The 55287-nt window shown below is 71.1% G+C and carries 54 protein-coding genes, 2 tRNA genes, 1 pseudogene and 1 riboswitch (3 of these 58 running past the window's edge); of the genes and pseudogenes, 30 read left to right on the top strand and 27 right to left on the bottom strand.

All coding sequences use genetic code 11. The features are described 5' to 3' along the window. From ACZ7D7_RS01280 to ACZ7D7_RS01265, 4 genes are all read left to right on the top strand, one after another. A protein-coding gene (locus ACZ7D7_RS01280; RefSeq protein WP_470822414.1) for a UPF0182 family membrane protein crosses the window boundary here: on the top strand, positions 1–2273 show its 3' portion. It extends 694 nt beyond the left edge of the window; only the last 2273 of its 2967 coding nucleotides appear in the window; its start codon lies off the left edge, out of view; it ends in the stop codon at positions 2271–2273. A 44-nt stretch (positions 2274–2317) separates the two neighbouring features. Next, positions 2318–2391 (top strand) — tRNA-Met (locus tag ACZ7D7_RS01275). A 228-nt stretch (positions 2392–2619) separates the two neighbouring features. Next, on the top strand, positions 2620–4428 hold the full coding sequence (locus ACZ7D7_RS01270) for a tetratricopeptide repeat protein (protein ID WP_470821399.1): 1809 nt from the start codon (positions 2620–2622) through the stop codon (positions 4426–4428). A gap of 100 nt (positions 4429–4528) precedes the next feature. Continuing rightward, positions 4529–4602 (top strand) — tRNA-Met (locus tag ACZ7D7_RS01265). A 150-nt stretch (positions 4603–4752) separates the two neighbouring features. Here ACZ7D7_RS01265 and ACZ7D7_RS01260 read toward each other — a convergent pair. Then, positions 4753–5169, bottom strand: a complete 417-nt coding sequence (locus ACZ7D7_RS01260) for a Fur family transcriptional regulator (RefSeq protein ID WP_470821398.1) — start codon at positions 5167–5169, stop codon at positions 4753–4755. Between the two features lie 143 nt (positions 5170–5312). On the opposite strand from ACZ7D7_RS01260, the gene ACZ7D7_RS01255 reads away from it, so the two are divergent. Then, positions 5313–6764 carry a catalase gene (locus ACZ7D7_RS01255; RefSeq protein WP_470821397.1) on the top strand — a complete coding sequence of 484 codons (1452 nt, stop codon included), beginning with the start codon at positions 5313–5315 and terminating at the stop codon, positions 6762–6764. Positions 6765–6870: 106 nt separating this feature from the next. Here ACZ7D7_RS01255 and ACZ7D7_RS01250 read toward each other — a convergent pair whose 3' ends face one another. After that, positions 6871–7263: a CBS domain-containing protein gene (locus ACZ7D7_RS01250; protein ID WP_470821395.1), complete on the bottom strand. Its 393-nt coding sequence runs from the start codon at positions 7261–7263 to the stop codon at positions 6871–6873. Between the two features lie 139 nt (positions 7264–7402). Beyond that, positions 7403–8203 (bottom strand): histidinol-phosphatase, encoded by an 801-nt coding sequence (gene hisN, locus ACZ7D7_RS01245; RefSeq protein ID WP_470821393.1) that lies wholly within the window; start codon positions 8201–8203, stop codon positions 7403–7405. 150 nt (positions 8204–8353) lie between these two features. On the opposite strand from hisN, the gene ACZ7D7_RS01240 reads away from it, so the two are divergent. Next, positions 8354–8962, top strand: a complete 609-nt coding sequence (locus tag ACZ7D7_RS01240) for a TetR/AcrR family transcriptional regulator (protein WP_470821392.1) — start codon at positions 8354–8356, stop codon at positions 8960–8962. A 72-nt stretch (positions 8963–9034) separates the two neighbouring features. On the opposite strand, the gene ACZ7D7_RS01235 is transcribed toward ACZ7D7_RS01240, so the two are convergent. The 4 genes from ACZ7D7_RS01235 to ACZ7D7_RS01220 form a co-directional block, all read right to left on the bottom strand. Further along, positions 9035–9358 (bottom strand): DMT family transporter, encoded by a 324-nt coding sequence (locus ACZ7D7_RS01235; RefSeq protein WP_470821390.1) that lies wholly within the window; start codon positions 9356–9358, stop codon positions 9035–9037. A 128-nt stretch (positions 9359–9486) separates the two neighbouring features. Continuing rightward, positions 9487–10497 carry a ribosome small subunit-dependent GTPase A gene (gene rsgA / locus ACZ7D7_RS01230; RefSeq protein WP_470821389.1) on the bottom strand — a complete coding sequence of 337 codons (1011 nt, stop codon included), beginning with the start codon at positions 10495–10497 and terminating at the stop codon, positions 9487–9489. An 11-nt stretch (positions 10498–10508) separates the two neighbouring features. Then, complete coding sequence (aroA, locus tag ACZ7D7_RS01225) at positions 10509–11825, bottom strand: 3-phosphoshikimate 1-carboxyvinyltransferase (protein ID WP_470821387.1); 1317 nt, start codon at positions 11823–11825, stop codon at positions 10509–10511. 154 nt (positions 11826–11979) lie between these two features. After that, positions 11980–12702 carry a M50 family metallopeptidase gene (locus tag ACZ7D7_RS01220; protein WP_470821386.1) on the bottom strand — a complete coding sequence of 241 codons (723 nt, stop codon included), beginning with the start codon at positions 12700–12702 and terminating at the stop codon, positions 11980–11982. A 50-nt stretch (positions 12703–12752) separates the two neighbouring features. Between ACZ7D7_RS01220 and ACZ7D7_RS01215 the strand changes: the two genes are divergently transcribed. From ACZ7D7_RS01215 to ACZ7D7_RS01170, 10 genes are all read left to right on the top strand, one after another. Continuing rightward, the gene (locus ACZ7D7_RS01215) at positions 12753–13568 is read left to right on the top strand and encodes an SOS response-associated peptidase (protein ID WP_470821385.1); all 816 of its coding nucleotides are present in this window, start codon (positions 12753–12755) and stop codon (positions 13566–13568) included. Between the two features lies 1 nt (position 13569). Next, entirely contained in the window at positions 13570–14244 is a 675-nt protein-coding gene (locus ACZ7D7_RS01210) for an alpha/beta hydrolase family protein (RefSeq protein WP_470821383.1), read from the top strand. A 329-nt stretch (positions 14245–14573) separates the two neighbouring features. Beyond that, positions 14574–15254 carry an RNA polymerase sigma factor SigR gene (gene sigR / locus ACZ7D7_RS01205; RefSeq protein ID WP_279548584.1) on the top strand — a complete coding sequence of 227 codons (681 nt, stop codon included), beginning with the start codon at positions 14574–14576 and terminating at the stop codon, positions 15252–15254. Further along, positions 15251–15553, top strand: a complete 303-nt coding sequence (rsrA, locus tag ACZ7D7_RS01200) for a mycothiol system anti-sigma-R factor (protein WP_279548583.1) — start codon at positions 15251–15253, stop codon at positions 15551–15553. Before sigR ends, rsrA begins: the two co-directional genes overlap by 4 nt. Before the next feature lie 162 nt (positions 15554–15715). Next, positions 15716–17029, top strand: coding sequence for an HD-GYP domain-containing protein (locus tag ACZ7D7_RS01195; protein WP_470821382.1), 1314 nt, complete (start codon positions 15716–15718; stop codon positions 17027–17029). Beyond that, a complete protein-coding gene (locus ACZ7D7_RS01190; RefSeq protein WP_470821381.1) occupies positions 16936–18306 on the top strand; it encodes an HD-GYP domain-containing protein in 1371 nt (456 codons plus the stop codon). The genes ACZ7D7_RS01195 and ACZ7D7_RS01190 overlap by 94 nt, the downstream gene beginning before the upstream one ends. Positions 18307–18460: 154 nt before the next feature. Beyond that, positions 18461–19441, top strand: coding sequence for a tetratricopeptide repeat protein (locus ACZ7D7_RS01185; protein WP_470821380.1), 981 nt, complete (start codon positions 18461–18463; stop codon positions 19439–19441). A gap of 64 nt (positions 19442–19505) precedes the next feature. Next, complete coding sequence (gene def, locus ACZ7D7_RS01180; protein ID WP_470821378.1) at positions 19506–20156, top strand: peptide deformylase; 651 nt, start codon at positions 19506–19508, stop codon at positions 20154–20156. A gap of 289 nt (positions 20157–20445) precedes the next feature. Continuing rightward, positions 20446–21531: an epi-isozizaene synthase gene (gene cyc1, locus ACZ7D7_RS01175; RefSeq protein ID WP_470821376.1), complete on the top strand. Its 1086-nt coding sequence runs from the start codon at positions 20446–20448 to the stop codon at positions 21529–21531. Beyond that, positions 21528–22904: a bifunctional albaflavenone monooxygenase/terpene synthase gene (locus ACZ7D7_RS01170; RefSeq protein ID WP_470821374.1), complete on the top strand. Its 1377-nt coding sequence runs from the start codon at positions 21528–21530 to the stop codon at positions 22902–22904. The genes cyc1 and ACZ7D7_RS01170 overlap by 4 nt, the downstream gene beginning before the upstream one ends. 71 nt (positions 22905–22975) lie before the next feature. Here the strand turns inward: ACZ7D7_RS01170 and ACZ7D7_RS01165 are convergent, their stop codons facing one another. The 7 genes from ACZ7D7_RS01165 to ACZ7D7_RS01135 form a co-directional block, all read right to left on the bottom strand. After that, complete coding sequence (locus ACZ7D7_RS01165) at positions 22976–23941, bottom strand: GlxA family transcriptional regulator (protein WP_470821373.1); 966 nt, start codon at positions 23939–23941, stop codon at positions 22976–22978. A 226-nt stretch (positions 23942–24167) separates the two neighbouring features. Beyond that, positions 24168–25175 (bottom strand): ribonucleotide-diphosphate reductase subunit beta, encoded by a 1008-nt coding sequence (locus ACZ7D7_RS01160; protein WP_470821371.1) that lies wholly within the window; start codon positions 25173–25175, stop codon positions 24168–24170. Beyond that, positions 25175–27526 (bottom strand): ribonucleoside-diphosphate reductase subunit alpha, encoded by a 2352-nt coding sequence (locus ACZ7D7_RS01155; protein WP_470821370.1) that lies wholly within the window; start codon positions 27524–27526, stop codon positions 25175–25177. Before ACZ7D7_RS01155 ends, ACZ7D7_RS01160 begins: the two co-directional genes overlap by 1 nt. A gap of 121 nt (positions 27527–27647) precedes the next feature. Further along, positions 27648–27809: riboswitch (cobalamin riboswitch) on the bottom strand. A 3-nt stretch (positions 27810–27812) separates the two neighbouring features. After that, positions 27813–28319 carry a GNAT family N-acetyltransferase gene (locus ACZ7D7_RS01150; protein ID WP_470821368.1) on the bottom strand — a complete coding sequence of 169 codons (507 nt, stop codon included), beginning with the start codon at positions 28317–28319 and terminating at the stop codon, positions 27813–27815. Between the two features lie 80 nt (positions 28320–28399). Continuing rightward, positions 28400–30028 (bottom strand): monocarboxylate uptake permease MctP, encoded by a 1629-nt coding sequence (gene mctP, locus ACZ7D7_RS01145; protein WP_470821367.1) that lies wholly within the window; start codon positions 30026–30028, stop codon positions 28400–28402. Continuing rightward, positions 30025–30300, bottom strand: coding sequence for a DUF3311 domain-containing protein (locus ACZ7D7_RS01140; RefSeq protein ID WP_470821365.1), 276 nt, complete (start codon positions 30298–30300; stop codon positions 30025–30027). Before ACZ7D7_RS01140 ends, mctP begins: the two co-directional genes overlap by 4 nt. A 112-nt stretch (positions 30301–30412) precedes the next feature. Further along, positions 30413–31177 (bottom strand): GntR family transcriptional regulator, encoded by a 765-nt coding sequence (locus ACZ7D7_RS01135; protein ID WP_470821364.1) that lies wholly within the window; start codon positions 31175–31177, stop codon positions 30413–30415. A gap of 400 nt (positions 31178–31577) precedes the next feature. Here ACZ7D7_RS01135 and ACZ7D7_RS01130 point away from each other — a divergent pair, with 400 nt between their 5' ends. The 4 genes from ACZ7D7_RS01130 to ACZ7D7_RS01115 all read left to right on the top strand — a co-directional run bounded on the left by ACZ7D7_RS01130 (position 31578) and on the right by ACZ7D7_RS01115 (position 36269). Then, positions 31578–32855, top strand: coding sequence for an extracellular solute-binding protein (locus tag ACZ7D7_RS01130; RefSeq protein WP_470821362.1), 1278 nt, complete (start codon positions 31578–31580; stop codon positions 32853–32855). A gap of 82 nt (positions 32856–32937) precedes the next feature. Beyond that, the gene (locus ACZ7D7_RS01125) at positions 32938–33924 is read left to right on the top strand and encodes a carbohydrate ABC transporter permease (RefSeq protein WP_470821361.1); all 987 of its coding nucleotides are present in this window, start codon (positions 32938–32940) and stop codon (positions 33922–33924) included. Further along, entirely contained in the window at positions 33921–34751 is an 831-nt protein-coding gene (locus ACZ7D7_RS01120; RefSeq protein WP_470821360.1) for a carbohydrate ABC transporter permease, read from the top strand. The genes ACZ7D7_RS01125 and ACZ7D7_RS01120 overlap by 4 nt, the downstream gene beginning before the upstream one ends. A gap of 9 nt (positions 34752–34760) precedes the next feature. Continuing rightward, positions 34761–36269 (top strand): glycoside hydrolase family 3 protein, encoded by a 1509-nt coding sequence (locus tag ACZ7D7_RS01115; protein WP_470821358.1) that lies wholly within the window; start codon positions 34761–34763, stop codon positions 36267–36269. Between the two features lie 93 nt (positions 36270–36362). On the opposite strand, the gene nagB is transcribed toward ACZ7D7_RS01115, so the two are convergent. Continuing rightward, entirely contained in the window at positions 36363–37148 is a 786-nt protein-coding gene (gene nagB, locus ACZ7D7_RS01110) for a glucosamine-6-phosphate deaminase (RefSeq protein ID WP_470821357.1), read from the bottom strand. A 137-nt stretch (positions 37149–37285) separates the two neighbouring features. Next, positions 37286–38038 (bottom strand): SDR family oxidoreductase, encoded by a 753-nt coding sequence (locus tag ACZ7D7_RS01105; RefSeq protein ID WP_470821355.1) that lies wholly within the window; start codon positions 38036–38038, stop codon positions 37286–37288. A 97-nt stretch (positions 38039–38135) separates the two neighbouring features. Between ACZ7D7_RS01105 and ACZ7D7_RS01100 the strand changes: the two genes are divergently transcribed. Together ACZ7D7_RS01100 and ACZ7D7_RS01095 are read left to right on the top strand one after the other, a co-directional pair. Further along, a complete protein-coding gene (locus ACZ7D7_RS01100; RefSeq protein ID WP_470821354.1) occupies positions 38136–38771 on the top strand; it encodes a TetR/AcrR family transcriptional regulator in 636 nt (211 codons plus the stop codon). A 413-nt stretch (positions 38772–39184) separates the two neighbouring features. After that, the gene (locus ACZ7D7_RS01095) at positions 39185–40651 is read left to right on the top strand and encodes a sensor histidine kinase (protein WP_470822412.1); all 1467 of its coding nucleotides are present in this window, start codon (positions 39185–39187) and stop codon (positions 40649–40651) included. A 281-nt stretch (positions 40652–40932) separates the two neighbouring features. On the opposite strand, the gene ACZ7D7_RS01090 is transcribed toward ACZ7D7_RS01095, so the two are convergent. Then, complete coding sequence (locus ACZ7D7_RS01090; RefSeq protein WP_003992873.1) at positions 40933–41190, bottom strand: WhiB family transcriptional regulator; 258 nt, start codon at positions 41188–41190, stop codon at positions 40933–40935. A gap of 319 nt (positions 41191–41509) precedes the next feature. After that, positions 41510–42478 carry a diacylglycerol/lipid kinase family protein gene (locus ACZ7D7_RS01085; RefSeq protein ID WP_470821352.1) on the bottom strand — a complete coding sequence of 323 codons (969 nt, stop codon included), beginning with the start codon at positions 42476–42478 and terminating at the stop codon, positions 41510–41512. Between the two features lie 116 nt (positions 42479–42594). On the opposite strand from ACZ7D7_RS01085, the gene ACZ7D7_RS01080 reads away from it, so the two are divergent. After that, positions 42595–43044, top strand: coding sequence for a hypothetical protein (locus ACZ7D7_RS01080; protein ID WP_470821351.1), 450 nt, complete (start codon positions 42595–42597; stop codon positions 43042–43044). Between the two features lie 46 nt (positions 43045–43090). Here the strand turns inward: ACZ7D7_RS01080 and ACZ7D7_RS01075 are convergent, their stop codons facing one another. The 3 genes from ACZ7D7_RS01075 to ACZ7D7_RS01065 form a co-directional block, all read right to left on the bottom strand. Continuing rightward, entirely contained in the window at positions 43091–44224 is a 1134-nt protein-coding gene (locus ACZ7D7_RS01075) for an RNA polymerase sigma factor SigF (RefSeq protein ID WP_470821349.1), read from the bottom strand. Positions 44225–44241: 17 nt separating this feature from the next. After that, complete coding sequence (locus ACZ7D7_RS01070; protein WP_006136266.1) at positions 44242–44655, bottom strand: ATP-binding protein; 414 nt, start codon at positions 44653–44655, stop codon at positions 44242–44244. A 258-nt stretch (positions 44656–44913) separates the two neighbouring features. Next, positions 44914–45174: a UBP-type zinc finger domain-containing protein gene (locus tag ACZ7D7_RS01065; protein ID WP_470821348.1), complete on the bottom strand. Its 261-nt coding sequence runs from the start codon at positions 45172–45174 to the stop codon at positions 44914–44916. Between the two features lie 59 nt (positions 45175–45233). Here ACZ7D7_RS01065 and ACZ7D7_RS01060 point away from each other — a divergent pair, with 59 nt between their 5' ends. Further along, positions 45234–46829 (top strand): Na+/H+ antiporter, encoded by a 1596-nt coding sequence (locus ACZ7D7_RS01060; protein WP_470821346.1) that lies wholly within the window; start codon positions 45234–45236, stop codon positions 46827–46829. A gap of 24 nt (positions 46830–46853) precedes the next feature. Here the strand turns inward: ACZ7D7_RS01060 and ACZ7D7_RS01055 are convergent, their stop codons facing one another. After that, on the bottom strand, positions 46854–47801 hold the full coding sequence (locus ACZ7D7_RS01055) for a 1-aminocyclopropane-1-carboxylate deaminase/D-cysteine desulfhydrase (protein WP_470821344.1): 948 nt from the start codon (positions 47799–47801) through the stop codon (positions 46854–46856). A 204-nt stretch (positions 47802–48005) separates the two neighbouring features. On the opposite strand from ACZ7D7_RS01055, the gene ACZ7D7_RS01050 reads away from it, so the two are divergent. The 3 genes and pseudogenes from ACZ7D7_RS01050 to ACZ7D7_RS01040 all read left to right on the top strand — a co-directional run bounded on the left by ACZ7D7_RS01050 (position 48006) and on the right by ACZ7D7_RS01040 (position 51645). Beyond that, positions 48006–49412 (top strand): family 2B encapsulin nanocompartment shell protein, encoded by a 1407-nt coding sequence (locus ACZ7D7_RS01050; protein ID WP_470821342.1) that lies wholly within the window; start codon positions 48006–48008, stop codon positions 49410–49412. A 45-nt stretch (positions 49413–49457) separates the two neighbouring features. Further along, positions 49458–50614: pseudogene (locus ACZ7D7_RS01045) on the top strand (family 2 encapsulin nanocompartment cargo protein polyprenyl transferase). A 359-nt stretch (positions 50615–50973) separates the two neighbouring features. Then, positions 50974–51645: a GNAT family N-acetyltransferase gene (locus ACZ7D7_RS01040; RefSeq protein WP_470821341.1), complete on the top strand. Its 672-nt coding sequence runs from the start codon at positions 50974–50976 to the stop codon at positions 51643–51645. Between the two features lie 89 nt (positions 51646–51734). Here the strand turns inward: ACZ7D7_RS01040 and ACZ7D7_RS01035 are convergent, their stop codons facing one another. Then, entirely contained in the window at positions 51735–52325 is a 591-nt protein-coding gene (locus tag ACZ7D7_RS01035) for a TetR/AcrR family transcriptional regulator (protein WP_470821339.1), read from the bottom strand. Positions 52326–52468: 143 nt separating this feature from the next. On the opposite strand from ACZ7D7_RS01035, the gene ACZ7D7_RS01030 reads away from it, so the two are divergent. Together ACZ7D7_RS01030 and ACZ7D7_RS01025 are read left to right on the top strand one after the other, a co-directional pair. Beyond that, positions 52469–53053 carry a dihydrofolate reductase family protein gene (locus tag ACZ7D7_RS01030; RefSeq protein ID WP_470821337.1) on the top strand — a complete coding sequence of 195 codons (585 nt, stop codon included), beginning with the start codon at positions 52469–52471 and terminating at the stop codon, positions 53051–53053. 80 nt (positions 53054–53133) lie between these two features. Continuing rightward, on the top strand, positions 53134–53337 hold the full coding sequence (locus ACZ7D7_RS01025) for a hypothetical protein (protein WP_470821335.1): 204 nt from the start codon (positions 53134–53136) through the stop codon (positions 53335–53337). Between the two features lie 17 nt (positions 53338–53354). Here ACZ7D7_RS01025 and ACZ7D7_RS01020 read toward each other — a convergent pair whose 3' ends face one another. The 3 genes from ACZ7D7_RS01020 to sodN form a co-directional block, all read right to left on the bottom strand. Then, positions 53355–53783, bottom strand: a complete 429-nt coding sequence (locus tag ACZ7D7_RS01020; RefSeq protein WP_470821333.1) for a VOC family protein — start codon at positions 53781–53783, stop codon at positions 53355–53357. 9 nt (positions 53784–53792) lie between these two features. Beyond that, positions 53793–54185 carry a helix-turn-helix domain-containing protein gene (locus tag ACZ7D7_RS01015; protein WP_470821331.1) on the bottom strand — a complete coding sequence of 131 codons (393 nt, stop codon included), beginning with the start codon at positions 54183–54185 and terminating at the stop codon, positions 53793–53795. 154 nt (positions 54186–54339) lie between these two features. Then, the gene (gene sodN / locus ACZ7D7_RS01010; RefSeq protein ID WP_010040396.1) at positions 54340–54735 is read right to left on the bottom strand and encodes a superoxide dismutase, Ni; all 396 of its coding nucleotides are present in this window, start codon (positions 54733–54735) and stop codon (positions 54340–54342) included. Between the two features lie 146 nt (positions 54736–54881). Between sodN and sodX the strand changes: the two genes are divergently transcribed. After that, a protein-coding gene (sodX, locus tag ACZ7D7_RS01005) for a nickel-type superoxide dismutase maturation protease (RefSeq protein ID WP_470821329.1) crosses the window boundary here: on the top strand, positions 54882–55287 show its 5' portion. 29 nt of this gene lie beyond the right edge of the window; the window shows 406 of its 435 coding nt (coding positions 1–406); its start codon is at positions 54882–54884; the stop codon falls past the right edge of the window. Beyond that, positions 55220–55287, bottom strand: partial view of a CGNR zinc finger domain-containing protein gene (locus ACZ7D7_RS01000; RefSeq protein WP_470821328.1) — the 3' portion only. It continues 562 nt past the right edge of the window; 68 of the gene's 630 nt are visible here — the last part of the coding sequence; its start codon lies off the right edge, out of view — the gene reads right to left on this strand; its stop codon occupies positions 55220–55222. The genes sodX and ACZ7D7_RS01000 overlap by 97 nt on opposite strands.

Here is a 55287-nt window from a genome sequence, read left to right as displayed (position 1 = left end):
TCGCCTACTGGCTCGACCGGTACGGACTGGCCGTCAAGTCGAGCGACTTCAAGGCCACGGACAACTGGACCGGCCTCAGGTACGTCGACGCGAACGCCTATCTGCCCGCCAAGACGATCCTGTTCTGCATCGCCGTCATCTGCGCGCTGCTGTTCTTCGCCACGCTGTGGCGGCGCACCTGGCAGCTGCCCGTGATCGGCCTCGGCCTGATGGTGCTGTCCGCGATCCTCATCGGCGGCCTGTACCCGGCGATCGTCCAGAAGTTCCAGGTCCAGCCCAACGAGCAGGCCAAGGAAGCCCCGTACGTCGAGAAGAACCTCAAGGCCACGCGTGACGCCTACGGCATCGACGGCGCGAAGGTCACCGACTACCCGGGCACGAGCCAGACCGAGGACAAGACCCAGCTGCGGGACGACGTCGACGCCACGGCGAGCATCCGCATCCTCGACCCGAACATCGTGTCCCCGACGTTCCAGCAGCTCCAGCAGATCAGGAACTACTACGCGTTCCCGACCAACCTGGACGTCGACCGGTACAGCAAGGACGGCAAGGACCAGGACACCGTCATCGGTCTGCGCGAGCTGAACCTGAACGGCATCCCGAAGAACAACTGGATCAACGACCACTTCCGCTACACCCACGGCTACGGCGTGGTCGCCGCCGAGGGCACCACCTCCGACTCCGAGGGCCGCCCGAAGTTCACCGAGTCGGACCTGCCGTCCAAGGGCGACCTGGGCACGTACGAGCAGCGGATCTACTACGGCGAGCGGACCACCTCGTACTCGATCGTCGGCGGTCCCCAGAAGGAGATCGACTACTCCGACGACAGCGGGGAGAAGACGTACAGCTACAAGGGCGACAGCGGCGTCAACCTCTCCAACCCGGTCAACCGGGCGGCGTACGCGGTGGCGTTCAGCGAGCCGCAGATCCTCTACTCCGGTGCCATCGGCGAGGGTTCGCGGATCCTGTACAACCGCACGCCGAAGGAGCGCGTCGAGGCGATCGCCCCGTGGCTGACGATCGACGGCGACGCCTACCCGGCGGTCGTGGACGGCCGCATCCAGTGGATCGTGGACGCCTACACGACGACGAACGGCTACCCGTACTCGTCGCGCACGACCCTCGGCGACACCACGGCCGACTCGCTGACCGCCACGAACGACAACCGCGCAGTGGTGGCCCAGCAGAACCAGGTCAACTACATCCGGAACTCGGTGAAGGCGACCGTCGACGCGTACAGCGGTGAGGTCAAGCTCTACGAGTGGGACACCAAGGACCCCGTCCTCAAGACGTGGATGAAGGCGTTCCCCGGCACGGTCGAGGCCAAGACGGACATCTCCGACGCGCTGATGGCCCATCTCCGGTACCCGCAGGACCTGTTCAAGGTGCAGCGGGAGCTGCTGACCCGCTACCACGTCAAGGACGCGCAGACGTTCCTGAGCGGCAGCGAGGTGTGGCAGGTGCCGGACGACCCGACCAACAAGGCGGGCAACGCGGTTCCTCCGTACTACCTCAGCATGAAGATGCCCGACCAGCAGGCGCAGTCGTTCTCCCTGACGACGACGTTCACGCCCAACGGGCGTGACAACCTGAGCGCGTTCATGGCGGTCGACGCCGAGGCGGGCACCAGCGGCTACGGCAAGATCAGAATCCTGAAACTGCCGACGAGCACCACGGCCGCCGGACCCAAGCAGGTGCAGAGCCAGTTCAACTCCGAACAGGACATCGCCGAGACCATCAGGCTGCTGAGAGGCGGCGACTCCGAGGTCGAGTACGGCAACCTGCTCGCCGTCCCGCTCGACGGCGGACTGCTCTACGTGGAGCCGGTGTACGTCCGCGGTGGCGGCCTCAAGTACCCGCTGCTGCGCAAGGTGTTGGTCACCTACGGCGGCAACACGGCCTTCGAGGACACGCTCGGCGAAGCCCTCGACAAGGTCTTCGGAGCCGCGGGCGCGCCGGACCAGCCGCCGCCGGACGAGGGCGAGCAGGACACACCGCCGCCGCCGACGTCCGACAACCCGACGGTCCAGGAAGCGCTCGACGACGCCCAGAAGGCCTTCGAGGCCGGCCAGGAAGCCCTGAAGAAGGGCGACTGGGAGGCGTACGGCAAGGCGCAGCAGGACCTCGAGGACGCTCTGCAGCGGGCCGAGGACGCACAGTCCCGGGCCGCGCGCGGCAGCGGCGCCGGTGACGGGGACGGCAAGGGCGACAGCAGCCCGGGCGCGTCCGGCAGTCCGTCGCCGAAGCCCTCCGGCAGTCCGCAAAACAGCTGAGCCGATTGCCCACCCCGCGCCGTGATACGGTTGCAGAACAACGGCGCGGGGTGGAGCAGCTCGGTAGCTCGCTGGGCTCATAACCCAGAGGTCGCAGGTTCAAATCCTGTCCCCGCTACTGGAGTCGGCGGTCTCGACCGTTCGACCACAAGGCCCGGATCCTTCGAGGATCCGGGCCTTTGTGTGTGTGCGAACTCATGTGCCGACCCCTCCGACGGTCGTGCCGCCGTGGGGAGTTGGGAGAACTGTGTTTGACTTATCTCTCTGTGGGCATGTCGACAAAACGCTGAAGTGACCTCACTGGCTGCGGTATACCAGGTGTACCCAGGTTGCAGGTGGTGCGACGATGGACGTTATGGGGGACAAGGCAACTCTGTTCGGGACAGGGCGATTTGTGCAGCCGTCCGGCCGGGACGAGGCCGGCGACGAGGCGGGCGAGGCCGCCGAGGAGATGCGTCTGAGACTGGCCGCCGAAGTCGGCGACGTCGAGGCGATGAGCGTCCTCGGGGCCATGTTGCTGCGCCGCGGCGACCTCGACGGAGCCGAAACCCATCTGCGTGCCGCCACCGCCGCCGGTGACCGCGCTGCCGCCAACAACCTCGGGGTCCTCCTCCACCAGCGCGGCTACGCCGAGGAGGCGGCCGGCTGGTGGCGGATCGCCGCCGTGGCCGGATCCGCGGCCGCCGCGCACGCGCTCGGCCGGCACCACCGCGAGCGGGGCGACGAGCCCGCCGCCGAGTACTGGCTGCGCCAGTCCGCGGAACAGGGCCACGTCCTCGGCGCGTACGCGCTCGCCGACCTGCTGGAACACCGGGGTGACCCCGGCGCCGTGCGCTGGATGAGAGCCGCGGCCGAGCGCGGCCACCGCGAGGCCGCGTACCGGCTCGCGCGCGCCCTGGACCGGCGTGCGACGCGGGAGACCGGCGAGGACGGTACCGGCCCGGCCGCGGCGGAGGAGGCCGAGCAGTGGTACCGGCAGGCCGCCGCGCGAGGGCACCGGCGCGCCGCGCTGCACCTCGGCGCGATCCTGGAGAAGCGCGGCGAACTCAAGGAGGCCGGGCGCTGGTACCTGACCTCCGCCAAGGACGGCGAGGCGCGGGCCGCCTGCGCGCTCGGCTTCCTGCTGCGCGACGCCGGCGACACCGAGAACGCCGCCGCGTGGTGGCTTAAAGCCGCCCAGGACGGCGACGGCAACGCCGCGAACGCGCTGGGCGCGCTGCACGCCGAGCGGGGCGAGACCCAGACCGCCGAGCGGTGGTACCGCGCGGCCATGGACGCGGGCGACGTCAACGGCGCGTACAACCTCGGGCTGCTCTGCGCGGAGCAGGGCCGCACCACGCAGGCCGAGCAGTGGTACCGGCGCGCCGCGTACGCCGGACACCGCGAGGCGGCGAACGCGCTGGCGATCCTGCTGCTGCACAGCGGCGACGAGGCCGGCGCCGAGCCCTGGTTCTCCAAGGCCGCCGAGGCCGGCAGCGTGGACGCCGCGTTCAACCTGGGGATCCTGTACGCGGGGCGCGGCGAGGAGAAGGACGCGCTGCGCTGGTACGAGCGTGCCGCGTCCGCCGGGCACACCGAGGCGGCGCTCCAGGTCGGCATCGCCCGGCTGCGGGACGGCGACGAGCAGGACGCCGAACGGTACCTGCGCTGCGCGGCGGGGGGCGGCAGCGCGGAGGCCGCGTACCGGCTGGCGACGGTGCTCGACGCGCGCCGTCCGCCGGCGCCCGCGCACGAGCTGGGCGAGGCGGTGCACGAGAAGACCGAGTGCGAGGAGTGGTACGAGCGCGCGGCCTCGCAGGGGCACCGCCGGGCCCAGGTGCGCGTGGGCATGCTGGCCGCCGCGCGCGGTGACGTCGTCGAGGCGGCCCGGTGGTACCGGGAGGCCGCGGAGGCCGGCTCGCGCAACGGCGCCTTCAACCTGGGGCTGCTGCTCGCCCGGGAGGGCAGTGAGCCCGAGGCGGCGGTGTGGTGGACCCGGGCAGCCGACGCGGGGCACGGCCGGGCGGCGCTCCGGCTGGCCCTGGTCTACGCCCGCCGCGGAGAGCTGGCCGAGGGGCAGCTCTGGGCGGACCGGGCGGCGTCGCTCGGACCGGGTGCCGTCGCGGAGCGGGCGGAGCGGCTGCGGGACGCGCTGCGCGAGGAGCTGTCGGCGTGACGCCGGCCGTGACGCCGGGCCCGCAGCGGCCGTGCTCGGGGCCCCGCAGGTGAGCGATTTGCTTCTGACGTCGGCCTTGACGTAACGTTGCATTCACCGACGCGGGGTGGAGCAGCTCGGTAGCTCGCTGGGCTCATAACCCAGAGGTCGCAGGTTCAAATCCTGTCCCCGCTACTGAAGGCCGAGGGCCGGGATCCGAAAGGGTTCCGGCCCTCGGTGTTTTACACGGGTGTTTCGCACCGGTGTTTTCGCAAGAGGTGTTCTCGCAAGAAACCCCCGGCGGCGATCGGTGATCGCGGCCGGGGGTTTCTGAAGGGCCTGGGGCTACGCCGAGACGCAGCTGGGGCAGAGGCCGCGGTACGTCACCTCGACGTCCGAGACCGTGAAGCCGAAGCGCTCCGAGTCCGGGAGGTCCGCCAGCGGGTTCCCGCTCGGGTGCACGTCCCGGATCGCGCCGCACTGGGCGCACACCAGGTGGTGGTGCGGTCGGTGCGCGTTCGGGTCGTACCGCTTCGCGCGCCTGTCCGTGGCGACCTCCAGCACCTCGCCCAGCGAGACCAGCTCGCCGAGGGTGTTGTAGACGGTCGCCCGGGAGATCTCGGGCAGCTTGGCGACAGCCCTGGCGTGCACCTCGTCGGCCGTCAGATGGACGTGTTCGCCGTCGAGGACCTCGGCCACGACGCGCCGCTGCGCGGTCATCCGCCATCCGCGTCCACGCAGCCGATCCAGAAGGTCACTCATGCGCACCAGCCTAGCAGCAAGGGGGACCAGGTCCCGAACAGGTGTGGAATTAGAGTCTTGTTTGACTTGGACAAAGTCCAATGTAGGATCGAGAACGGCTTTGGCCAAGCAATAGGAACAGACGCAGTACCAGGAGGCGCGACGTGACGCAGGGACCGCTCACTACGGAGGCCGGTGCTCCGGTTGCCGACAACCAGAACAGCGAGACCGCGGGCGTCGGTGGCCCGGTACTCGTCCAGGACCAGCTGCTCCTCGAGAAGCTGGCCCACTTCAACCGGGAGCGCATCCCGGAGCGCGTGGTGCACGCCCGCGGCGCGGGTGCCTACGGCACCTTCACGGTCACGGCCGACGTCACGAGGTACACGCGTGCCAAGTTCCTCTCCGAGGTCGGCAAGCAGACCGAGGTATTCCTGCGCTTCTCGACCGTGGCGGGCAACCTGGGCGCGGCGGACGCGGTCCGTGACCCGCGCGGTTTCGCGGTGAAGTTCTACACCGAGGAGGGCAACTACGACCTCGTCGGCAACAACACCCCGGTGTTCTTCATCAAGGACGCCATCAAGTTCCCCGACTTCATCCACACCCAGAAGCGCGACCCGTACACGGGCTCGCAGGAGGCGGACAACGTCTGGGACTTCTGGAGCCTCAGCCCGGAGAGCACCCACCAGGTGACCTGGCTGTTCGGCGACCGAGGCATCCCCGCCTCGTACCGTCACATGGACGGCTTCGGCTCGCACACCTTCCAGTGGAGCAACGAGGCCGGCGAGGCGTTCTGGGTGAAGTACCACTTCAAGACGGACCAGGGCATCAAGAACCTGACCGCCGCGGAGGCCGAGGTCCTCGCGGGCAAGGACCCCGACTCGCACCAGCGCGACCTGCGCGAGGCCATCGAGCGGGGCGACTACCCGAGCTGGACCGTCGGCGTGCAGATCATGCCGGTGGCCGAGGCGGCGACGTACCGCTTCAACCCGTTCGACCTGACCAAGGTGTGGCCGCACGCGGACTACCCGGTCGTCTGGTTCGGCAAGCTGGAGCTCAACCGCAACCCGGAGAACATCTTCGCCGAGGTCGAGCAGTCGATCTTCAGTCCCGCCCACTTCGTGCCGGGCATCGGTCCCTCCCCGGACAAGATGCTCCAGGGCCGCCTCTTCGCGTACGGCGACGCCCACCGCTACCGCGTCGGCATCAACGCCGACCACCTGCCGGTGAACCGCCCGCACGCCACCGAGGCGCGCACCCACTCCCGTGACGGCCACCTGTACGACGGCCGTCACAAGGGCGCGAAGAACTACGAGCCGAACAGCTTCGGCGGACCGTTCCAGACGGACCGCCCGCTGTGGGAGCCGGTCCGGGTCGCCGGCGGCACCGGCAACCACGAGGCTCCCTCGCATGCCGAGGACAACGACTTCGTCCAGGCGGGCAACCTCTACCGGCTGATGTCGGAGGACGAGAAGGAGCGCCTGATCGACAACCTGGCGGGCGCCATCTCGCAGGTCTCGCGCGAGGACATCGCCGAGCGCGCGATCGACAACTTCCGGCAGGCCGACGGCGACTTCGGCAAGCGGCTGGAGGCCGCGGTCCAGGCCCTGCGCGGCTGATCACCAGCACTGGTCACCAGCACGGGACCGCTTGCCGCGGCGACGGGCCGGACCCCCTTCGGGGGGCCCGGCCCTTTCGCGTTCTCGTCTTCCTGCCCGTCCTCCCTCAGGCCGGTACCTGCGCCCGGACCGGCGCCCAGCAGCGGATGATGTCGCGGACCGAGACGACGCCGGTGGGCTCGCCGCCGTCGAGGACGACGAGGTGGCGGAATCCGCCGTGGGTCATGGCACAGGCCGCCTCCTCCAGCGTCCAGGACGGGGCGGCGAACACGACGTCGGTGGTGGTGTGGGCGTGCGCGCGTTCGGTGTCGGGGTCCTGGCCGAGCCCCACGGAGTTGAGGACGTCGCGTTCGGTCAGGATGCCGATGTTGCCGGCGTCGGGGTCGAGGACGACGGCCGCGCCGACCCGGCGGGCGGACATCAGGGCGGCGGCCTGGCGCAGGGTGTGGTCGGGGCCGATGGTGAGGACCACGGTGCTCATGGCGTCACGGACGAGCATGGATGGAGCCACCTCCTAAGGAATCCGAGGACTTAGTTCACGGATTCACAAATTCACAAGTGGGGGGACTCTCAGAGTGGCAGGCAACGCCGGGGCCAACAAGAGGGCCGACGGGGGCGGCCGGGGCGCGCGACGGCGCTCAGTAGCGCTGGTTGAGATACCCCAGCAGCTCGTCGTGGAGCGGGCCGTTCGACGCCGCCGCGTTGCCGCTGTGCGGGCCGGGGCGGCCGTCGAGGCCGGTGAAGGTGCCGCCCGCCTCGGTCACGATGATCGCGTTCGCCGCCATGTCCCACAGTGACAGCTCGGGCTCCGCGCACATGTCCACCGAGCCCTCGGCGACCATCATGTACGGCCAGAAGTCGCCGTACGCGCGCGTGCGCCACACCTCGCGGGTCAGGTCCAGGAAGCCGTCCAGCCGGCCCTGCTCCTCCCAGCCGCTCAGCGAGGAGTACGCGAAGGACGCGTCGGCGAGCTTCGCGACCCGGGACACCTGGAGCCGCGACGCGGAGGACAGGCTGCGGCCGGAGAAGGCGCCGTAGCCCTTCGCGGCCCACCAGCGCCGGCCGAGCGCGGGCGCGGAGACGACGCCGACGACCGGCTGGAAGCCGCTCTCACCCGCCTCCATCAGGGAGATGAGCGTGGCCCAGACCGGGACGCCGCGCACGTAGTTCTTCGTGCCGTCGATCGGGTCGATCACCCAGCGGCGCGGGCCGGTGCCCTCCACGCCGTACTCCTCGCCGAGGATCGCGTCTCTCGGGCGCGCGCGCTGGAGCTGGCCTCGGATGAGGTCCTCCGCCGCCCGGTCCGCCTCGCTCACCGGCGTCATGTCCGGTTTGGTCTCCACCTTCAGGTCGAGGGCCTTGAACCGGTCCATCGTCGCGGCGTCCGCGGCGTCCGCGAGGACGTGGGCGAGACGCAGGTCATCAAGGTAGTCGGGCATGCAACGAACCGTATCTGTCATGAGCGTCCCAGGGCTACGGGGGGCAGCGCGCACCGCGACCGGGCGCCGGTCCCGGGACTCCGGGAACCCTTGACAGTGCCCCACCCCGCGTCAAACCTGTCCGCAGAGCCGCTCGCCCCGAGGGAGGCGATGATGCCTGCAGCGCGGGAGTCCCTGCTGGACGCCGCATACACGGCCCTGGCGCGCCGACCGTGGTCGGCGGTGCGGATGGTGGACGTGGCCGCGGCGGCCGGAGTCTCCCGGCAGACGCTCTACAACGAGTTCGGCAGCAAGGACGGGCTCGCCCGCGCGCTCGTCAGGAGGGAGGCCGACGCCTACATCGCCGGTGTGGACCGCGCCCTCGCCGGGCCTCCCGACCTCCGCGACCGCCTCACCGCGACCGCCGAGTGGACCGCGTCGGCGGCCCAGGGCAACGCCCTCGTCCGCGCCCTGCTCACCGGCTGCTGGAGCGAGCGGCTGCCCTCGCCCTCGCCCGCGCCGGTGCCGTCGTCCTCCGCCGTCCCCGCGCAGCGCCGCGCGAACGGCCCGCTGCCCTCGCCCGGCGACCTCGTGACCCTGGTCCGCGACCGCGCCGTGGCGGCGCTGGCCCCGCCCGGCACGCCACGGGCGGACACCGCCGAACTGGCCAGGTCCTGCGAGCTCGTCGTCCGTCTCGCCCTGTCCTGCGTGGCCGCGCCGCCCGCCGACGGGGGCGTCGCCGACCTGGTGCGCGGCGCGCTGCCGCGGCAGGCCGGGTGAGCGCTCAGCGGCAGGCCGTATGAACGGTCAGGGGCACGCCGTTGAGTGATCAGTGGCACGCCGTGTGAGCGTTCAGTGCGCCGAGCCGGACAGTTGGAGGCCCACGATGCCGATGATGACCAGGCTGATCGACACGATCTTCAGCGTGGACACGACGTCACCGAGGAAGATCATCCCGTAGATCGCCGTGCCGGTCGCGCCGATGCCCGTCCACACCGCGTAGGCAGGCCCGACGTCGAGCTTCTTCAGCGACAGCGTCAGCAGGCCGAAGCTGCCGAGCGCGAAGACGCAGAACGCGAGCGTCGGCCAGAGCCGGGTGAAGCCGTGGGACAGCTTGAGGCAGACGGCGAATCCGGTTTCGAGCACCCCGGCCACGATGACCAGCAGCCACGCCATGTGTCGTCTCCCTCGTGTCCCGCGTGTCCGCGTCTCGTCGGGCCCAGGTCGGACTGTGCGCCGCTTCGGTTGCGACTGGGTGCGATTATGCACTTGCCATCCGGACGCCGGGACAAACAACGCGGAGGTCAGTCGCCTTCCTTGCGCTCCCGGGTCGCCAGCAGCCTGCGCAGCGAGTACAGCCGCGCCGGGTCCGCGTGACCTTCCGCGACCCACTGGTCCAGCGCGCAGTCCTGCTCGTCGTGACTGCACGCGCGCGGGCAGCCCTCCGTGCCGGGCTCCAGGTCCGGGAAGGCGTGGATCACGCGGGACGGGTCGACGTGCGCGAGCCCGAAGGACCGCACGCCCGGGGTGTCGATCACCCAGCCCTCGGCCCCGTCCAGCGGCAGCGCCAGCGCCGACGTGGTGGTGTGCCGGCCGCGCCCCGTCACCGCGTTGACGTGCCCGGTCAGGCGGCGGCGCTCCTCGGGGACGAGCGCGTTGACCAGGGTCGTCTTGCCGACTCCGGAGTGACCGACGAACGCCGTGGCCTTGCCGGCGAGATGCTCGCGCACGCGGTCGGCGGCGCCGCCGCTCTCCAGCTCCTCGCGGCTGGTGACGACGTAGGGGATGTCCAGGTCGCCGTACAGCTCCAGGAGTTCGTCCGGCGGGGCGAGGTCGGACTTCGTCAGGACGAGCAGCGGGGTGAGGCCGCCGTCGAAGGCCGCGACGAGGCAGCGGTCGATCAGGCGCGGGCGCGGCTCGGGGTCGGCGAGCGCGGTGACGACGGCGAGCTGGTCGGCGTTGGCGACGACCACCCGCTCGAACGGGTCGTCGTCGTCGGCGGTGCGCCGCAGCACCGACGTCCGCTCCGCGATGCGCACGATGCGGGCCAGTGTGTCCTTCTTGCCGGACATGTCCCCGACCAGGGCCACCCGGTCGCCGACCACGGCGGCCTTGCGGCCCAGCTCGCGCGCCTTCATCGCCAGGACGACCCGGCCCTCGACGAGGCAGGTCAGGCGCCCCCGGTCGACCGTGAGGACCATGCCCTCGGCGGCGTCCTCGTGCTTGGGCCGGATGTTCGTGCGCGGCCGGTTGCCCTTGCGGTTGGGGCGGCTGCGGATGTCGTCCTCGTCGGTGTGCTTGCCGTAGCGGCGCATGGCGAACGTCCTTACGCCCCGAGCATCCCGGTCCACAGGTCGGGGAAGTCCGGCAGCGTCTTCGCGGTCGTCGCGACGTTCTCGATCCGCACGCCCTCCACCGCGAGGCCGATGATCGCGCCCGCCGTGGCCATGCGGTGGTCGTCGTAGGTGTGGAAGACCCCGCCGTGCAGCCGGCGCGGGCGGATGTGCAGTCCGTCGGCGGTCTCGGTGACGTCACCGCCGAGTTCGTTGATCTCCTTGGTGAGCGCGGCCAGCCGGTCCGTCTCGTGCAGCCGCAGGTGCGCCACGCCGCGCAGCGTGGACGGGGAGTCGGCGAGCGCGGCGACCGCGGCGATGCCCGGCGTGAGCTCGCCGACCTCGCTCAGGTCCACGTCGATGCCGTGCACGGCACCCGATCCGGTGAACTGCAGGCCGTAGTCCGTCAGCTCGCAGGAACCGCCCATTTCGGTGAAGATCTCCCGCAGCCGGTCGCCGGGCTGGGTGGTGCGGGCCGGCCAGTCCGGGATGGTGACCTTGCCGCCGGTCACCAGCGCCGCCGCCAGGAACGGCTGGGCGTTCGACAGGTCGGGCTCGATGGTCAGGTCCCGGCCGAGCAGGGCGCCCGGCGTCACCCGCCACACGTTCGCCTCGCCGCCCGACTCGGGGGTGTCCACCTGGGCGCCGACCGCGCGCAGCATGTCGACCGTCATGCGGATGTGCGGCATCGACGGCAGCGTGGCGCCGGTGTGACGGACCTCGACGCCCTGGTTGAAGCGCGGCCCCGACAGCAGCAGGGCGCTGACGAACTGCGACGACGAGGACGCGTCGATCGAGACCGGGCCGCCGTCCAGCGCGCCGCCGCCGTGCACCGTGAGCGGCAGCGCGCCCCGGCCGTCGTCGTCGATGCGGGCGCCCAGACCGCGCAGCGCGTCGATGACGCCGTGCAGGGGACGCTCGTAGGAGCGGGGGTCGCCGTCGAAGCGGACGGGGCCGTCGGCCAGCGCCGCGACCGGCGGCAGGAAGCGCATCACCGTGCCGGCGTTGCCGACGTCGACCGTGGCCGGGCCACGCAGGCCGGCGGGGATCACACGCCACGCCTCGCCCGTGCCGTCCGGGCCCACGCCCTCCTCGATGCCGACGCCCATCGCGCGCAGGGCACCGGCCATCAGCAGGGTGTCGCGGGAGCGCAGCGGGCGGCGCAGCCAGCCCGGCTCGGAGGCGAGGGCGGCCAGCACCAGGGCGCGGTTGGTGACCGACTTGGACCCCGGCACGTGGACCGTCGCGTCGACGGCTCCGCTCGCGTGCGGGGCGGGCCAAAGGGCGGTGTGCGCAGGGTCAATGGTCATGCGCACCACTTTAGTGGCTGCGAGTGACCGGAGATCTTGATCAGAAACGGCGAAATTGGAGCGAAACACGGCTGTGGTAGACGGGATGGCATGTGCCCCGCATTTATGCGCCCGCGAGGGGTGCAAGTCGGCGCCCGCGGGCAGCGCGGGGGACTCACACCTCCAGCAGCCAGCGGCCCCCGCCTATCAGCGAGCACAGCGACACCGCGTGGAACAGGAACAGCCACAGCGCGGCCGGCACGTTCGTCAGCCGTGACAACTGGTCCGCGTCCGAGTCGCCCGCCCCGCCCCGCGACCGCTTCGCCTGGAGCTCGAACGCCGGACGCACCCCGCCGAGCAGCAGGAACCACACCACCACGTACGCGAACGCCGCCTGCACCTGCGGACCGGTCAGCCACGACACCAGGACGAACAGGGCGCCGGTGAGGATCACCGTCAGCGCCCCGTACGCGTTGCGGATCATCACCAGCATCGCCACGAGCAGCGCCGTCGCCAGCCACAGCAGCAGCGTGATGCGCCCCGACGCGAGCAGGGCCGCGCCGCCGAGGCCGAGCAGTGGGGGAGCGGTGTAGCCGCCGGCGGCGGTGAGGATCATGCCGATGCCGTACGGCTTGCCGCGGCTGACGGTCAGGCCGCTGGTGTCCGAGTGCAGCCGGATGCCGGTGAGCGTGCGGCCGGTGAGCAGCGCGACCAGGCCGTGGCCGCCCTCGTGGGCGATGGTGATCGCGTTGCGGGCCATGCGCCACAGCCTTTGCGGCACGACCACGGCGAGCGCCGCGACCAGGGTCGCGATCACCACCCACAGGTCGGGGTCGGGCTGGGTGCCGGAGACCTCGTCCCAGAGGGAGGCGAGCGAGGCGGATGCGAGCTGATGCATGTTCGGAAGGGGCTCCTCGTGGTCGCGCGGAGTCTGGCAGTGTGGCACGTATGTGCGGACGGTATGCAGCCAGTCGTAGGCCCGAGGATCTCGCAGGAATCTTTGAGATCGAGAAGTGGGAACCCGAGGAGACCCTGGCCCCCGACTACAACGTGGCTCCCACCAAGGAGGTCCACGCCATCCTCGACCGGCCCCTGAAGGACGCCCCGGACCCGCGGCCGGTCCGCCAGCTGCGGAAGCTGAAGTGGGGCCTGGTGCCGTCCTGGTCGAAGACCCCCGAGGGCGCCGCCCGCATGATCAACGCGCGCTCGGAGACCCTCCACGAGAAGCCGTCGTACCGCCGTGCCTTCGCGACCCGGCGCTGCATCCTGCCCGCCGACGGCTACTACGAGTGGGTCACCGGCAGCCAGGAGCGGGAGCTGGAGGTCGAGGGGAAGAAGAAGCGGCCGCGCAAGCAGCCGTACTTCGTGACGCCCGCGGACGGCTCGGTGTTCGCCATGGCCGGCCTGTACGAGTTCTGGCGCGACAGGACGCTCCCGGACGACCACCCGGGCGCCTGGTGGGTGACGTGCTCGGTGATCACCACCGAGGCGGAGAGCACCCCGCTCGCGGTCGCGCCCGCCGAGGGCCCGCGCTCGCTCGCCGACATCCACCCCCGGATGCCGCTGATGCTCACCCCGGACCGCTGGGACGCCTGGCTCGACCCGGCCCGCACCGACCTGGACGACCTGCGGAGCCTGCTCGCGCCCCCGCCGCCCGGCCTGATGCGCGCCTTCCCGGTGTCCACGGCCGTCAGCAACGTCCGCAACAACGGCGCGGAGCTGCTCAAGGAGCTTGAGGCGCCCGAAGAGGGCACACTCTTCTGACGTGACCACCAAGACCCGCCGGAGCACCGGGACCCGCGCGACCACCGAGGACGTCGAGACCGAGGCGGGCACCGCCCGCGTCACCTGGCACCCGGCGAAGAAGGCCCGGTTCGTGCTGGCCGCGAGCCACGGCGCCGGCGGCGGCATCGAGGCGCGCGACCTCGCGGCGCTCGCCGCCGCCCTGCCCGCCCACGGCGTGACCGTCGCCCTCGTGGAGCAGCCCTGGCGGGTGGCCGGCAGGAAGCTGGCGCCCGCCCCGAAGACCCTCGACACCGGCTGGCGCGGCGTCTGGCCCGCGCTGGCCGCGCCGGGGCCGCCGGTGATCGCGGGCGGACGCAGCGCCGGCGCCCGCGTCGCCTGCCGCACGGCGGACGGACTCGGCGCCGCCGGTGTCCTCGCGCTCGGCTTCCCGCTGCACCCGCCGGGCAAGCCCGAGAAGTCACGGGCGGACGAGCTGCTCGCCGTCGGGCGGGCGGGCGTGCCGCTGCTGGTCGTGCAGGGCGGCAACGACCCCTTCGGCCGCCCCGAGGAGTTCCCCGAGGGCTACGAGCCCGGCGTCGTCGTGCCCCGGGCCGACCACGGTTTCGCCGTGCCCAAGCGTGCGGACCTCACCCAGGACGAGGCCCTCGCGCTGATCGTCGACGGCGTCGCCGCGTGGGTCCGGTCACTGGGCTGACCGCCCGGGAATGGTCACTGGGCCGATCGCCCGGGAACGGTCACCGTGCCGACCGCCCGGGAATGCGGAATGCGCGAGTGCTGTTGTGCGGGACGTGAGTGCCGGCCGTCGGCACCGTCGTCGTAGGAGAGGAAGTCCGCCGCATGGGGTCGACCTACTGCCCGAGCCGCTCCAGCCGCGCCGAGCTCGACTGGACCGTGCTGCACGCGGCGAAGACCGCCCCGCTCAGGGCGTCGGGCGGACCGAATCGACAGGCGTCCCCGACCACGGGTCGTCTATCCTCCGAATCGAGTGGGACCGGCCTCGGTCCCGCGCCAACACTGGAGGAGGTGGGTCCGGTCACCGGTACCGACGCAGGGACCGAGAACGGCCAGGCGGAGCAGCCCGAGGGCCGGGGTGTCGCGGAGTCGACCGCGGAGCGCAGCGCGCGCTTCGAGCGGGACGCGCTGGAATTCCTCGACCAGATGTACTCGGCCGCGCTGCGCATGACGCGCAACCCGGCCGACGCCGAGGACCTGGTGCAGGAGACGTACGCGAAGGCGTACGCGTCGTTCCACCAGTTCCGTGAAGGCACCAACCTCAAGGCGTGGCTGTACCGGATCCTCACCAACACCTTCATCAACTCGTACCGCAAGAAGCAGCGCGAACCGCAGCGCAGCGCGGCCGAGGAGATCGAGGACTGGCAGCTCGCCCGTGCCGAGTCGCACATGTCGACGGGCTTGCGCTCCGCGGAGTCGCAGGCGCTCGACCACCTGCCCGACTCGGACGTCAAGCAAGCGCTCCAGGCGATCCCCGAGGAGTTCCGCATCGCCGTGTACCTGGCGGATGTCGAGGGCTTTGCGTACAAGGAGATCGCCGACATCATGGGGACACCCATCGGTACGGTGATGTCCCGGCTGCACCGGGGACGCCGCCAACTGCGCGGCATGCTGGAGGACTACGCCCGCGAGCGCGGACTGGTCCCGGCCGGCGCGGGAGAGTCGAACGAAGCGAAAGGCTCGGGGTCATGAGCTGCGGAGAGCCGCACGAGACGGATTGCAGCGAAATCCTCGATCATCTCTACGAGTTTCTCGACCGGGAGATGCCGGACTCGGACTGCGTGAAGTTCGAGCACCACTTCGAGGAGTGCTCGCCCTGCCTGGAGAAGTACGGGCTCGAGCAGGCCGTGAAGAAGCTGGTCAAGCGGTGCTGCGGGCATGACGACGTGCCGGGCGACCTGCGGGCCAAGGTCATGGGACGGATCGACCTGATCCGTTCCGGCCAGGCCGTCCCCGAGCACGACGTGACGGCCACGCCGCAGGAGTCCTAGCTCCTCCCGCGGGCCCGGCTTTCGGAAGCCCGGGCTTCGCCGCCCGTCACACCGAAGGTCCGCCTTTCACCCGAACGTGCTAACTCGCCGGGAAGCCCCCGCGCACCCCCCTGCCGCCGCCTAGGCTCCGGAGCCTGACAGGCATGGCCGGGGGAGGGGCTCATGGACGCGGTACCGGCACGGGCACGTGCGTACGTGGCCTGTGTCGTCGTCGCGGCCCTCCTCTGCCTGTGCCACGTGCCCGAGCTGCGCACCCCCTGGTGGGCGGTCGCCCTGCTCGCCGTGCTGTACGCGGGCTGCGAGCACATCGCCAGATCCCGGTTCGCCGGCACCTTCCATCCCGTGCTCCTCGCCGGGGCCTTCCTCCTGCCGCCGCCCGCCGCCGCGCTCGTCGCGGTGCCGGGCGCGCTGCTGTCCGGGGTCGCGGAGCGGCCCGTGGCCCTGCGGCGCGTCTGGCGGGCCGCGCAGCTCGTCGTCGCCGTGTGGGCCGCCTCCCGCGCGCACTGGTCGCTGGGCGGACGCGACGCCGTCGTCGAGTCCGACTTCCGCTACGCGCTGCTGCCGGCCGGCGCCGCCGTGCTGGTGTTCTGCCTGGTGCTGACCGTGCTGGACGGCGGCATCCTCGCCCTCGCCGAACGGGTCCCGCTGCGGCGGGCCTGGCGCGGGCTGTTCACGCCGTCGCTGGCGCCGGTCGCCGTGCACGGACTCGTCGGCCTGATGATGGCCGTGCTGTGGCGCAGCGAGTACGGCCCCGTCGCCGCGCTGCTGGTGATGCTGCCGATGGGCGTGTCCTGGTGGGCGTTCGCGCAGTACCACCGGGAACACGCCGCGCACCAGGCGACGATCCGCGCCCTCGTCCAGGCCGTCGACATCAAGGACGGCTACACGCGCGGACACAGCGAACGCGTCGGCCAGGCCTCGATGATGATCGCCCGCGAGCTCGGCCTGGACGACGACCGCGTCGAGGTTCTGCGGTTCGCCGGGATCCTCCACGACGTCGGCAAGCTCGGCGTCCCGACCCGGCTGCTGCGCAAGGACGGCCCGCTCACCCCCGAGGAGCGGCGCGTCATCGAACTGCACCCGGAGTACGGGCACGAGATCGTCCGCGGCATCGGCTTCCTCGGCGAGGCCCGGGCCGCGGTGCTGCACCACCACGAGCGGATGGACGGCAGCGGCTACCCCTACGGGCTCGTCGGGTCCCAGATCCCCGAGTCGGCGCGCGTGGTCGCGGTGGCCGACGCCTTCGACGCCATGACCTCCACCCGCTCCTACAGCAGGGCCCGGCCCGTCCCGACCGCCCTGGAGGAACTCCAGCGGTGCGCGGGCAGCCAGTTCGACCCCCGGATGGTGGCCGCCCTCGTCCGCGTCATCGCCCGGTCCGGATGGCGGCCCGCGGTCACGGCCGACGAGAGCGGACCGGGTCACGCCCGCCCGCCCCGGCCGCGCGCCCCCAGCCCGCCCGGAGTGCACCGGTGACGCGGCAGGCCGCCCGGAGCGCACCGGTGACGCGGCGGCAGCGGCCCCTGCTCCTGGCCCTGGTGCACACCACCGCCGGGCTGCTCGCCGCCGGATGCCTCGCCGCCACCCTCGGGGACGGGCTGCACGAGCGGCCGGTCGCCGCCGCCTTCGGCCTGCTGATCGCCGTCGGCGAGCTGACCCGCTGGACCGGGGCGCGGGTCCGGGAGGCAGCGCCGCTCGGAGCGGCCGCCGCCCTGGCCTACGCCCTGCTCGGCGAGACCGCCGGGGTGCCCAGCCGGCACGGCGTGGCGCAGGTGGTGACCGTCGTCCTCGTCGCCACCCTCATCGGCAGCGTCCCGCACACCGCGCGCGGGAGGGGCCCCACACCCGACCAGCTCGCCCGCCGCGTGCTCAGCGTCGGCTTCGCCGCCACCTGCTTCCAACCCCTCTACAACCAGGGCGCGTTCGACGACTGGATCGGTCCCGCCTACGCGCTGCTGCTGCTCGCGCTGCTCACGCTGACCGCCCTCTTCGACGCGGTGCTCGCCGCCGCCCTGGCCCACGCCCGGACCCGGTGGCCCTTCGCCCCGCTGCTGCGCGACGAACTGCGCGGCATGCTCGGCACCGGCTCCGCGGTGTGCGCGACCGGAGCCGTGATGGCGCTGACGGTGGCCGTCGTCGGGCTGTGGGCGCTCCCCGTCTTCTCGGTGCCGCTGCTGCTGACCCAGCTGTCCTACCGCCGGTACGCCGCGGTCCGCGCCACCTACCGGCAGACCATCGCCTCCCTGGCCCGCGCCACCGAGATCGCCGGGTACACGCCGACCGGGCACGCCCGCCGTGTGGCCGCGCTCAGCCTGGCCGTCGGCCGGGACCTCGGGATGACCGAGCCCGAGCTGACCGTGCTGGAGTACGCGGCACTGATGCACGACATCGGCCAGCTCAGCCTCGTCGACCCGGTGCCGGCCGGGGCCACCGCCGCCCTGTCCGCGGCGGAACAGCGCCGCATCGCGCTGCTCGGCGGGGCCGTCGTACGGCAGACCGGGGTCGACCCGGCCGTCGCCGTCGTCGTGGAGCGGCAGGCCGACCCGTGCCGGGAACAGCCGCTCGCCGCCCGGATCGTGCGCGTGGTGAACGCCTACGAGGAGAAGGCGCGGGACGCCGGGCCCGGCGGCGCGCTCAGCGCGCTGGAGGACCTGAGGCTCGCCACCGTGGGGGAGTATGCGCCCGAGGTCGTGGCCTCACTGGCACGGGTGCTGTCGCGGGACGCGGGGGTGGCGCGTGAGCACGCCGGCTGAGTGCGCGGGCGGCTGTCTGACCCGGTCCGAGGCTGGGTAACCCATGGGTAATGAGCGCCCCTCAAGCCGTACGTGGTTTGATGCGCAGGAAAGGGTGTCCGGGGGCGCAGAAAGGCACAGCCAGCCCACTCCACGGAACTGGCAGGCGGGAATCGTGAGGATCTTCGGCAAGGGACGGCACCGGCCCTCCGCCTCCTGGCGGCAGGCCACGGACCGCGCGTTCACTCTCATCGGCGACGGCCGGTACGAGGACGCGGGCGCGCTGCTGACGAGGGCCGCGGATCTGGAGCCCTGGCTGTCGGAGTCCTGGTTCAACCTGGCGCTGCTGCACAAGTTCCGGCACGACTGGGAGCAGGCCCGGGCGGCCGGCCTCAGAGCCGTCGCGCTGCTCGACCGGGACACCGGGGCACCCGACTGGTGGAACGTCGGCATCGCCGCGACCGCCCTCCAGGACTGGCCGCTGGCCCGCCGCGCCTGGCAGGCCTACGGACTGAAGGTGCCCGGCGCCGCGACCGGCTCCGGGGAACCGGTCGGCATGGACCTCGGCAGCGCGGCCGTACGGCTGTCCCCCGAGGGGGAGGCAGAGGTCGTGTGGGGGCGGCGGCTGGACCCCGCCCGGATCGAGGTGCTGTCGATCCCGCTGCCGTCCTCGGGGCGGCGCTGGGGCGAGGTCGTCCTGCACGACGGGGTGCCGCACGGCGAGCGGACCACGAGCGCCGGGCACACCTATCCGGTGTTCGACGAGATAGAGCTGTGGGCGCCGTCGCCCGTGCCCACCTGGGTCGTGCTGCTGGAGGCGGCCACGGAGGCCGACCGGGACGCCCTGGAGCAGCTGGCCGCCGACGCCGGGTTCGCCGCCGAGGACTGGTCGTCCTCCGTGCGGCTGCTGTGCCGGATGTGCTCCGAGTCGCGGATGCCGTCCGACGAGGGCGACGGCGAGCACCTCGACCCGCACGACCACAGTGAGCCGGGGCACCCCGGGCCGCTCGGGCACCGCACCGACGGGCAGCTGTGGGTGCCGGAGCGCGAGTGCGGGGTGGCGGCGCCCGCCTCGCTGGTGCGGGGGTTGCTCGACGGGTGGGTGGCGGACAGCCCGGAATCGCGGGACTGGCGGGATCTGGAAGAGGTCTGCTGAGGTCTCCGCTTACCCTGTACCAGCAACACTCCCCCCTGGTTTTTGAGGAAGGCGTACGTCGGTCATGGCGCAGCAGGACACCGATCAGCAGCACGTGGGCGTGCTCCCCGTCGACGACGAGGGCTTCGTCGTGGACACGGAGGACTGCGAGGCGCGCGAGTCGGAGTGGCGGGAGCGGGGCACCTCGCGGCCGATCACCGTCGTCGGGAACCCGGTGCTCCACAAGGAGTGCAAGGACGTCACCGAGTTCGGCGAGGAACTCCAGCAGCTGGTGGCGGACATGTTCGCCAGCCAGCGCACCGCCGAGGGCGTGGGCCTGGCCGCCAACCAGATCGGCGTCGACCTCAAGGTGTTCGTCTACGACTGCCCGGACGACGACGGCGTGCGGCACGTCGGCGTGGTCTGCAACCCGAAGCTCGTCGAACTGCCCGCCGAGCGGCGCCGTCTTGACGACAGCAACGAGGGCTGCCTGTCCGTGCCGACCGCGTACGCCTCGCTCGCCCGGCCGGACTACGCCGAGGTGACCGGGCAGGACGAGAAGGGCAACCCGGTCAAGGTGCGCGGCACCGGCTACTTCGCGCGCTGCCTCCAGCACGAGACGGACCACCTGTACGGCTACCTCTACATCGACCGGCTGTCCAAGCGCGAGCGCAAGGACGCGCTGCGGCAGATGGCCGAGAACGAGCCGCGCTACCCCGTGGTCGCGAACGACTGACGGCCCCGGCCGTCCGTCAACCGCCTTTCCCGCGGCGCCCGATCAGGTTCTCCTTCCTGGTCGGGCGCCGTTCGTGTGTCCGTCGCACGCCCGATCCACTTCGCTTCCCTAATGATCAAAAACCAGTCACGCAAGGGGGGAATCTCGGCACAGGGGGGTAGTGAATGGAGCAAATCCGTTCCCAGATCGGTCAGTTGTGGTGCTGAATGGGAAGTGCGGGGATACGCACCGGCGCACGCCGGTTCATCGGGCGGGCGTGTGCCAACAGGCGGCTGAGAGGGGTTTGTTCGTGCATGCTTTCTCACACGGCACCACAACGACATCGACCGCGATCGCAGTCCCGTCCTCACTCCGGATCCCGGTGATCGAGGCGGCCTTTCCCCGGCAACTGCACCCGTATTGGCCCCGGCTCCAGGAGAAGACGCGGACCTGGCTCCTCGAAAAGCGCCTCATGCCGGCGGACAAGGTCGAGGAATATGCCGACGGCTTGTGCTACACGGACCTGATGGCGGGCTACTACCTCGACGCCTCCGACGAGGTCCTCCAGGCGATCGCGGACTACAGCGCGTGGTTCTTCGTCTGGGACGACCGTCACGACCGCGACATCGTGCACGGCCGTCCGGTCGCCTGGCGGCGTCTGGCCGGGCAGCTGCACACGGCGCTCGAGGCACCCCGGGACCACCTGCACCACCAGGACCCGCTGGTGGCCGGGTTCGCCGACAGTGTGCTGCGGCTCTACTCGTTCCTGCCGTCGAGCTGGAACGCCCGGTTCGCCCGGCACTTCCACGCGGTGATCGACGCGTACGACCGGGAGTTCCACAACCGCACGCACGGAATCGTCCCGTCCGTCGAGGAATACCTTCGGCTGCGGCGGCTCACTTTCGCACACTGGATCTGGACCGACCTGCTGGAGGCGAGCGCGGGGCGCGAACTCCCGGACCGGGTGCGGAAAAACCCCGCATTCCGGCGTGCCGCACTCCTGAGCCAGGAATTCGCCGCCTGGTACAACGACCTCTGCTCCCTGCCGAAGGAAATAGCGGGGGACGAGGTGCACAATCTCGGAATCAGTCTCATCACCCATGAGGGGATGACCCTCGAAGAGGCGATCGTGGATCTGCGGCGGCGCGTCGAGGACTGCATATCGGAATTCGTCGTCGCGGAACGGGACGCTTTACGGTTCGCCGACGAACTGGCCGACGGCACCGTGCGGGGAAAGGAACTCGGCACCGCCGTGCGGGCCTGCGTCGGCAATATGCGGAACTGGTTCAGCACCGTCTACTGGTTCCACCACGAGTCCGGCCGGTACATGGTCGACAACTGGGACGACCGGTCCACGCCCCCGTACGTCAACAACGAAGCGGCAGGTGAGAAATGACCGTCGAGTCCGTCACACCCGAGACCGGCACCGGAGCGGGCACCGAACTGCGTGAGCCACCCGTGGCGGGCGGCGGGCTGCCGCTGCTCGGCCACGGCTGGAAGATGGCGCGCGATCCGCTGGCCTTCATGGGCCGGGTGCGCGAGCACGGCGACGTCGTACGGCTGAAGCTCGGCCCGAAGACGGTGTACGCGGTGACCACGCCGGCGCTCACCGGCGCCCTCGCGCTCAGCCCGGACTACATCATCTCCGGCCCGCTGTGGGAGTCCCTGGAGGGACTGCTCGGCAAGGAGGGGGTGGCCACCGCCAATGGTCCGCTCCACCGGCGGCAGCGGCGCACGATCCAGCCCGCGTTCCGGCTCGACGCCATCCCGGCGTACGGGCCGATCATGGAGGAGGAGACCCACGGGCTCGTGGCGCGCTGGCGCTCCGGCGACGTCATCGACTGCACCTCCGAGGCGTTCCGCGTGGCCGTGCGCGTCGCGGCCCGCTGCCTGCTGCACGGCCGGTTCATGGACGAGCGGGCCGAGCGGCTGTGCGGCGCGCTCGCCACCGTGTTCCGCGGCATGTACCGGCGCATGGTCATCCCGCTGGGCCCGCTCTACCGGCTGCCGTTTCCGGCCAATCGCGAATTCAACCGGGCGCTGGCCGATTTGCATCTCCTCGTGGACGAGATCGTCGCCGAGCGGCGGGCGTCCGGTCAAAGGCCGAACGATTTGCTGACGGCTTTGCTGGAAGCGAAGGACGACAATGGCGAACCCATCGGGGAACAGGAGATCCATGACCAGGTCGTCGCGATACTCACTCCCGGAAGCGAAACCATCGCCTCGACGATCATGAGCCTGCTCCAGGTGCTCGCGGAACACCCGGAGCAGGGCGACAAGGTACGCGAAGAAGTTGAATCCGTGACTGGTGGCCGACCCGTGGCATTCGACGACGTACGGAGTCTCACGCACACCAACAATGTCCTCGTGGAAGCGATGCGACTGCGTCCGGCCGTCTGGATTCTGACCCGCCGGGCGGTCACCGACACGGAACTCGGCGGCTATCGCATTCCGGCCGGTGCGGACATCATCTACAGTCCGTACGCGATCCAGCGCGATCCGAAGTCGTACGAGCGCAACCTGGAGTTCGACCCGGACAGGTGGCTTCCGGAGCGCGTCACGGAGCTGCCGAAATACGCCATGCGGCCGTTCGGCGTGGGCAATCGGAAGTGTCCGAGCGACCACTTCTCGATGGCGATGCTCACCCTGTTCACGGCGGCGATGGCGACGGCCTACCGCTTCGAGCAGGTGCCGGGCTCCGACGGCAGCGTCCGCATCGGCATCACGCTGCGCCCCAACCGGCTGCTGCTGCGGGCCGTGCCGAGGTGAGGCGACGGGGCTGAGGCGCCCGGCCCGGCCGACCGGGCCGGGCGGCCCCGGCCGATGCGGCCGGCGCGCCGTCAGGCGGCCTCGGGGCCCCGGAACGCGCGCCGGTAGGCGTTCGGCGTGGTGCCGAGCGCCCGGACGAACTGGTGCCGCAGCGCCGCCGCGGTGCCGAAGCCGGTGCGGGCGGCGATCGCGTCGACCGTGTCGTCCGTGCCCTCCAGCAACTCCTGCGCCAGCAGCACCCGCTGGCGCAGCAGCCAGCGGTAGGGCGTGGTGCCCGTCTCCTGCTGGAAGCGGCGGGCGAAGGTGCGCGGCGCCATGTGGGCGCGGGCGGCGAGCTGTTCCACCGTGACCTCCCGGTCGAGGTGCCGCTCCATCCACGCCAGCACCTCGCCGACCGTGTCGCACCGCGAGCGCGGCAGCGGCCGCTCGATGTACTGGGCCTGGCCCCCGTCGCGGTGCGGCGGCACCACCATCCGGCGGGCGATCTTGTTGGCGACCTCGGGACCCTGCTCCTTGCGCACGATGTGCAGACAGGCGTCGATGCCGGCGGCGGTGCCGGCCGACGTGATCACCGGGTCCTCGTCCACGTAGAGCACGTCCGGCTCCACGACCGCCCCCGGATACTGCCGGGCCAGCTCGGGTGCGTGGCGCCAGTGCACCGAGCACCGCCTGCCCTCCAGCAGACCGGCGGCGCCCAGCACGAACACCCCGGAGCACACGCTCAGCACCCGCGCCCCGCGCTCCACGGCACGCACCAGGGCGTCGAGCAGCTCGGGCGGATACTCCCGCCGCGCGTAGTCGTCCCCGGCCGGCACGGTGATCAGGTCGGCCTCGTCCAGCCGGTCCAGGCCGTACGACGTGGACACGGTCAGCCCGCCGACGTGGGTGCCGAGGTCCGGGCCCTCGGCGGAGACCACCGCGAAGTCGTACACCGGGAGGCCCTCGTCGCTGCGGTCGATGCCGAAGACCTCGCAGACGACGCCCAGTTCGAAGGGGTGCACGCCGTCCAGCAGGACGGCCGCCACGTTGTTCAGCATGCTGCCAGTGTGCCTCGGATCTGGCAGTAAATCGAGGGTGTACGGCAGTCCTGCCACTGTCAGGAGCGTCGGGTCAGTACGAGACTTACGGCATGAACGCATTCCTCGGTTACCTCACCGCCCTGGCCCTCTTCGCCCTCCTCGCCGGCCCGGCGCTCGTGGGACTGCGCCACGAGCGCCGGATCGACCGCCAGCTCGACGGCCGGCCCGACCCGCGGCCGAGGGCTCAGAAGTCCTCGTCCAGGTCGACGGTGCCCTCCACCGCCACCTGGTACGCCGACGGACGCCGCTCGAAGAAGTTGGTCAGTTCCTGAACCCCCTGGAGCTCCATGAAGGAGAACGGGTTCTCGGAGCCGTACACCGGCGCGAAGCCCAGCCGTGCCAGACGCTGGTCGGCGACGCACTCCAGGTACTGCCGCATCGAGTCGGTGTTCATGCCCGGCAGACCGTCGCCGCACAGGTCGCGCGCGAACTGCAGCTCCGCCTCGACGGCCTCCCGCAGCATGTCGGTGACCTCCTGCCGCAACTGCTCGTCGAACAGCTCCGGCTCCTCCTTGCGGACGGTGTCGACGACGTCGAACGCGAAGCTCATGTGCATGGTCTCGTCGCGGAACACCCAGTTGGTGCCGGTGGCGAGACCGTGCAGCAGGCCCCGGCCGCGGAACCAGTAGACGTAGGCGAAGGCGCCGTAGAAGAACAGGCCCTCGATGCACGCGGCGAAGCAGATCAGGTTCAGCAGGAAGCGGCGGCGGTCGGCCGGCGTCTCCAGCCGGTCGATCTTCTCCACCGAGTCCATCCACTTGAAGCAGAACTCGGCCTTCTCCCGGATCGACGGGATGTTCTCCACGGCCGCGAAGGCGGCGGCGCGGTCCTCCGGGTCGGGGAGGTACGTGTCCAGCAGCGTCAGGTAGAACTGGACGTGGACGGCCTCCTCGAACAGCTGACGTGACAGATACAGCCGCGCCTCGGGCGAGTTGATGTGCTTGTAGAGCGTCAGCACCAGGTTGTTCGCCACGATCGAGTCGCCCGTCGCGAAGAACGCGACCAGCCGGCCGATCAGATGCTGCTCGCCCGGCGTGAGCCTGGCGAGGTCGGCGACGTCGGAGTGGAGGTCGACCTCCTCCACGGTCCACGTGTTCTTGATGGCGTCCCGGTAGCGCTCGTAGAAGTCGGCGTAGCGCATCGGGCGCAGGGTGAGCTCGAAGCCGGGGTCGAGAAGGTTCTGGTCGGTCATTACTGGCAGGCCTCGCAGGACTCGGGGTTTTCCAGGGAGCAGGCGACGGCCTCTTCGGAGGTCGCCTGCGGCAGGGCGGTGGCGGCCCGGGCGGCGCGGGCGATGCGGGTCGCCGGGCGCGAGCGCAGGTAGTACGTCGTCTTCAGGCCCTGCTTCCAGGCGTACGCGTACATCGATGAGAGCTTGCCGATGGTGGGCGTCTCCAGGAACAGGTTCAGGGACTGCGACTGGTCGAGGAACGGGGTGCGGGCGGCGGCCATGTCGATCAGGCCGCGCTGCGGGATCTCCCACGCCGTGCGGTACAGCCGGCGGACGTCCTCCGGGATCCACGTGAAGTCCTGCACCGAGCCGTTCGCCTCGCGCAGCGCCTCACGGGTGCGGGCGTCCCACACCCCGAGCCGCTTCAGCTCCCGCACCAGGTACTCGTTGACCTGGAGGAACTCACCCGACAGCGTCTCGCGCTTGAACAGGTTGGACACCTGCGGCTCGATGCACTCGTAGACGCCCGCGATGGAGGCGATGGTGGCCGTCGGCGCGATCGCGAGGAGCAGGGAGTTGCGCAGGCCGACCGACGCGACACGGGCCCGCAGGGCGTCCCAGCGCTCCGGCCAGGCGAGTTCGACGTCGTAGTGGTCGGGGTGCAGCACGCCGCGGGCGGTACGGGTCTCGTCCCAGGCGGGAAGCGGGCCGTTGCGCTCGGCGAGGTCGGCGGACGCCTCGTACGCGGCGAGCATGATCCGCTCGGCGACGCGCGTCGACAGGGCGCGGGCCTCGGGGGAGTCGAAGGGCAGGCGCAGCTTGAAGAAGACGTCCTGGAGACCCATCGCGCCGAGGCCGACGGGGCGCCAGCGGGCGTTGGACCGGCCCGCCTGCTCGGTCGGGTAGAAGTTGATGTCCACGACGCGATCGAGGAAGGTGACGGCGGTGCGGACGGTCTCGTCCAGCCGCTCCCAGTCGATGTCCGAACCGGCCACGAACGCGCCGAGGTTGACCGACCCCAGGTTGCACACCGCCGTCTCCCCGTCGTCGGTGACCTCCAGGATCTCCGTGCACAGGTTGGAGGAGTGCACGACCCGGCCGGGCGTCGCGGTCTGGTTGGCGGTGCGGTTGGCGGTGTCCTTGAAGGTCATCCAGCCGTTGCCGGTCTGCGCGAGGGTGCGCATCATGCGGCCGTACAGCTCACGGGCGGGCAGCGCCTTGCGCGCGAGGCCCTTCGCCTCCGCCGCCCGGTACGCGGCGTCGAACTCCGCGCCCCACAGGTCGACCAGTTCGGGCACGTCCGACGGGGAGAACAGCGACCACTGCTCGTCGGCGTTCACGCGGCGCATGAACTCGTCCGGCACCCAGTGCGCCAGGTTCAGGTTGTGCGTGCGCCGGGCGTCCTCGCCGGTGTTGTCGCGCAGCTCCAGGAACTCCTCGATGTCCGCGTGCCAGGTCTCCAGGTAGACGGCGGCCGCCCCCTTGCGCCGGCCGCCCTGGTTCACGGCGGCGACCGAGGCGTCCAGCGTCTTCAGGAACGGGACGATGCCGTTGGAGTGGCCGTTGGTGCCGCGGATCAGCGAACCGCGGGCGCGGACCCGGGAGTAGGCGATGCCGATGCCGCCGGCGTGCTTGGAGAGGCGGGCGACCTGGTGGTAGCGGTCGTAGAGGGAGTCCAACTCGTCCTTGGGGGAGTCGAGGAGGTAGCAGGACGACATCTGGGGGTGCCGGGTGCCGGAGTTGAAGAGGGTGGGGGAGGAGGGCAGGTAGTCGAGGCGGCTCATCAGGCGGTAGAGCGCCGCGACTTCGTCCACGGCGCGGGGCGTGTCGTCCTCGGCGAGACCGGCGGCGACGCGCAGCAGGAAGTGCTGGGGCGTCTCCACGACCTTGCGGGTGGTCGGGTGCCGCAGCAGGTAGCGGCTGTGCAGGGTGCGCAGGCCGAAGTAGCCGAAGCGGTCGTCGGCGGCCGGGTCGATCAGCGCGTCCAGCCGGGCCGCGTGCAGGCGGACGAAGTCGGCGGTCCGGTCCGCGACGAGGCCCTCGCGGTGGCCGGTGGCGACGGACTCGGTGAAGACGGTGACGCCCTGCGAGGCGGCCTCGGCGCGGATGCCGATCGCGAGCAGCCGGGCGGCCAGCTTCGAGTAGGCGGGGTCCTCCGAGATCAGGCCCGCGGCGGCCTCCGTGGCCAGCTCGCGCAGTTCGGCCTCGTCCGCGTGCGCCGACCGGCCCCGCAGCGCCGCGGCGGCGACCCGGCCGGGGTCGGCGTCGGGCAGGTCGGCGGTCAGCTCGGTCAGGTTCCGCAGCAACGCGGCACCCGGACCGTCGTCGGGCACCTGGGTCGCTGAAGCCGGATCGGCTGGCGCGATGGTCACGTGGGGCTCTCCCTCGCTCGGCACGGGGCCTCGGCGAGGGACGGGGGCAGCTCACGAGCGCACGCGGCGTCGCGTCCACCGGCCCATTCCACGAGGCCCGGACGTCATGCGCCGGGCCGGACGGCCGGGCGCGCCGTCGGCAGGTCCTCGGACTGGACAGGCGTGCGGAAACACGCGAGTACACCGTTGCGGGACAGTTCCGGATTCGCACCGGATTCCCCTGCGGCGACAGCGAGCACGAGCATACATCTTGTGCCGGGCTGCCGAAGCACCCCCAGATGTTGTGTCAGAGTGTCAGTCGGTAGGCGAGTAGCTGGATGTCGAGGAGATCGGGCCGGGGGTTCCAGTCGAGCTCCGGCGTGCGCACGAACCCCAGCCGTTCGTAGAGCCGGTGCGCGGTGTGCATGGTGCGCTGCGTGGAGAGCACCACGCCCGTGCAGCCCGGCAGGGCGCGGGCGCGGTCGGCACAGGCACGCACGAGGGCCTCGCCGACCCCGCGGCCCCGGGCGGCGTGGTCCACGGCGAGCATGCGTATCGCGGCCTCCGAAGGGCCGGCGATCTCGGCCATCGGCCCGCCGGACGGCACGAACGTGACGCCGCCGAGCAGGGTGTCGTTCCGCGCGGCGACGAGCACCTCGGCGTGTGCCGCGCGCTTGGCGACGTCGCGCAACTCGGCAAGGTAGGGATCGCTCTCCCCGAAGTCCAGCAGGCCGTCACGGAGGTAGGCCTGTGCGGTGATCTCACCGAGGGTCTCGAACTCGCCGGGCAGCGCCTGCCGGATCACGATGTCCATACGGCGAGTGTGCCGGACGGGTACGACAACGGGCCGCCGGTTTTCCCGGCGGCCCGAGTCGCTCTCCTTGGGGGCGGGCCTCAGTGGGCCGAGCCCGCCGTCGCCGGCGGGAGTTCCACCTGGACGCCCGGGTCGCCCGCGTCGGCCGTGTAGTCCTCCGGCTTGGTCTCGTCGACGCCCTCGGGGGCCTTGGCGGCCTTGAGGACGAAGGTGAGGACCACCGTGACGACGACGTTCAGCACGAACGCGGTGAGACCGATGTAGCCGATCTCGCCGATGCCGGGGATCTCCTTCGAGGAGCCGCCGAAGTGCTTCTGCGTCGGGGAGGCCACGCCGTACGCCGCGATCGTGCCGTAGAGCATGCCGACCGCCCAGCCGGCGAGCAGCGCCCAGCGGTGGAACCAGCGGGTGAACAGGCCGCCGACCAGGGCCGGGAAGGTCTGCAGGATCCAGATGCCGCCCAGCAGCTGGAAGTTGATCGCGACCGTCTTGTCCATGGTCAGGACGAAGGCCAACGCGCCCACCTTCACCAGCAGCGAGACCACCTTGGAGACCTTGGTCTCCTCCGCCGGGGTCGCGTCGGGCTTGATGAAGTCCTTGTAGATGTTGCGGGTGAAGAGGTTCGCCGCCGCGATCGACATGATCGCCGCCGGGACCAGGGCGCCGATGCCGATCGCCGCGAAGGCCACGCCCGCGAACCAGTCCGGGAACATGGTCTCGAACAGCTGGGGGATCGCCAGCTGGCCGTTCTGCACCTTGATGCCGGCCGCGATCGCCATGAAGCCGAGCAGCGCCAGCAGGCCCAGCATCAGCGAGTACAGCGGCAGGATCGTGGTGTTGCGGCGGATCACGTCACGGCTGCGCGAGGACAGCGTCGCCGTGATCGAGTGCGGGTACATGAACAGCGCGAGCGCGGAGCCCAGCGCCAGCGTGGCGTACGTCCACTGGCCCGCCTCGGCCGGCACCAGCGAGCCGCGCGGCGCGCCCGTCGCCGGGTTGGTCTCCGAGAACGCCTCGCCCGCCTTGGCGAAGATGTCGTCGAAGCCGCCCAGCTTGATCGGGATGTAGATGATCGCCACGGCGATCACGATGTAGATCAGGGTGTCCTTGACGAACGCGATGAGCGCCGGGGCCCGCAGACCCGACGAGTACGTGTACGCCGCGAGCACACCGAAGGCGATCAGCAGCGGCAGGTCCTTGATGAACCAGTTGGTGTTCTCGCCGCCGCCGACCCCCATCACGTCCAGCACGGCCTGGATGCCGACCAGCTGGAGCGCGATGTACGGCATCGTCGCCAGGATGCCGGTCAGCGCGACGGCCAGCGACAGGCCCTTCGAGCCGAACCGGCCGCGCACGAAGTCGGACGTCGTCACGTAGCCGTGCTTGTGCGACACCGACCACAGCCGCGGCAGGAAGGTGAAGATCAGCGGGTACACCAGGATCGTGTACGGCACCGCGAAGAAGCCCGCCGCGCCCGCCGCGTAGATCGCCGCCGGTACGGCCACGAACGTGTACGCGGTGTACAGGTCGCCGCCGAGCAGGAACCAGGTGACCCAGGTGCCGAACGACCGGCCGCCCAGGCCCCACTCGTCGAGGCTGTGCTCGTTCGCGGCCTTGCGCCAGCGGGCGGCCAGGAAGCCCATGACCGTGACGAGCACGAAGAAGAAGATGAAGACGGCGAGTGCCACGCCGTTCACGCCGTCCTTCATTCCGCCGCACCCCCCTCGGAGCCCTTGTTCCCGGCGCGGCCGCGCTGGTCACGCTGCCACAGCTTGTACGCGACCATGGTCAGCAGCGTGGACAGCACGACCCACATCATCTGGTACCAGTAGAAGAACGGGATGCCTATGAAGGCGGGGTCGGTCTTCGCGTACGAACCGACCCAGAGCATCGCCACGAAGGGCGCGACTAGGCAGAGGGCGATGACGACGCGCACGGGCGTCACCACCGGCTCTCTGTTCACTTCTGGGGCTTGCGACATGTGGCGGCTCCGTCCCCTCACTGATCACCTGATGCAACAACGCGCAGGAAATCTAAGGTCAGGGGGTCGCCGAACGGAACCCCTCGTCCGGATTCCGGTCCCCGGGATTTGTTCAGTCCTGTGGACGCTTGAGCCTCGCCACGAACTTGTACCGGTCGCCCCGGTACACGGACCGCACCCACTCCACCGGCTGGCCCTCCCGGTCCACGGAGTGGCGGGACAGCATCAGCATCGGCAGGCCCACGTCCGTGCCGAGCAGGCCGGCCTCGCGCGGGGTGGCCAGCGACGTCTCGATGGTCTCCTCGGCCTCCGCGAGATGGACGTCGTACACCTCGGCGAGCGCGGTGTAGAGGGACGTGTACTTCACGAGGCTGCGGCGCAGCGCGGGGAAGCGCTTCGCGCTCAGGTGCGTGGTCTCGATGGCCATCGGCTCGCCGTTGGCCATGCGCAGCCGCTCGATGCGCAGCACGCGTCCGCCGGCCGTGATGTCGAGCAGTTCGGCGAGCCGGTCGTCGGCCGTGATGTAGCCGATGTCGAGGAGCTGCGAGGTGGGTTCGAGTCCCTGGGCGCGCATGTCCTCGGTGTAGGAGGTGAGTTGCAGCGCCTGTGACACCTTGGGTTTGGCGACGAAGGTGCCCTTGCCCTGGATGCGCTCCAGGCGCCCCTCGACGACCAGTTCCTGAAGGGCCTGCCGGACGGTCGTGCGCGAGGTGTCGAACTCCGCGGCCAGTGTGCGCTCGGGCGGGACGGGGGTGCCCGGTGCCTGCGTCTCCGTCATGTCGAGCAGGTGCTTCTTCAGTCGGTAGTACTTGGGCACGCGCGCGGTACGGACGGTCGCCCCACCCTCGTTCTCCGCACTGCTGACGTCGGTGCTCATGCTCTGCCTTCCCGGCCTCGGGTGCCGAAGCGACCGACATCCCGATCGGCCACGGCTCACATCGTGGCACGGCCGCGCGCGGGGATCTGCCCCGTGGGCTCCGTGATCTCTTCTGTATACCCCTGGGACCCCCGCTGGTCTAGTCCACCCGGCCCGGGCGGCGCAGCGGGGTGCCGCACCAGTGGTACGTCCGATCTGTCGCTTGTGTGATGAAGGGTTCTTGCATATCTCGGTCGCATCACGGACCGCCGCAGCCCGCATGAACACCCTTGACAGGCCTATTGGTCTGGGCCAAGCTCCCCCTACTGGTCTACACCATTGGTCCAGGTCCCGGCCCCATGGGCGGTCGTCAGTCACCGCGGGGAGCAGGGGGGTTTGTGGCATCCCTGAGGAGGGTGGCGTGAAGCGCAAGCTGATATCCGCGATCGGTGTCGCGGCAATGATGGTCTCCATCGCGGCGTGCGGCGGCGACGACGGCAGCGAAGAGGGCAAGGCCGGAGCGGACGGCTACAAGGGGCAGACCCTCACCGTGTGGGTGATGGACGGCTCGTCGCCCGACCAGTGGCAGAAGGACCTGACCGCCGAGTTCGAGAAGAAGACCAAGGCGAAGGTCAAGTTCGAGGTCCAGCAGTGGAACGGCATCCAGCAGAAGCTGACCACCGCCCTGTCGGAGGAGAACCCGCCGGACGTCTTCGAGATCGGCAACACCCAGACCCCGGCCTACGCCAAGACCGGCGGCCTCGCCGACCTGGCCGACATCAAGGCCGAGATCGGCGGCGAGTGGACCGAGTCCCTCAACGAGTCGTCGGTCTTCGACGGCAAGCAGTACGCGGCGCCCTGGTACTTCGCCAACCGCGTCGTCCTCTACAACAAGAAGGTCTGGGCCGACGCCGGCATCAAGGGCACCCCGAAGACCCGGGACGAGTTCTACGACGCCCTGAAGACCATCGGTGAGAAGACCGACGCCGAGCCGATCTACCTGCCCGGCCAGAACTGGTACCACTTCGTCGGCCTGACCATCGGCGAGGGCGCCGAACTGGTCAAGAAGGAAGGCGACAAGTACGTCTCCAACCTGGCCGACCCGAAGGTCGCCGCCGCCATGGAGACCTACAAGAAGTTCCAGGCCCTGTCCAAGGCGCCCAAGGACAAGGACGAGGCCACCCCGCAGCAGGGCGAGGTCTTCGGCAAGGGCAACGTCGGCGCCTTCATCGGCATGGGCTGGGAAGCCGGCATCGCCATCAAGGCCAACCCGAAGATCGAGAAGGAGATCGGCTACTTCACGATCCCCGGCGCCACGGCCGACAAGCCCGAGGGTGTCTTCGTCGGCGGCTCCAACCTCGCCGTCGCCGCGGGCAGCAAGAAGCAGGAGCTCGCCAAGGAGTTCCTGAAGCTCGCGCTCTCCGACAAGTTCGAGGGCCAGCTCGCCAAGCTCAACGGCGTCATCCCGAACAAGGAGTCGCTGCAGAGCAACCTGGAGGGCAACGCCGTCGCCGAGGCCGCCGCGCCGGCCGCCGCGGGCGGTGGCACCACGCCGCTGATCCCGGAGTGGGCCGCCGTCGAGAACGCCCCGAACCCGATCAAGACGTACATGACCGCCGTTCTGAACGGCAAGTCCCCGGCCGCCGCCGCGAAGCAGGTCGAGGACGAGTTCAACAAGCGTCTGGCACAGCAGCAGTAGGGGAGCTCGAGCCGGGGCGGGGCCGCCGTCGCGCGGTCCCGCCCCGGCGACCGTACGCAGGTCGAGAAGAGAGATCGCGAGCATGACCGTGCAGACCGAACGGCCGCCCTCCGGCCCGGCGGACGTCCGCAAGGCGGACGGCGGCGGAGCCGGCCGCCCCACACCCCGAGCCGCGTCGCGCTTCGGCGCGCTCGCCCCGTACCTCCTGCTGCTGCCCGCCTGCGCGGCCACCGTGCTGCTGCTCGGCTGGCCGCTGCTCAAGGACGTGCTGCTGTCGTTCCAGAACCTGAACATGACGCAGCTGATCCAGCACGTCACCGAGTGGAACGGCGTCGACAACTACAAGGAGGTCCTCACCGGCGAGGACTTCTGGCGCGTCACCCTCCGCTCGATCCTGTTCACGGCCGTCAACGTCGTCCTGATCATGATCGCGGGGACGCTGGTCGGCCTGCTGCTCGCCCGGCTCGGCAGGCGGATGCGGGTCACGCTGCTGCTCGGCCTGGTCCTGGCCTGGGCCATGCCCGTGGTCGCCGCCAGCACCGTCTACCAGTGGCTCTTCGCGCAGCGCTTCGGCGTCGTCAACTGGGTGCTGGACAAGCTCGGCTGGCACTCCATGGCCGACTACAGCTGGACCGGCACCCAGCTGTCGACCTTCTTCGTCGTCACGCTGCTCATCGTGTGGATGTCGATCCCGTTCGTCGCCCTCAACCTCTATGCGGCGACCACCACGATCCCCAAGGAGCTGTACGAGGCCGCGGCCCTGGACGGCGCCGGGGCGTGGCGCAGCTTCAGGACCGTGACCATGCCCTTCCTGCGGCCGTTCGTCTTCGCGACGACGTTCCTGGAGATCATCTGGGTCTTCAAGGCCTTCGTCCAGGTCTTCACCATCAACGGCGGCGGCCCCGACCGGCAGACCGAGATCCTGCCCGTCTACGCCTACGTCGAGGGCGTCGGCAACCAGCACTACGGCATGGGCGCGGCGATCGCCGTCCTGACCATCCTGATCCTGCTCGGCCTCACCGCCTACTACCTGCGGATCGTGCTCAAGCAAGAGGAGGACGAGCTGTGAAGCGCTCGCTCTTCGGCCGCCTGTGGCCCAACGCCACGGCCGTCGTCCTGTTCGCCGGCTTCGTCTTCCCCGTCTACTGGATGTTCGCCACGGCCTTCAAACCGACCGGCGACATCATCTCCGAGAACCCGGTCTGGTTCCCGACCGACGTCACCCTCGAGCACTTCAGGACCGCGACCGACGCCGACAACTTCTGGACGTTCGTCCTCAACTCCCTGACCGTGACCGTCTGCGCGGTCGTCTTCTCCCTGGTCATCGCGCTGGCCGGTGCCTTCGCCCTGGCACGGATGCGGTTCAAGGGGCGGCGCGGCTTCGTCGTGGGCTTCATGCTGGCCCAGATGGCACCCTGGGAAGTCATGATCATCGCGATGTACATGATCGTGCGGGACGCCTCGATGCTGAACAGCCTCGTGCCGCTGACCGCCTTCTACACGATGATGATCCTGCCCTTCACGATCCTGACGCTGCGCGGCTTCGTCGCCGCCGTGCCCCGGGAACTGGAGGAGGCCGCGATGGTCGACGGCTGCACCCGCAACCAGGCCTTCCGCCGCGTCATCCTGCCGCTGCTCGCGCCCGGCCTGATGTCGACGTCGATGTTCGGCTTCATCACCGCCTGGAACGAACTCCCGCTCGTCCTGGTCCTCAACAAGGAGGCCGGGGCCCAGACGCTGCCGCTGTGGCTGACCAGCTTCCAGACCGTCTTCGGCAACGACTGGGGTGCGACCATGGCCGCCTCGTCCCTCTTCGCCATTCCCGTCCTGATCCTCTTCGTCTTCCTCCAGCGCAGAGCCGTCAGCGGCCTCACCGCCGGCGCCGTGAAGGGATAACGCCACCCGATGACGACATTCGCCAGCGGTACCGACACCCTCACGCGCGACGCGCTGACGGTCCTCCAGCCCGGGTTCACCGGGACCACCGCCCCCGACTGGCTGCTGCGCCGCCTCGGCGAGGGCCTCGCCTCGGTCGGCCTGTTCGGCCGCAACATCGCCTCGCCCGAGCAACTCGCTGCACTCACCGCCCAGTTGCGGGCAGAGCGCGACGACGTCCTGGTCGCCATAGACGAGGAGGGCGGCGACGTCACCCGCCTGGAGGTGCGGGCCGGCTCCTCCTTCCCCGGCAACCACGCCCTGGGCGCCGTGGACGACGTGGAGCTGACGCGTGAGGTGGCCGCCGAACTCGGCCGACGCCTCGCGGCCTGCGGAGTCAACCTCAACTGGGCCCCCTCCGCCGACGTCAACTCCAACCCCGGCAACCCGGTCATCGGCGTCCGCTCCTTCGGCGCCGACCCCGCCCTCGTCGCCCGGCACACCGCCGCCTACGTCACCGGCCTGCAGTCGGCCGGCGTCGCCGCCTGCACGAAGCACTTCCCCGGCCACGGCGACACGGCCGTCGACTCCCACCACGCGCTGCCGCGCATCGACGCGGACCCCTCGGTGCTCACCGACCGCGAACTCGCCCCGTTCCGCGCCGCGATCGCCGCCGGGACCCGCGCCGTGATGAGCGCGCACATCCTCGTGCCCGCGCTCGACCCGGACCGCCCCGCGACCCTCTCCCGGCGCATCCTCACCGACCTGCTGCGCGGCGAACTCGGCTACGACGGCCTGATCGTCACCGACGGCATGGAGATGCAGGCCATCGCCGGTACCTACGGCATCGAACGCGGCAGCGTCCTCGCCGTCGCCGCCGGGGCCGACGCGATCTGCGTGGGCGGCGGCCTCGCCGACGACGAGACGGTACGCCGCCTCCGCGACGCCCTGGTCGACGCGGTCCGCACGGGCGAACTCCCCGAGGAACGCCTGGCCGACGCGGCCGAACGCGTACGCCGCCTCGCCCGCTGGACGGCGGCGGCCGGAGCGGCCGACAGCGTGCGCGACCTCGCCGACCGGGGCGGGACCGACGCCGACCCCGTGGGCCTGCGTGCCGCGCGCCGCGCGCTCGCCGTGACCGGCGCCGGGACGTTCACGCCGCTCACCGAGGCGCCCTACGTCGCTGCCCTCACCCCCGTCGCGAACATCGCCGTCGGTGACGAGACGCCGTGGGGCGTGGCGGCGGAACTCCTCCGCCTGCTCCCCGGCACCGAGACCGGCAGCTTCGTCGGGGCGGACGCCGGGCACGAGGCACTGGCGGCGGCCGGGCAGCGGCGCGTCGTGGCCGTCGTCCGCGACGAGCACCGCCACCCGTGGATGGCGGCGGCCCTCGACACCCTGCTCGCGGCCCGTCCCGACACGGTGGTGGTCGAGATGGGCGTGCCCCAGGCCACCCCCAGGGGCGCCCTCCACATCGCCACCCACGGCGCGGCCCGCGTCTGCGGCAGAGCGGCGGCGGAGATCATCGCCGGGGTGTGAGGGCGGCCCGCCTTCACACCCACAGCCCGCCTCCTCACGCAGAAGGCGCCGGTTCCACGGGGGGACCGGCGCCTTCTGCATGAGTCGGGGAGGTCAGATCCCCTGCCAGTCCGGCTTGTTGGCGTACGTGTGGCGGAAGTAGTCGGCCAGCTTCAGCTTGCTCGCGGCGGCCTCGTCCACGACGACCGTCGCGTGCGGGTGCAGTTGCAGCGCCGACGCCGGGCACACCGCCGCGACCGGCCCCTCGACGGTCGCCGCGACCGCGTCGGCCTTGCCCTCGCCGGTGGCCAGCAGCACCAGGTGCCGCGCCTCCAGGATCGTGCCGATGCCCTGCGTGATGACGTGGTGCGGCACCTGCTCGATGTCGCCGTCGAAGAAGCGCGCGTTGTCCACCCGCGTCTGCTCGGTCAGCGTCTTGATCCGCGTGCGCGATGCCAGCGACGAGCACGGTTCGTTGAACCCGATGTGCCCGTCGGTGCCTATCCCGAGCAGCTGGAGGTCGACTCCGCCGGCCTCGGCGAGCGCCCGGTCGTACGCCTCGCACGCTCCCTGCACGTCCCGCGCCGTGCCGTCCGGGCCGAGGAACTTGTCCATCCCGATGCCGAGCGGCTCCAGCACCTCGCGCCGCAGCACCGAACGGTACGACTCCGGATGGTCCGCCGGCAGCCCCACGTACTCGTCGAGCTGGGCGATCCGCGCCCGGGAGGTGTCCACGGCACCGGACCGCGTCTTGGCGGCCAGCGCCTCGTACACGGGCAGCGGCGTCGAGCCGGTGGCCACGCCGAGCAGGGCGTCGGGCTTGCGCCGGAGCAGCTGTGCCATGGCCTCGGCGACGAGCTCGCCGCCGGCCTTGGCGTCCGGAACGATGACAACTTCCACGCTGGGCCTGCCGATCTGAAGAGGGGGACTCAACCGGACCCGTAGGGGCGATGTGGTTTAGACCAATCTAACAGAGCTGGGCCCCTTCCTCCCAGGGTTCCCGGCCTCCCTCCGCCCCGCGACCGGACGCCCTCCTCTCACGGCATCGAGCCTCCCGTCACGTCCACCCAGCTTCCCGTGACCCAGCGGCCGGCGTCCGACGCCAGGAACGCGACCACGTCGGCCACCTCGGCCGCCGTCCCCACCTTCCCGAGCGCCGATATCGCCTCGGCCTGCGCCCAGCCGTCGTCCGTCCCGCGCAGGAACGGCGCGGTGTTGTCCGTGTCGATGATCCCCGGCGCCACCGAGTTGACCCTGATGCCCCGAGCCCCCAGCACCTTGGACAGGTCGCGGGAGAGGACGTCCAGCGCGCCCTTCGTCATCGCGTACGCCATGTTGTGCGGCATGGCGGCGGTCCGGGCGAGGCCCGAGGAGACGTTGACCACCCGGCCGCCGTCGCGCAGCCGCGTCATGCCGTGCTTGACGATGAAGAACGGCGCCTTCACGTTCACCGCGAAGAGCCTGTCGTACTCCGCCTCGTCGATCTGCTCGATCGGCCGGGAGCTGCCGATTCCCGCGTTGTTCACCAGGATGTCCAGGCCGTCCGCGTGCCGGTCGAACTCCGCCCACAGCGCCTCGGCGTCCCCCGGGGTGCCCAGCTCGACCCCGACCGCGAACGCCGAGCCGCCCGCCGCCTCGATCGCGGCGACCGTCTCCTTCGCCGCCGCCTCGCTCCGGCCGTAGTGCACCCCGACCCGGGCGCCGTCACGCCCCAGCCGCTCCGCGATGCCCCGCCCGATGCCCCTGCCCGCCCCCGTGACGAGAGCCGTCCTGCCCGTGAGCACGCCCATGCCGGCGCCCCCTCCTCATTTCTTTAGCGGTCGCTACATAAAAAACCGTACAACAGCCCACCGACACTTCTCTAGTGCCCGCTATAAAATCCACTCCATGGTGAGCAGTAGCGAGAAGACCGCCGAGGCGGCGCCGACGGGCCGCCGGACCCGCGGGCGGCCGCGTTCCTTCGACCGCGCCACCGCCCTGGAGAAGGCCCTCATGGCCTTCTGGGAGCACGGCTACGAGGCCACCTCCGTCTCCGACCTCACCCGCGTCATGGACATCGGCGCACCGAGCCTCTACGCGGCCTTCGGGGACAAGCGGTCCCTCTTCGAGGAGGTGGTGCGCGAGTACGGCGCCACGTACGGGGCCTTCGCCGAGCGTGCCCTCGCCGAGGAGCCCACCGCACGGGCCGGCGTCGAACGGCTGTTGCGGGAGGCCGCCGTCACGTACACGGAACCCGGCCATCCGCACGGCTGTCTGATCGTCCATGCCGCCGTCAACTGCTCGACCCCCGAGGTCGAGGCGGCCCTGCGGGAGCGGCGCAACGCGAACATCGCCGCGTTCGAGAGTCGTATAGAAGCGGACGTCGCCGCCGGTGTCCTCCCTCAGGACACGGACGCCGCGGCCCTCGCCCGGCACACCGGCGCCATGATCCAGGGCATGTCCCAGCAGGCGCGCGACGGCGCGAGCCGGGCGGAACTGGAGGCGCTCGCGGAAATTGCCCTGTCCATCTGGCCCCGCACATGACCCGACAGGGTTAGGCTTTGGCGGGTGCTGGGACGTCCGAGTAGTTGGTGGAACGAGTCAACGACAAACCTCCTCCGACGCATGGACACGGGCAGTGGTCTAGTCCACAATGTCCACAGAGGCACGTGACACAAGGTGAACGCAAGGCTTCCGCTCTCCCCGCACAGGAGGGCGGACCGAGGAACCGGAGCTCTCTGCCCTGACTGCCCCGGCTCCTCAACCTTCGGCCGACCGGGACCGCACACCCCACGGCCGATATTGCTCCGGGCTGCGGTGCCGGGAGGGTTGAGGGTCCCTCCCAGGCGCCGCGGCCCGCGGGTGTCTCCGGGCCCGTGATGCCCGCCGGCACCCCTCCGAGCGGCTGATTTCGAGCGGTGTCCGAACCGCCAGGTACGCTCGCACTCGTGCCGTCCATGAACGAACTCGTACGCCAGCACACGGCCCTCGACGATTCCGATCTCGAGTGGCTCCACCTGCTGGTCTCGGAGTGGCAGCTGCTCTCCGACCTCTCCTTCGCCGACCTGGTCCTGTGGGTCCCCACCCGCGACGGCACCCGCTACGTCTCGGTCGCCCAGATGCGGCCCAACACCGGCCCGACGTCCTACCAGGACGACATGGTCGGCCACCTCGTCCCGCGCGGCCGCCGCCCCATGCTGGACGCCGCCCTCGACGAGGGCCGCATCGTGCGCGAGGGAGACCCCGAGTGGCGGGAGGAGGTCCCCGTCCGCGTCGAGTCGATCCCGGTCCGGCGCGAGGGCCGCGTCCTCGGCGTCATCGCGCGCAACACCAACCTCCTCACCGTGCGCACCCCGAGCCGCCTGGAGCTCACCTACCTCCAGAGCGCCTCCGACCTCGCGCAGATGATCGCCGCCGGCGCCTTCCCGTTCGCCAACCAGCAGGTCGACATGGACGCCTCGCCCCGCGTCGGCGACGGCCTGATCAGGCTGGACGCGGACGGCCTCGTCCAGTACGCCTCGCCGAACGCGCTCTCCGCCTACCACCGCCTCGGCCTCGCCGCCGACCTGGTCGGCCACCACCTCGGCCGGACGACGGCCGAACTGGCCCCGTCGCGCGGCCCGGTGGACGAGGCGCTGGCCAAGGTCGCCAGCGGCTGGGCACCCCGCGAGTTCGAGATCGAGTCCTCCGAGGGCGTGATCCAGTTCCGGGCGATCCCGCTCAAGCCCAAGGGCCCGCGCATCGGTTCGCTGGTCCTGCTCCGCGACGTGACCGAACTGCGCCGCCGCGAGCGGGAGTTGATCACCAAGGACGCGACCATCCGGGAGATCCACCACCGGGTGAAGAACAACCTCCAGACGGTCGCCGCCCTGCTGCGCCTCCAGGCCCGCCGGATCGAGTCCGAACGCGGTCGCGAAGCCCTGGAGGAAGCGGTGCGCCGGGTCGGCTCCATCGCGATCGTCCACGAGACGCTGTCCCAGAACCTGGACGAGCGCGTGGAGTTCGACGAGATCGCCGACCGCGTGCTCGCGATGGTCGCCGAGATCTCGCCGGGCAAGGTCACCGGCCGGCGCACCGGACGCTTCGGCATCCTCGACGCCGAGGTGGCCACCCCGCTGTCGATGGTCCTGACCGAGGTGCTGCAGAACGCGCTGGAGCACGGCTTCCGGCAGGGCGACACCGGCACGGTCGAGGTCTCGGCGGTGCGCGGCGGCACCACCAAGGAGGCCCGCCTCCTCGTCACCGTCCAGGACGACGGCGTCGGCCTGCCCGAGGGCTTCGACCCGCACCGCGCGGGCAACCTCGGCCTGCAGATCGTACGGACGCTGGTCGAGGGGGAGTTGGGCGGCACTTTCGACATGGTCCCGGCGCCGGAGCGCGGGACGCAGGTGATCCTCGACATCCCGGTGCCGACCGACAAGTAGACCGGAGCGGGAAGCAGACCGCGGCGAGAAGCGGGCGGGGGCGAGAAGCGGGCCGGGACCGGCTGCCGGGGATCCCCCCGAACAGCAGTGAGCCCCGGGCCACTGAGTGGCCCGGGGCTTAAAGCTCTTGCTTGCTGTGCAAGCGCGATGTGGTTCCCCCTGCTCGAGCGAGTTCGAGAGCTTGGGGAGCATCGGGGGTACTGCGCGCTGCGGCTCGGGGGCGGGAGATGCGTACTCGCTGTACGCGCCGCCAAGCTCAGGCTGTTAGCGGGGCGGGTAGGTCAGGCGGAGGCCTGACGGGCCCGGTTGCGGGCGGCGCGGCGCTTCATTGCGCGGCGCTCGTCCTCGCTGAGACCACCCCAGACGCCGGAGTCCTGACCGGACTCGAGCGCCCACTGCAGACACTGCTCGATCACCGGGCAGCGGCGGCAGACGGCCTTGGCTTCCTCGATCTGCAGCAGCGCAGGACCGGTGTTGCCGATGGGGAAGAAGAGCTCGGGGTCTTCCTCGCGGCAAACGGCGTTGTGACGCCAGTCCATGGCTGCTACCTCTCCTTGGTATTACGTGCAGGTGCTTGTGAATGTGAACGCTTTCACGAATCCCTCAACAAGTGAAGGGCCGACCGCCAGGTTCCCTGGCGTGGTCCTTGGGTTTGAAGAGGGGTTCCGGTGATCTTGCGGAGGCCGGTGTTGCGGGCCGTCCCGATCGCCATGTAGAGACTCGCAAACCTCGGCGACGGATACAACCCCTTCCGGAAAGTTTTTTTTGATTCTTCGGTGTCGACTAGGTCACAGCCGTACTTCCATGGGGTGGACCCTGGCCTAAACGTTCGAGTGAAAGGACTTTGGCCTTTTCTGCTCACACAATCACACGCAGTGCACGGCGTACACCTGTGAACGTCACGCTCGTGCGCAGCCCCAGGTGGTCACCGTCCATCTGGAGGGGCAGCGGGGCCTTCGAATGCAAGGTGAACCGGGTCTGATCGTGCAGCGAGACCGCGTGCTTTCCGTGCGGTCCGCGCTCCGGGGACGAAGTGAGCAACTGGGTGCCATACCGGGCAACCGCACCCGCGGAGAGCCGCTTCAGACCGAAGACGTCGAGGCCCGTGTCGAACGAGGCCTTAGGTGACGCGTAGATCGGGCGATTGCCCAGAAAGGTCCACGGAGAGGTGTTGGAGGCTATGGACACCACCAGATCGGACACCGACTCCTCGCCGTCCCGCTCCAGTGTGATCAGACCGTGTCGTCGGTTCGGCTCGCCGAACAACTGGCGCACCACCTGGCGCACATAGAGGGCGTGCGTCGACTTCTTGCCGCGCTCGCGGTGCTGCTCCACGCGCCCCACCACGCCGGCGTCGAAGCCGAGTCCGGCGTTGAAGGTGAACCAGCGGGACGGCACCCCCTCGTCCTCCGTGCCCGGCGTGCCCGAGGTCAGGCCGAGGCCGACCGTGCGCTCACGGCCCTCGCGCAGCGCGTCCAGCAGGACGCCGGTCGCCTCGACGGCGTCGTTCGGCAGGCCGAGGGCGCGGGCGAAGACGTTGGTGGAGCCGCCGGGGACCACCGCGAGGCCGGGCAGGCGCTCCGGGTCGGGGCCGGAGTGCAGGAGGCCGTTGACGACCTCGTTGACCGTGCCGTCGCCGCCGAGGGCCACGACGAGGTCGACGTCCGAGCTCTCCGCGGCCTGCCGGCCCAGGTCGCGCGCGTGTCCGCGGTACTCGGTGGTGACCGCCTCCAGCTTCATCTCGCTGGCCAGCGCGTGGATCAGTACGTCGCGTGTGCGCGCACTTGTGGTGGTTGCCGCCGGATTGACCACGAGAAGAGCACGCATGAGGTGCAGGGTACCTACTGGGTGGTACCTGGCCCAGACCGAGGGGCGGATCCGGTCACTCACCAGGGCCGTGAGTCTCCCGCTCGCGCGGGAACGGCGAGGGCTACCCTGCAGGGGTGAGCAGCGAGCAGATCTCCACGACCCCCGAAGACAGCGGCGCCCGCCCGCCCCGCGTGACGTACGCCGCGGCACTCGTCGGCCTCGAAGGACTCGCGCTGCTCGTCGGCGGAGCCTGGATGCTCGTCCTCGGGATCACGGGACACCCCAGCGACCGGCAGCAGGCCGTCACCGGGGGCGCCACCCTGATGGTCATCTCGCTGCTGCCGCTGCTCGCCGCCCGCGGCCTGCTGGGCCTGCGCAGCTGGAGCCGCGGGCCGGCCGTCGTGACGCAGCTCATGGCGCTGCCCGTGGCCTACAACCTGCTCCAGGCCGACAGCATCGCCATCCCGGCGGGCATCGCCCTCGCGGTCGTCGCCGTCGCCGCGCTGGTGCTGCTGGTCAATCCGGCGACGACCCAGGCCCTCGGCATCAAGGGACCGGGCCGCGCCGAGGACGGCGAGCGCTAGCCGAAGGCACGGGAGAGCCCCTGGGCTCGGGGGAGCCCTGGGGCTCCTACTCCTCCACCAGCAGCTTCTCCCGAAGCTGGGCCAGCGTGCGGGCCAGCAGCCGGGACACGTGCATCTGGGAGATCCCGACCTCCTGCGCGATCTGCGACTGCGTCATGTTGCCGAAGAACCGCAGCAGCAGGATGCGCTTCTCGCGCGGCGGGAGGTCCTCCAGCAGAGGCTTGAGGGACTCGCGGTACTCGACGCCCTCCAGTGCCTCGTCCTCCGCGCCGAGGGTGTCGGCGACCGCCGGGGACTCGTCGTCGGTGTCGGGGACGTCCAGGGACAGCGTGGAGTACGCGTTCGCCGACTCCAGGCCCTCCAGGACCTCCTCCTCCGAGATCGCCAGCTTCTCGGCGAGCTCGTGCACCGTCGGGGAGCGGCCGTGCTGCTGCGACAGCTCGGCCGTCGCCGTCGTCAGCGCGAGCCGCAGCTCCTGGAGCCGGCGCGGCACGCGCACCGCCCAGCCCTTGTCGCGGAAGTGCCGCTTGATCTCGCCGACGACCGTCGGGGTCGCGTACGTCGAGAACTCCACGCCGCGGTCCGGGTCGAAGCGGTCGACCGACTTGATGAGGCCGATCGTGGCGACCTGGGTGAGGTCGTCCAGCGGCTCGCCGCGGTTGCGGAAGCGGCGCGCGAGGTGCTCGACGAGCGGCAGGTGCATGCGGACCAGCCGGTTGCGCAGCTCCGCGTACTCCGGGCTGCCGTCCTTCAGCGTGCGCAGCTCCAGGAACAGGGCCCGCGCTCCGCTGCGGTCGTGCGGGTCGTGCTGCGCGCCCTGCGCGCTCGGCGCGCTCAGCCCGTCGTCCTCGGAGTTTCGCTCGTGCTCGCTCATCGTCCCGCCCGTTGCCCTTCCCGGAGCCCCCGCCCCCTTCCCCGCCCGCGGCCTCGCGCGTGTGGAAGGACCGTCCTGGGCGGGGGAGACCCCGGTCCGCCCGTCCGGAGGCGCGCTCTGCGCGGCACCCTCCCGGCCGTCCCGCCCGTCGCCCGGCAGGACGGCCGCACCGGCCTCGTCCTCCGGATGCGGCCGGGCCTGCTCGGGAATGCCGTCGATGCCGTCCATGCGCCGGGATGCGCTCGCGCTGCCCGCGGCCGAACCCTCGGCCGACAGCTCCCGTGTGCCGCGCTCTTCGTCCCGCACCGGCCCGTCCCCGTTCCTCACGCCGGCCCGGGTCCCGCGCCGCGCTGTTTGTAGAGGCTGATCGAAACGGTTCTGTCCTCGTCCACGGCGGAGGAGACCTTGCCCGCGAGCGCGGACAGCACGGTCCAGGCGAAGGTGTCCCGCGAGGGCGCGTGACCGTCCGTGGTCGGGGCCGAGACGGTCACCTCGAGCGAGTCGTCGACGAGCCGGAACACACAGCTGAGCACCGAGCCGGGCACGGCCTGCTGGAGCAGGATCGCGCAGGCCTCGTCGACGGCGATGCGCAAGTCCTCGATCTCGTCGAGGGTGAAGTCCAAACGGGCCGCGAGCCCGGCCGTGGCCGTGCGCAGCACCGACAGGTAGGCCCCCGCGGCCGGCAGCCGGACTTCGACGAAGTCCTGGGTCGCGGGCTCGCCTGCGATCTGGGACACCCTCACCTCCATGGTGGTACAAGCATTTCAGGGCCGAGGGTCGCCCCCCGGGGTAACGCGATACGTGGTTCAGCGGTGACGCTATCGCGCTCCGAACTTTCCTGTCCCCGGGACCCCAACCCCTTGCTGTCACTCATAGTAAACCTACGGATACGCTCCGTGGCTAGGGGTCTGCGGGCCCAATTGGGAAGAGCGCGCGCCGCTTTGACGTACCCAGACGTCAGAGGGTCGAACCGTCCCGGCGCGTGGTGATCCACATCAGACCAGTACGTGATCGACGAAGCACCAGCGCCACTTCTCGCCCGGCTCGAACGTCCGCATCACCGGGTGGCCCGACTTGTGATGGTGCTCGGTGGCGTGACGTCCCGGCGAGGAGTCGCAGCAACCGACGTGACCGCAGGTGAGGCAGAGCCGGAGCTGGACCGGGTGGGTGCCCTCGGCGAGACACTCCGGACACGTCTCCGTCAGCGCCTCCGGTTCCGGGTGCGGCAGCGCGTCGGCGTGCGTGCACTGTTTCATGATTGCCAGGTTACGACGGCCGTGCCCACGGCCGCGCGGGAAAAGAGGCGGGCGGGACGATGGACGTGATGCCACTGCTGTTGCTGGTGGCGGGCAGTGCGGCGGTCGCCGCGGCCGGCCGGCGCACCCCCGTGCCGGCGCCCCTGCTGCTGGTGGCCGTCGGCCTGGCGGTCAGCTACCTGCCCGGGGTTCCCGACTACGCCCTCGACCCGCACATCGTGCTGCCGCTGCTGCTGCCCCCGCTGCTGCACCTGGCGGCGACCGACAGCTCGTACCTCGACCTGCGGGCCCAGATGAGGCCGGTGGCGCTGCTGTCCGTCGGCTACGTGCTGTTCGCGACCTTCGCCGTCGGCTGGGCCCTGTACCTGATCGTGCCGGACCTGCCGCTGCCGGCCGCCCTCGTCTTCGGCGCGGTGGTGGCCCCGCCGGACGCGGTCGCGGCGACCGCTGTGGCGCGCCGGGTGGGGCTGCCCTCGCGCATCACCACCGTCCTCCAGGGCGAATCGCTGCTCAACGACGCCACCGCGATCACGGCGTTCAAGGTGGCGCTGGCGGCCGCCGTCGGCGAGGGCGCCACCTGGGCGGGCGGGATCACCGAGTTCCTGATCGCCGCGATCGGCGGCGTCGGCATCGGCGTGGTGCTGATGCTGCCGATCCACTGGCTGCGCGCGCACGTGCGTGAAGCCCTGCTCCAGAACACGCTCTCCCTGCTGATCCCGTTCGTCGCCTACGCGGCGGCCGAGCAGGTGCACGCCTCCGGAGTGCTCGCCGTCGTGGTCGTCGCGCTCTACCTCGGACACCGCGCGTGGGAGGTCGACTTCGCCACCCGGCTCCAGGAGGAGGCGGTGTGGAAGATGGTCGCGTTCGTCCTGGAGTCGAGCGTCTTCGCGCTCATCGGACTGCAACTCCCGGTCGTCCTCAGGGAACTCGGCGAGTACGAGGGCATCGACGCGGCCTGGTACGCGGTCGTGGTCTTCCTGGTGGTCGTGGTGGTGCGGTTCGTGTGGGTGTACCCGGCGATGCTGCTGCCGCGGATGCTGTCGGCGCGCATCCGCGCGCGGGAGGACGACCCCACCTGGAAGGGGCCGGCCGTCACCTCGTGGGCCGGGATGCGGGGCGTGGTGTCCCTCGCCATCGCCTTCTCCGTCCCGCTCACCGTGCACGGCGGCGAACCGTTCCCGCAGCGCAACCTCATCCTGTTCCTGACCTTCACGACGGTCATCGGCACTCTGGTCGTGCAAGGGCTGACGCTGCCCCCGCTGATCCGGCTGCTGAAGTTCCCCGGGCGCGACCAGCAGGCCGAGACGCTCGCCGAGGCGAACGCCCAGGCGCAGGCCTCCCGGGCCGCCGAACGACGGCTGGACGAACTCCTCGCCGACGAGCGCAACTCCCTTCCCGGGCCGCTCGCCGACCGGCTGCGCATGGTCCTGGAGCGCCGCCGCAACGCCGTCTGGGAACGCCTTGGCCAGGTCAATCCCGTCACCGGCGAGACCGTCGACGACACCTACCGGCGGCTCGCGAGGGAGATGATCAGCGCCGAGCGCGAGGTGTTCGTCAAGCTGCGCGACGGCCGCCACATCGACGACGAGATGCTGCGGACCCTGCTGCGCAGGCTCGACCTGGAGGAGGCGGCGGCCTACCGGGAGGCACAGTGAGGCACGGCCCCGCAGGCGGACCGCTCAGGGAAAGGGGCGGCCGGTGATCACTGCCGCAAGCGCGGTCCCGCGCGGGAAGGCGCCCTCGTCGGCCAGGGCGACAAGGGCATACAGCAACTTGGCGACATAGAGACGCTCCACGGGCAGACCGTGGCGCTGCTCGAAGTCGTCGGCGAAAGCGTCGAGTTCGGGGGTGGTGCGGGCGTAGCCGCCGAAGTGGAAGCGCTCGTCCAGGGACCACGCGCCGCTCGGGCCTCCGAAGGCGCGCTCCTGGAGGGCCTGTATCCCGGGGCCCAGGAAGCCGCCCTTGAGGACCGGTATCCCGAGGGCGCGGCTGCCGGGCGGCAGTCCCGCGGCGAGCCCCGCCAGCGTGCCCCCGGTGCCGCAGGCGACGGCCGCCACGTCGGACCGGCCGGCCAACTCCGCGCCCAGGGCCCGGCAGCCGCGCGCGGCGAGGTGGTTGCTGCCGCCCTCGGGCACCACGTAGGCGTCCTCGGCGTCCGCCGCGCGCAGCACGGCCGCCAGCACCTCGGGCTCGGTCTTGCGGCGGTACGTGGACCGGTCGACGAAACGCAGCCGCATGCCGTCGGCCGCGCACCGCGCCAGCGAGGGGTTGAGGGGGCGGTCGGCCAGCTCGTGGCCGCGCACCACGCCGACCGTGGGCAGGCCGAGCAGCCGACCGGCGGCGGCCGTGGCCCTGAGGTGGTTGGAGTAGGCGCCGCCGAAGGTGACGACGGTGCGGCCGGCCGCCGCCGCGAGGTTCGGTGCCAGCTTGCGCCACTTGTTGCCGATCAGCTCCGGGTGGATCAGGTCGTCCCGCTTCAGCAGCAGCCGTACGCCGTGCCGCTCGAACCGCGGGTCCACGACCTCCTGCACCGGCGAGGGCAGCCGGGGGCGCAAGGTGGTGAGGGAGGGCGCGGAAGCGGGGTCGGGGCCCTGAGGGCCGCCCCGGCCGGCGTCTTGGCTGGGCATTCGGTCATTGTCCCCCGGGGCGGGCACCGGCCGCCGGCCAAGGGCACCGGCCGGCGAGGAACCCCATGCCTGCCCCGGCCGCCGGAGATCCATTCCCGCTCGTTCGTGTAATAGCACGACCACTCTGCGTGATGGAAGGCTTGCCACGCACAGCGAGGCACGGCGCAGTCCGGCGCCGGAGCACGACCGGGAGGGCAATTCTCTATGTCGGTAGGCGAAGAGGTCCGCACGGAAGAGACCAGGCCGCAGCAGAGCCTCGGCACAGCGGCAGCGCGGAACCTGGCCACCACGACCAAGTCCGTGCCGCAGATGCAGGAGATCAGCTCGCGCTGGCTGCTCCGCACGCTGCCGTGGGTGGACGTGCACGGCGGCACGTACCGGGTGAACCGGCGACTGACCTATGCCCTGGGGGACGGACGGCTCACCTTCGTGAAGACGGGTGACCGGGTCGAGGTCGTCCCCGCGGAACTGGGCGAACTGCCCGCCCTGCGGGCGTACGACGACGAGGAGGTGCTGTCGGAACTGGCCAGGCGCTGCCGGCAGCAGCGGTTCGCCCCGGGTGAGCTGATCGCCTCGTTCGGCAGCCGCGCCGACGAGGTGTACCTCCTCGCGCACGGCAAGGTCGAGAAGATCGGCACGGGACCGTACGGCGACGACGCGGTGCTCGGAGTCCTCGCCGACGGCGCCTACTTCGGCGCCCAGGCACTGCTCGACGCGGACGCCATCTGGGAGTACACCGCCCGCGCCGTCACGGCCTGCACGATCCTCGTGCTGCCCAGGGAAGACGTCGAGCAGGTCGCGGAGCGCTCGGAGTCGCTGCGCGCGCACATCGAGGAGCAGCGCTCGCTCCCCGAGCAGCGCACCAACGACTACGGCGAGCAGGAGATCGACCTCTCCGCCGGCCACTCCGGCGAGCCGGACATCCCGCACACGTTCGTCGACTACGAGGCGAGCCCGCGGGAGTACGAGCTGAGCGTCGCCCAGACCGTGCTGCGCGTGCACACGCGCGTGGCCGATCTCTACAACCAGCCGATGAACCAGACCGAGCAGCAGCTGAGGCTCACCGTCGAGGCGCTGAAGGAGCGCCAGGAGCAGGAGCTCGTCAACAACCCGGACTTCGGACTGCTGCACAACTGCGAGTACGACCAGCGCATCCAGCCGCACGACGGTGCGCCGACCCCGGACGACATGGACGAGCTGCTCAGCATGCGGCGCGGCACCAACCTGTTCCTCGCCCACCCGCGCGCGATCGCCGCGTTCGGCAGGGAGCTCAACAAGCGCGGGCTGGTCCCCGAGACGATCGACATCGCCGGCAACCGCATCCCCACCTGGCGCGGCGTTCCCATCTACCCCTGCAACAAGATCCCGGTCACCGAGGCCCGGACGTCCTCCATCATCGCGATGCGTACCGGGGAGGAGGACCAGGGCGTCGTCGGGCTGCGGGCCACGGGCGTGCCGGACGAGATCGAGCCCAGCGTGTCCGTGCGGTTCATGGGCATCAACGAACAGGCCGTCATCAAGTACCTCGTGACGGCCTACTACTCGGCGGCGGTGCTGGTGCCGGACGCGCTCGGCATCCTGGAGAACGTCGAGATCGGCCGCCGCCAGTGACTCCGCCCGGGCCGGCACCCGTCCCCGGGCCCCGGGGGTGAGTGCATGACGGAGACGACGCGGCGTGCCGTCGGGGCGCGTGAGAGGCGGAGTCCGGTCGGGGCACACGGCGGGACGCACGGCGGGGCACGCGACAGTCGTCCGGTGCCCGCCGACGGGGACAGTCGTCCGGAGCCGGCCGACGGGCGCGAGGCGCTGGTGCTCCTGGAGCGGGCCAGGGCGGTGGTCGACCCCGAACTGCGGGCCGCCCTCATGACCCTGCCCGGCGGCGTGCGGCGCGTCGCGCTCTACCACTTCGGCTGGGAGGACGCGAAGGGCGGACCGGCGCAGGGCAACGCGGGCAAGGCGGTGCGTCCCGCGCTGGTCCTCACCGCCGCCGCCGCGCTCGGCGGGTCCGCGGCGCGGGCGGCGGCCGTACGGGCGGCCGTGGCCGTGGAGATCGTCCACAACTTCACGTTGCTGCACGACGACGTGATGGACCAGGACACCACCCGTCGCCACCGGCCCACCGCGTGGACGGTGTTCGGCGAGGCGGACGCGATCGTCACCGGCGACGCCCTCCAGGCGCTGGCGATGCGGCTGCTCGCCGAGGACCCGCACCCGGCGTCGCGGCCCGCCGCCGCCCGGCTCGCGCACTGCGTGGTGGAACTGTCCGAGGGCCAGCACGCGGACACGGCACTGGAGCACCGCGCCCCCGGGGAGGTCACCCTCGCCGAGGTGCTCGCGATGGCCGAGGCCAAGACGGGCGCGCTGCTCGGAGCCGCCTGCGCCCTGGGCGCGTTGTACGCGGGGGCGGACGAGGCGGAGGTGGCGGCGCTGGACGCGTTCGGCCGGGAGGCCGGTCTCGCGTTCCAGCTGATCGACGACGTCATAGGGGTCTGGGGGGATCCGCGGCGCACCGGAAAGCCGGCCGGGGCGGACCTGATCGCCCGCAAGAAGTCGCTGCCGGTGGTCGCCGCGCTCACCTCCGGCACCCCGGCGGCCGGTGAACTCGCCGCGCTCTACGGGATGCCGCACGGGAAGGAGGACGTCGATTCCATTGCGCTGGCCGTGGAGCGCGCGGGCGGCCGGGACTGGGCGCAGGCGGAGGCGGCCGACCGGATGGGCCGGGCCGTGCAGGACTGACCCGCGCGGTGCCGGACCCGGAATCGGCGGGCGGCCTGCTCGCTCTGGCCGAGTTCGTGACGCGGCGCACCAGTTGAACGTCCGGTGAGAGACAGGTGACCGGGGGGATCCGGACAAGACCGGGGTGGAAACGGGGGAGACGGGCCCGAGGGGGGCAGAGATGCGACAGAAGGGAGAACGGCCGGGAGAAGAACGACCCGGATGCGACTGCGTGAGAGCGACGGGACGCGGCACCGGGAGCGCGACACCGGAAGGCACGTCACCAAGGCCCCGGAGCCGGCGGGGCCGTGCGGCTCCTGACCCCGCACGGCCGCCGACGGCTCCGGCACGGCGGGTCCCGCACTTCCCCACGGTGTGCGGGGCCCGCCCACCTCAGCCCACCGACTAGGCTGCAACCGCCGCAGGACCGGCGGCGGTTGAGGCGAAAGGGCGGGACATGGGCGTGGCGATTCGGACGGCTGGGCAGGACGACCGCGAACTGGTCGTCCGCTTGTTGGACGAGGCCTTCCAGAGTGATCCGGTGAGCAGTTGGGTCTTCCCCGGCGCCGAGTACCGCCGCACGACCCACCACCGGCTCATGGCCGCGTTCACCGACGCCGTGCTGGCCGACGGCCGTATCGACATCACGGAGGACGGCTCGGCCTGCGCGCTGTGGCTGTCCGTGCCGGCGGAGGACGAGCACGCGGGCGCTCAGGAGCAGGGGCAGGAGCAGCAGGAAGCGCAGCAGCCGGCGGGGGAGCGGGGCGCGGACGAGTTCGCGCAGTTGCGGGAGGCCGTCGACCCGGACAACGAACGCGTCGAGCTGATCGGGCGGCTCACGGCGGGCATCCACCCGACGGGCCGCGCCCACGAGTACCTGTGGATGATCGGCGTGGCGCCGGACCGGCAGGGTGAAGGGCTCGGCAGCGCGCTCGTCGGGGCGGTCCTCGACCGCTGCGACCGCGAAGGGCTGCCCGCCTACCTGGAGGCGAGCAGCGCCCGCAGCCGGGTGCTGTACGAGCGGCTCGGCTTCGAGTTCACCGGCACCGCGCTGCAACTGCCGGACGGCCCCCTGATGTGGCCGATGTGGCGCGAACCCCGGTCGCGGCAGCCGCACCGGCCGCACTAACCGCGGACGCCGGGCCTTCGCCACCACCCTCATCCCTCCATGCCACCCTCACCCCTCCGCGCCAACGACCATCCCCTCCGTCCCCGCTGTCATTCCTCCGGTACCACCGTCGCCACGATCCGCTCCACCAGCCCGTCCGGCACGGTCACCCCCGGCAGTACGTCCTCCAGGACGCCCGGCAGGGTCAGGTGCTCCAGGATCAGGCCGAGCATGGAGACGTAGAGCAGGGCGACCGTCTCGTCGCCGCCGGGCAGACCGGCCTCCCGGTGGAAGCGCATGCCCTCCTCCAGGTCGCCGCGCAGCGACTTGGTGTAGGAGGCGCGCAGTTCGGGGCGCCGGGTGGCCTCCAGGCGCATCTCCAGCAGGGCGAGATAGCCGGTGCGGTCGCGGATCGCCCGGTCCATCAGGTCGTGCATGAGCGCGGCGACCAGTGAGCGGTCCCGGGGCGCCGCCATGCGCCGGGTGAGCGCCTCGGGGTCGGGCGCGAGCCGGACGTGCAGCCGGGCGTCGATCTGGCGGAGCAGGTCGTCCCGCCCGGTGAAGTAGTTGGAGGCGGTGCCCACGGGCACTCCGGCCTCGGCGTCCACCGCGCGGAACGTCAGCCCGCGCGCGCCCTCGCGTGCCAGCAGTTCGATGCCCGCGTCCACCAGTGCTCTGCGCCGCTCGGGATTACCGGCCATGCGGAATCTCCTCCACCATCTGGAATCTCCTCTCCCACTTGCCGTCCGTCCGCGAGAACCTCGCAAACTCACTTGCAACCACTACAGTCGAAGTACTACAACTGGAGTGGTTCACGGCTCGCAGCCTACGGAATGAGGCCGGTTTGCGAAAGCTCAGCTACTTCATCGCCTGCTCCGTCGACGGGTTCATCGGCGGCCCGGACGGCGACGCCGCGGCGATGTACCCCTACGTCGACGAGGAGTTCCTGCAGTTCCTCCTCGCGGAATACCCGGAGACCGTGCCCACCCAGGGCCGCCGGGCGCTCGGGGTCGACGACCTGCCCAACAAGCGGTTCGACACGCTCATCCAGGGCCGGGCCAGCTACGACCTCGCCCTCAAGGAAGGCATCACCAGCCCCTACGCCCACCTGCGCGAATACGTCGCCTCCCGGACGCTCGGCGCATCGCCCGACCCGAACGTGGAGATCATCGCGGACGACCTGGTGGGCAAGGTCCGCGAGCTCAAGGCGGAGGACGGCGCGCTCGACATCTACCTGTGCGGCGGCTCCGACGTCGCCGGGCAGCTGATCGACGAGATCGACGAACTCGTCATCAAGACCTACCCGATCGTCATGGGGACCGGCATGCCGATGTTCGGCTCCGGGTTCGAGATCACGCGGTTCGCGCTGGGGTCGACGCGCACCTTCGGCAACGGCGCCGTCGTCCGGACGTACAGCAGGCAACGCTGACGCGGGAAGGGGGCGGGCCCGCGGACAAACACCGCGTACGGCAGGGGGCGCGGGCGGCCCCCGCGGCCTACCCTGGGGGCATGGACAGCGAGAAGTACGCCTGTCCCGTCTGCGGACAGGCCGTCGAACAGGTCGTCCGGCGCCACAAGACGCTGGGCGCATGGGTCCCGCTCTGGGTCGCCGGGCCCTGCCAGAACCCCAAGTGCGAGGCGTACCCGGCCGAGGAGACCGAGCCCGCCGAGCACCGGGAGCGGCACGGCAGGCACGTCGTGAAGAGGTCCTGAACCCGGCTACCCGGCGTTCACGCGGCCGGCCGCTCAAGGAAACGGAGCATGTTCCCCGCCGGGTCGCGGAAGGCGCAGTCGCGCACGCCGTACGGCTGGTCCATCGGTTCCTGGATCACGTCGGCGCCCGCCTCGCGGACCCGGGCGAACAGGGCGTCGCAGTCCTCGGTGGTGAAGATGACGCCGCGCAGCATGCCCTTGGCCAGCAGCTCCGCCATCGCCTGGCGGTCGGCGGGGGAGGCGTCCGGGTTCGCCGCCGGGGGCTCCAGCACGATCTCCACGTCCGGCTGCAGGGGCGAGCCCACGGTCACCCAGCGCATGCCCTCGAAACCGACGTCGTTGCGGACCTCCAGGCCCAGCACGTCCCGGTAGAAGGCCAGCGCCTTGTCGTGGTCGTCGACGGCGATGAAGCACTGCGCGAGTTTCACATCGGTCTTGTCGGTCATGGCGGCACGCTACGCCCGTCTCGGCCGCGTGAACGTCCGCGCCACGCAAGGGGGAATCGCCGCGCCCACCTCGTGCGGGCGGGCCCGGTACGCGCTCGGCGTCTCCCCGACCAGCTGCGTGAAACGGGAGCTGAACGACCCCAGCGACGTACACCCCACCGCGACGCACACCTCGGTCACCGTCATGTCGCCCCGTCTGAGCAGGGCCTTGGCGCGCTCGACCCGGCGCGTCATCAGATAGCCGTACGGCGTCTCGCCGAACGCCGCGCGGAAGCTGCGCTGGAAGTGCCCCGGCGACATCAGCGCCGTACGCGCCAGCTCGGCGATGTCCAGCGGCTCCGCGTACTCACGGTCCATCCGGTCGCGTGCCCGCCGCAGCCGGACCAGGTCCTCCACACTCACCCCATCAGCATGGCACGACGCCCGCCCGGCGGTCAGGGCCTGTGGACGAACGCCGAAGGGGCCCGGCCGGAGGGTGATCCGGCCGGACCCCTTCGGGAAGCCCGGGGTCCGCGATGGTGCACCGATCGCCGACCGGACAACGGCCGACCGTGCGTCAGGCCTTCTTCGTCTCCCAGAAGATCTTGTCGATCTGGGCGATGTAGTCCAGCGCCTTCTGGCCCGTCGCCGGGTCGGTGGACCCCTTCGCGGCGGAGAGAGCCTTCAGCGTGTCGTTGACCAGCTGGTGCAGCTCGGGGTACTTCTCGAAGTGCGGCGGCTTGAAGTAGTCGCTCCACAGCACGGACACGTGGTGCTTCGCGAGCTCCGCGCGCTGCTCCTTGATGGTGGTGGCACGCGCCTGGAAGTGCGGGTCGTCGTTGCCGGCCATCTTCTCCTGGATGGCCTTGACCGACTCCGCCTCGATGCGGGCCTGGGCCGGGTCGTACACGCCGCAGGGCAGGTCGCAGTGCGCGCTGACCTTCACCTTGGGGGCGAACAGGCGGGAAAGCATGAAGCGTTTCCTTCCTCGTGATCGTCTTCTCACAGGGGACATTACTCCGTGGGGGAGGGGTTTTCGCGAGTGCCCCCTTGGGCTTAGGACAAAAGTCCAGGGTGAGACTGAGACTGGTGGAGGAAGAACCGGGGAGGTGCCGGGTGATGCCGGAGCTGTCGCAGGAGACCGAGCGGGCGAAGGGCCTGCTGCCGTGGGGACCCGCGGAGGTGACCGGTCCGTCGATGGTGCCGACGCTGCGCCACGGGGACCGGCTCCTGGTGCACTGGGGCGCGCGGATCGGTCCGGGTGACGTCGTCGTCCTGCGCCATCCCTTCCAGCAGGACCTGCTCGTCGTGAAGCGTGCCGTCGAGCGGCGCGAGGGCGGCTGGTGGGTGCTCGGCGACAACGCGTACGCGGGCGGCGACAGCACCGACTACGGGGTCGTCCCGGAGGAACTGGTTCTGGGCCGGGTGCGGTTGCGGTACCGGCCGCGCGGCTCCGGTCAGCGTTCGCCCTTCGCGCTGCTGCGCTGGGCGCTCTCGGCGGCCAGGCCCGTCTTCTCCGACCGGT

Source organism: Streptomyces sp. NPDC037054, assembly GCF_055606745.1.
The sequence above is the reverse complement of the archived record's forward strand: the minus strand, read 5'-3'. Positions and strand labels throughout refer to the sequence as shown.

Excerpts from the sequence above, each read along its gene's own strand:
- ACZ7D7_RS01270 (WP_470821399.1), top strand. The coding sequence starts at position 2,620 with ATGGACGTTATGGGGGACAAGGCAACTCTGTTCGGGACAGGGCGATTT.
- ACZ7D7_RS01260 (WP_470821398.1), bottom strand. The coding sequence starts at position 5,169 with ATGAGTGACCTTCTGGATCGGCTGCGTGGACGCGGATGGCGGATGACC.
- ACZ7D7_RS01250 (WP_470821395.1), bottom strand. The coding sequence starts at position 7,263 with ATGCTCGTCCGTGACGCCATGAGCACCGTGGTCCTCACCATCGGCCCC.
- hisN (WP_470821393.1), bottom strand. The coding sequence starts at position 8,203 with ATGCCCGACTACCTTGATGACCTGCGTCTCGCCCACGTCCTCGCGGAC.
- ACZ7D7_RS01240 (WP_470821392.1), top strand. The coding sequence starts at position 8,354 with ATGATGCCTGCAGCGCGGGAGTCCCTGCTGGACGCCGCATACACGGCC.
- ACZ7D7_RS01235 (WP_470821390.1), bottom strand. The coding sequence starts at position 9,358 with ATGGCGTGGCTGCTGGTCATCGTGGCCGGGGTGCTCGAAACCGGATTC.
- rsgA (WP_470821389.1), bottom strand. The coding sequence starts at position 10,497 with ATGCGCCGCTACGGCAAGCACACCGACGAGGACGACATCCGCAGCCGC.
- aroA (WP_470821387.1), bottom strand. The coding sequence starts at position 11,825 with ATGACCATTGACCCTGCGCACACCGCCCTTTGGCCCGCCCCGCACGCG.
- ACZ7D7_RS01220 (WP_470821386.1), bottom strand. The coding sequence starts at position 12,702 with ATGCATCAGCTCGCATCCGCCTCGCTCGCCTCCCTCTGGGACGAGGTC.
- ACZ7D7_RS01215 (WP_470821385.1), top strand. The coding sequence starts at position 12,753 with ATGTGCGGACGGTATGCAGCCAGTCGTAGGCCCGAGGATCTCGCAGGA.
- rsrA (WP_279548583.1), top strand. The coding sequence starts at position 15,251 with ATGAGCTGCGGAGAGCCGCACGAGACGGATTGCAGCGAAATCCTCGAT.
- ACZ7D7_RS01195 (WP_470821382.1), top strand. The coding sequence starts at position 15,716 with ATGGACGCGGTACCGGCACGGGCACGTGCGTACGTGGCCTGTGTCGTC.
- ACZ7D7_RS01190 (WP_470821381.1), top strand. The coding sequence starts at position 16,936 with ATGGCGGCCCGCGGTCACGGCCGACGAGAGCGGACCGGGTCACGCCCG.
- def (WP_470821378.1), top strand. The coding sequence starts at position 19,506 with ATGGCGCAGCAGGACACCGATCAGCAGCACGTGGGCGTGCTCCCCGTC.
- ACZ7D7_RS01170 (WP_470821374.1), top strand. The coding sequence starts at position 21,528 with ATGACCGTCGAGTCCGTCACACCCGAGACCGGCACCGGAGCGGGCACC.
- ACZ7D7_RS01165 (WP_470821373.1), bottom strand. The coding sequence starts at position 23,941 with ATGCTGAACAACGTGGCGGCCGTCCTGCTGGACGGCGTGCACCCCTTC.
- ACZ7D7_RS01160 (WP_470821371.1), bottom strand. The coding sequence starts at position 25,175 with ATGACCGACCAGAACCTTCTCGACCCCGGCTTCGAGCTCACCCTGCGC.
- ACZ7D7_RS01150 (WP_470821368.1), bottom strand. The coding sequence starts at position 28,319 with ATGGACATCGTGATCCGGCAGGCGCTGCCCGGCGAGTTCGAGACCCTC.
- mctP (WP_470821367.1), bottom strand. The coding sequence starts at position 30,028 with ATGAAGGACGGCGTGAACGGCGTGGCACTCGCCGTCTTCATCTTCTTC.
- ACZ7D7_RS01140 (WP_470821365.1), bottom strand. The coding sequence starts at position 30,300 with ATGTCGCAAGCCCCAGAAGTGAACAGAGAGCCGGTGGTGACGCCCGTG.
- ACZ7D7_RS01135 (WP_470821364.1), bottom strand. The coding sequence starts at position 31,177 with ATGAGCACCGACGTCAGCAGTGCGGAGAACGAGGGTGGGGCGACCGTC.
- ACZ7D7_RS01125 (WP_470821361.1), top strand. The coding sequence starts at position 32,938 with ATGACCGTGCAGACCGAACGGCCGCCCTCCGGCCCGGCGGACGTCCGC.
- ACZ7D7_RS01115 (WP_470821358.1), top strand. The coding sequence starts at position 34,761 with ATGACGACATTCGCCAGCGGTACCGACACCCTCACGCGCGACGCGCTG.
- ACZ7D7_RS01105 (WP_470821355.1), bottom strand. The coding sequence starts at position 38,038 with ATGGGCGTGCTCACGGGCAGGACGGCTCTCGTCACGGGGGCGGGCAGG.
- ACZ7D7_RS01100 (WP_470821354.1), top strand. The coding sequence starts at position 38,136 with ATGGTGAGCAGTAGCGAGAAGACCGCCGAGGCGGCGCCGACGGGCCGC.
- ACZ7D7_RS01095 (WP_470822412.1), top strand. The coding sequence starts at position 39,185 with ATGAACGAACTCGTACGCCAGCACACGGCCCTCGACGATTCCGATCTC.
- ACZ7D7_RS01090 (WP_003992873.1), bottom strand. The coding sequence starts at position 41,190 with ATGGACTGGCGTCACAACGCCGTTTGCCGCGAGGAAGACCCCGAGCTC.
- ACZ7D7_RS01085 (WP_470821352.1), bottom strand. The coding sequence starts at position 42,478 with ATGCGTGCTCTTCTCGTGGTCAATCCGGCGGCAACCACCACAAGTGCG.
- ACZ7D7_RS01065 (WP_470821348.1), bottom strand. The coding sequence starts at position 45,174 with ATGAAACAGTGCACGCACGCCGACGCGCTGCCGCACCCGGAACCGGAG.
- ACZ7D7_RS01060 (WP_470821346.1), top strand. The coding sequence starts at position 45,234 with ATGGACGTGATGCCACTGCTGTTGCTGGTGGCGGGCAGTGCGGCGGTC.
- ACZ7D7_RS01055 (WP_470821344.1), bottom strand. The coding sequence starts at position 47,801 with ATGCCCAGCCAAGACGCCGGCCGGGGCGGCCCTCAGGGCCCCGACCCC.
- ACZ7D7_RS01050 (WP_470821342.1), top strand. The coding sequence starts at position 48,006 with ATGTCGGTAGGCGAAGAGGTCCGCACGGAAGAGACCAGGCCGCAGCAG.
- ACZ7D7_RS01040 (WP_470821341.1), top strand. The coding sequence starts at position 50,974 with ATGGGCGTGGCGATTCGGACGGCTGGGCAGGACGACCGCGAACTGGTC.
- ACZ7D7_RS01035 (WP_470821339.1), bottom strand. The coding sequence starts at position 52,325 with ATGGCCGGTAATCCCGAGCGGCGCAGAGCACTGGTGGACGCGGGCATC.
- ACZ7D7_RS01025 (WP_470821335.1), top strand. The coding sequence starts at position 53,134 with ATGGACAGCGAGAAGTACGCCTGTCCCGTCTGCGGACAGGCCGTCGAA.
- ACZ7D7_RS01020 (WP_470821333.1), bottom strand. The coding sequence starts at position 53,783 with ATGACCGACAAGACCGATGTGAAACTCGCGCAGTGCTTCATCGCCGTC.
- sodN (WP_010040396.1), bottom strand. The coding sequence starts at position 54,735 with ATGCTTTCCCGCCTGTTCGCCCCCAAGGTGAAGGTCAGCGCGCACTGC.